The sequence below is a fragment of the Desulfovibrio sp. Fe33 genome (assembly GCF_028532725.1).
Lineage (GTDB): Bacteria > Desulfobacterota > Desulfovibrionia > Desulfovibrionales > Desulfovibrionaceae > Pseudodesulfovibrio.
Genome location: NZ_JAQKGU010000003.1, coordinates 341,673 through 383,886 on the forward strand (window position 1 = coordinate 341,673; position 42,214 = coordinate 383,886).

At 59.5% G+C, this 42,214-nt stretch carries 42 protein-coding genes, 1 tRNA gene and 1 rRNA gene (1 of these 44 running past the window's edge); 8 read left to right on the top strand and 36 right to left on the bottom strand.

Annotated elements, in window-relative coordinates; all coding sequences use genetic code 11:
* Both PSN43_RS06775 and uvrB read right to left on the bottom strand, forming a co-directional pair.
* A protein-coding gene (locus PSN43_RS06775) for a potassium channel family protein (RefSeq protein WP_272699963.1) crosses the window boundary here: on the bottom strand, positions 1 to 776 show its 5' portion. The gene continues 235 nt to the left of window position 1, outside the view; the window shows 776 of its 1,011 coding nt (coding positions 1-776); its start codon is at positions 774 to 776; its stop codon lies beyond the left edge, outside the window.
* Between the two features lie 27 nt (positions 777 to 803).
* Positions 804 to 2,807, bottom strand: a complete 2,004-nt coding sequence (gene uvrB / locus PSN43_RS06780; RefSeq protein ID WP_272699964.1) for an excinuclease ABC subunit UvrB — start codon at positions 2,805 to 2,807, stop codon at positions 804 to 806.
* Positions 2,808 to 2,891: 84 nt separating this feature from the next.
* Here uvrB and PSN43_RS06785 point away from each other — a divergent pair, with 84 nt between their 5' ends.
* A complete protein-coding gene (locus PSN43_RS06785; RefSeq protein WP_272699965.1) occupies positions 2,892 to 3,371 on the top strand; it encodes a hypothetical protein in 480 nt (159 codons plus the stop codon).
* 7 nt (positions 3,372 to 3,378) lie between these two features.
* Here the strand turns inward: PSN43_RS06785 and aat are convergent, their stop codons facing one another.
* The 4 genes from aat to PSN43_RS06805 are packed head-to-tail and all read right to left on the bottom strand — an operon-like array spanning position 3,379 to position 7,430.
* Positions 3,379 to 4,071, bottom strand: a complete 693-nt coding sequence (gene aat / locus PSN43_RS06790; protein WP_272699966.1) for a leucyl/phenylalanyl-tRNA--protein transferase — start codon at positions 4,069 to 4,071, stop codon at positions 3,379 to 3,381.
* Between the two features lie 43 nt (positions 4,072 to 4,114).
* Positions 4,115 to 6,436, bottom strand: a complete 2,322-nt coding sequence (gene clpA, locus PSN43_RS06795) for an ATP-dependent Clp protease ATP-binding subunit ClpA (RefSeq protein WP_272699967.1) — start codon at positions 6,434 to 6,436, stop codon at positions 4,115 to 4,117.
* Positions 6,437 to 6,439: 3 nt separating this feature from the next.
* Positions 6,440 to 6,754, bottom strand: coding sequence for an ATP-dependent Clp protease adapter ClpS (gene clpS / locus PSN43_RS06800; RefSeq protein WP_272699968.1), 315 nt, complete (start codon positions 6,752 to 6,754; stop codon positions 6,440 to 6,442).
* A 55-nt stretch (positions 6,755 to 6,809) separates the two neighbouring features.
* On the bottom strand, positions 6,810 to 7,430 hold the full coding sequence (locus PSN43_RS06805) for a class IV adenylate cyclase (protein WP_272699969.1): 621 nt from the start codon (positions 7,428 to 7,430) through the stop codon (positions 6,810 to 6,812).
* Between the two features lie 47 nt (positions 7,431 to 7,477).
* On the opposite strand from PSN43_RS06805, the gene crcB reads away from it, so the two are divergent.
* Together crcB and PSN43_RS06815 are read left to right on the top strand one after the other, a co-directional pair.
* Complete coding sequence (crcB, locus tag PSN43_RS06810) at positions 7,478 to 7,855, top strand: fluoride efflux transporter CrcB (RefSeq protein ID WP_272699970.1); 378 nt, start codon at positions 7,478 to 7,480, stop codon at positions 7,853 to 7,855.
* A gap of 23 nt (positions 7,856 to 7,878) precedes the next feature.
* Positions 7,879 to 8,211, top strand: coding sequence for a DUF190 domain-containing protein (locus PSN43_RS06815; protein WP_272699971.1), 333 nt, complete (start codon positions 7,879 to 7,881; stop codon positions 8,209 to 8,211).
* 67 nt (positions 8,212 to 8,278) lie between these two features.
* Here PSN43_RS06815 and PSN43_RS06820 read toward each other — a convergent pair whose 3' ends face one another.
* The 18 genes from PSN43_RS06820 to PSN43_RS06905 all read right to left on the bottom strand — a co-directional run bounded on the left by PSN43_RS06820 (position 8,279) and on the right by PSN43_RS06905 (position 25,300).
* Positions 8,279 to 9,346: a protein-glutamate methylesterase/protein-glutamine glutaminase gene (locus PSN43_RS06820; RefSeq protein ID WP_272699972.1), complete on the bottom strand. Its 1,068-nt coding sequence runs from the start codon at positions 9,344 to 9,346 to the stop codon at positions 8,279 to 8,281.
* Positions 9,347 to 9,365: 19 nt separating this feature from the next.
* On the bottom strand, positions 9,366 to 11,633 hold the full coding sequence (locus tag PSN43_RS06825; RefSeq protein WP_272699973.1) for a chemotaxis protein CheA: 2,268 nt from the start codon (positions 11,631 to 11,633) through the stop codon (positions 9,366 to 9,368).
* Between the two features lie 281 nt (positions 11,634 to 11,914).
* Positions 11,915 to 12,457, bottom strand: a complete 543-nt coding sequence (locus PSN43_RS06830) for a DUF2062 domain-containing protein (RefSeq protein WP_272699974.1) — start codon at positions 12,455 to 12,457, stop codon at positions 11,915 to 11,917.
* A 3-nt stretch (positions 12,458 to 12,460) separates the two neighbouring features.
* Complete coding sequence (gene fusA, locus PSN43_RS06835) at positions 12,461 to 14,512, bottom strand: elongation factor G (RefSeq protein WP_272699975.1); 2,052 nt, start codon at positions 14,510 to 14,512, stop codon at positions 12,461 to 12,463.
* A 2-nt stretch (positions 14,513 to 14,514) separates the two neighbouring features.
* Complete coding sequence (locus tag PSN43_RS06840; RefSeq protein ID WP_272699976.1) at positions 14,515 to 15,378, bottom strand: hypothetical protein; 864 nt, start codon at positions 15,376 to 15,378, stop codon at positions 14,515 to 14,517.
* Between the two features lie 34 nt (positions 15,379 to 15,412).
* On the bottom strand, positions 15,413 to 16,141 hold the full coding sequence (locus tag PSN43_RS06845) for an outer membrane protein assembly factor BamD (protein ID WP_272699977.1): 729 nt from the start codon (positions 16,139 to 16,141) through the stop codon (positions 15,413 to 15,415).
* Between the two features lie 8 nt (positions 16,142 to 16,149).
* Positions 16,150 to 17,067, bottom strand: coding sequence for a thioredoxin-disulfide reductase (gene trxB / locus PSN43_RS06850; RefSeq protein ID WP_272699978.1), 918 nt, complete (start codon positions 17,065 to 17,067; stop codon positions 16,150 to 16,152).
* Positions 17,068 to 17,070: 3 nt separating this feature from the next.
* Positions 17,071 to 17,391: a thioredoxin gene (gene trxA, locus PSN43_RS06855; protein WP_269943162.1), complete on the bottom strand. Its 321-nt coding sequence runs from the start codon at positions 17,389 to 17,391 to the stop codon at positions 17,071 to 17,073.
* 149 nt (positions 17,392 to 17,540) lie between these two features.
* On the bottom strand, positions 17,541 to 18,626 hold the full coding sequence (tsaD, locus tag PSN43_RS06860) for a tRNA (adenosine(37)-N6)-threonylcarbamoyltransferase complex transferase subunit TsaD (RefSeq protein ID WP_272699979.1): 1,086 nt from the start codon (positions 18,624 to 18,626) through the stop codon (positions 17,541 to 17,543).
* On the bottom strand, positions 18,626 to 19,657 hold the full coding sequence (fbp, locus tag PSN43_RS06865) for a class 1 fructose-bisphosphatase (protein WP_272699980.1): 1,032 nt from the start codon (positions 19,655 to 19,657) through the stop codon (positions 18,626 to 18,628). Before fbp ends, tsaD begins: the two co-directional genes overlap by 1 nt.
* A 29-nt stretch (positions 19,658 to 19,686) precedes the next feature.
* Positions 19,687 to 20,475, bottom strand: coding sequence for a hypothetical protein (locus tag PSN43_RS06870; RefSeq protein ID WP_272699981.1), 789 nt, complete (start codon positions 20,473 to 20,475; stop codon positions 19,687 to 19,689).
* A gap of 63 nt (positions 20,476 to 20,538) precedes the next feature.
* Complete coding sequence (locus PSN43_RS06875; RefSeq protein ID WP_272699982.1) at positions 20,539 to 21,333, bottom strand: tetratricopeptide repeat protein; 795 nt, start codon at positions 21,331 to 21,333, stop codon at positions 20,539 to 20,541.
* The gene (locus PSN43_RS06880; protein WP_272699983.1) at positions 21,317 to 21,640 is read right to left on the bottom strand and encodes an FtsB family cell division protein; all 324 of its coding nucleotides are present in this window, start codon (positions 21,638 to 21,640) and stop codon (positions 21,317 to 21,319) included. The genes PSN43_RS06875 and PSN43_RS06880 overlap by 17 nt, the downstream gene beginning before the upstream one ends.
* 2 nt (positions 21,641 to 21,642) lie before the next feature.
* Positions 21,643 to 21,921 carry a hypothetical protein gene (locus tag PSN43_RS06885; RefSeq protein WP_272699984.1) on the bottom strand — a complete coding sequence of 93 codons (279 nt, stop codon included), beginning with the start codon at positions 21,919 to 21,921 and terminating at the stop codon, positions 21,643 to 21,645.
* 217 nt (positions 21,922 to 22,138) lie between these two features.
* Positions 22,139 to 22,729, bottom strand: a complete 591-nt coding sequence (pgsA, locus tag PSN43_RS06890) for a CDP-diacylglycerol--glycerol-3-phosphate 3-phosphatidyltransferase (RefSeq protein WP_272699985.1) — start codon at positions 22,727 to 22,729, stop codon at positions 22,139 to 22,141.
* Between the two features lie 10 nt (positions 22,730 to 22,739).
* Entirely contained in the window at positions 22,740 to 23,627 is an 888-nt protein-coding gene (locus PSN43_RS06895; RefSeq protein ID WP_272699986.1) for an Mrp/NBP35 family ATP-binding protein, read from the bottom strand.
* A 45-nt stretch (positions 23,628 to 23,672) separates the two neighbouring features.
* Positions 23,673 to 24,644 carry a DUF368 domain-containing protein gene (locus PSN43_RS06900; protein ID WP_272699987.1) on the bottom strand — a complete coding sequence of 324 codons (972 nt, stop codon included), beginning with the start codon at positions 24,642 to 24,644 and terminating at the stop codon, positions 23,673 to 23,675.
* A gap of 11 nt (positions 24,645 to 24,655) precedes the next feature.
* The gene (locus tag PSN43_RS06905; protein WP_272699988.1) at positions 24,656 to 25,300 is read right to left on the bottom strand and encodes a protein-L-isoaspartate(D-aspartate) O-methyltransferase; all 645 of its coding nucleotides are present in this window, start codon (positions 25,298 to 25,300) and stop codon (positions 24,656 to 24,658) included.
* A gap of 164 nt (positions 25,301 to 25,464) precedes the next feature.
* Between PSN43_RS06905 and PSN43_RS06910 the strand changes: the two genes are divergently transcribed.
* The 3 genes from PSN43_RS06910 to PSN43_RS06920 all read left to right on the top strand — a co-directional run bounded on the left by PSN43_RS06910 (position 25,465) and on the right by PSN43_RS06920 (position 28,056).
* Positions 25,465 to 25,896, top strand: a complete 432-nt coding sequence (locus tag PSN43_RS06910) for a CBS domain-containing protein (RefSeq protein ID WP_272699989.1) — start codon at positions 25,465 to 25,467, stop codon at positions 25,894 to 25,896.
* 163 nt (positions 25,897 to 26,059) lie between these two features.
* The gene (locus tag PSN43_RS06915) at positions 26,060 to 27,412 is read left to right on the top strand and encodes a M23 family metallopeptidase (protein WP_272699990.1); all 1,353 of its coding nucleotides are present in this window, start codon (positions 26,060 to 26,062) and stop codon (positions 27,410 to 27,412) included.
* Positions 27,413 to 27,525: 113 nt separating this feature from the next.
* Positions 27,526 to 28,056, top strand: coding sequence for a hypothetical protein (locus tag PSN43_RS06920; RefSeq protein WP_272699991.1), 531 nt, complete (start codon positions 27,526 to 27,528; stop codon positions 28,054 to 28,056).
* Here PSN43_RS06920 and PSN43_RS06925 read toward each other — a convergent pair whose 3' ends face one another.
* The 10 genes from PSN43_RS06925 to PSN43_RS06970 all read right to left on the bottom strand — a co-directional run bounded on the left by PSN43_RS06925 (position 28,057) and on the right by PSN43_RS06970 (position 39,072).
* Entirely contained in the window at positions 28,057 to 29,040 is a 984-nt protein-coding gene (locus tag PSN43_RS06925; protein WP_272699992.1) for an ADP-ribosylglycohydrolase family protein, read from the bottom strand.
* 84 nt (positions 29,041 to 29,124) lie between these two features.
* On the bottom strand, positions 29,125 to 31,587 hold the full coding sequence (lon, locus tag PSN43_RS06930; RefSeq protein WP_272699993.1) for an endopeptidase La: 2,463 nt from the start codon (positions 31,585 to 31,587) through the stop codon (positions 29,125 to 29,127).
* Between the two features lie 103 nt (positions 31,588 to 31,690).
* Positions 31,691 to 32,947, bottom strand: a complete 1,257-nt coding sequence (clpX, locus tag PSN43_RS06935; protein ID WP_272699994.1) for an ATP-dependent Clp protease ATP-binding subunit ClpX — start codon at positions 32,945 to 32,947, stop codon at positions 31,691 to 31,693.
* 5 nt (positions 32,948 to 32,952) lie between these two features.
* The gene (gene clpP, locus PSN43_RS06940) at positions 32,953 to 33,561 is read right to left on the bottom strand and encodes an ATP-dependent Clp endopeptidase proteolytic subunit ClpP (protein ID WP_272699995.1); all 609 of its coding nucleotides are present in this window, start codon (positions 33,559 to 33,561) and stop codon (positions 32,953 to 32,955) included.
* Positions 33,562 to 33,829: 268 nt separating this feature from the next.
* Positions 33,830 to 35,326: a trigger factor gene (gene tig / locus PSN43_RS06945; RefSeq protein WP_272699996.1), complete on the bottom strand. Its 1,497-nt coding sequence runs from the start codon at positions 35,324 to 35,326 to the stop codon at positions 33,830 to 33,832.
* 51 nt (positions 35,327 to 35,377) lie between these two features.
* A tRNA-Leu gene (locus tag PSN43_RS06950) sits at positions 35,378 to 35,462 on the bottom strand.
* A 71-nt stretch (positions 35,463 to 35,533) separates the two neighbouring features.
* Positions 35,534 to 36,913, bottom strand: a complete 1,380-nt coding sequence (gene thiD / locus PSN43_RS06955; RefSeq protein ID WP_272699997.1) for a bifunctional hydroxymethylpyrimidine kinase/phosphomethylpyrimidine kinase — start codon at positions 36,911 to 36,913, stop codon at positions 35,534 to 35,536.
* Between the two features lie 89 nt (positions 36,914 to 37,002).
* Entirely contained in the window at positions 37,003 to 37,431 is a 429-nt protein-coding gene (locus PSN43_RS06960; protein WP_272699998.1) for a hypothetical protein, read from the bottom strand.
* Positions 37,432 to 37,556: 125 nt separating this feature from the next.
* Entirely contained in the window at positions 37,557 to 38,444 is an 888-nt protein-coding gene (locus tag PSN43_RS06965) for a MerR family transcriptional regulator (protein WP_272700011.1), read from the bottom strand.
* 172 nt (positions 38,445 to 38,616) lie between these two features.
* Positions 38,617 to 39,072, bottom strand: coding sequence for a hypothetical protein (locus tag PSN43_RS06970; RefSeq protein ID WP_272699999.1), 456 nt, complete (start codon positions 39,070 to 39,072; stop codon positions 38,617 to 38,619).
* A 299-nt stretch (positions 39,073 to 39,371) separates the two neighbouring features.
* Between PSN43_RS06970 and PSN43_RS06975 the strand changes: the two genes are divergently transcribed.
* The gene (locus PSN43_RS06975) at positions 39,372 to 39,764 is read left to right on the top strand and encodes a MucR family transcriptional regulator (protein ID WP_272700000.1); all 393 of its coding nucleotides are present in this window, start codon (positions 39,372 to 39,374) and stop codon (positions 39,762 to 39,764) included.
* A 42-nt stretch (positions 39,765 to 39,806) separates the two neighbouring features.
* Here the strand turns inward: PSN43_RS06975 and PSN43_RS06980 are convergent, their stop codons facing one another.
* Positions 39,807 to 40,442 (bottom strand): TetR/AcrR family transcriptional regulator, encoded by a 636-nt coding sequence (locus tag PSN43_RS06980; RefSeq protein ID WP_272700001.1) that lies wholly within the window; start codon positions 40,440 to 40,442, stop codon positions 39,807 to 39,809.
* A gap of 445 nt (positions 40,443 to 40,887) precedes the next feature.
* Here PSN43_RS06980 and PSN43_RS06985 point away from each other — a divergent pair, with 445 nt between their 5' ends.
* The gene (locus PSN43_RS06985) at positions 40,888 to 41,781 is read left to right on the top strand and encodes an integrase core domain-containing protein (RefSeq protein ID WP_272700002.1); all 894 of its coding nucleotides are present in this window, start codon (positions 40,888 to 40,890) and stop codon (positions 41,779 to 41,781) included.
* 357 nt (positions 41,782 to 42,138) lie between these two features.
* On the opposite strand, the gene rrf is transcribed toward PSN43_RS06985, so the two are convergent.
* Positions 42,139 to 42,214 (bottom strand): 5S ribosomal RNA (rrf, locus tag PSN43_RS15970); the annotation flags it as partial.

Genomic DNA, 42,214 nt, shown 5'->3' on the forward strand with positions numbered 1-42,214 from the left:
CCGCGAACGGCCAGCTCGATGAAGTTGGTCACGGTGGGACGCAGGACATTCTGGGCCATGCGCAACCCGCCGATGAAATGCGGCATGACCACGCGGTCCGCTCCCGCAAGCTCCAACCGGGAGATATGCGACTTGTCCCCGGCCCGGGCCACGATGGTAATGGACGGATTGAGCTGCCGCGCCGTCAGGGTGACGTAGACGTTGGCGGCCTCGCTGGTCACGGCGGAAATAAGGGACTTGGCGTAGGGCAGCCCCGCGCTCATGAGCACGGCATCGCTGGTGGCGTCGCCTTCGATGCACAGGATGCCGTCCTGCTCCATCTTGTCGATGAGGGCAGGGTCGTTCTCGATAACCACCACGTCGTGGCCGTCGGCCATGATCTCCTGAACCACGATACTGCCGATGCGGCCATGGCCGCAAACGATGAAATGGTTCCTCAACTTGCTGATCATCTTCATCATTCTGTGCTTACCCCACAATATTTGCAGTCGCCCGTCTATGAGCACCTGGGCGAACGCGCCCGCGATATACACGAACCCGCCCACGCCGAGCATAATCAGGAAGGCCGTGAAAACGCGCCCTTCCGGAGAAAGCTGGTTGACCTCCATGAAACCCACGGTGGAGAGGGTGATGACCACCATGTAAAAGGAGCTGGCCAGGTCCCAGTGCTCGTAGATCATGTAGAAACTGATGCCGAGCACGAAAATCATGCAGAGATAAACCACGCCGAGCAGGATGCTCCAGAAGGAGCCGAGCCGGGCGCGCAGACGCAACATCCGTCGATGAAAATTACCTTTCATCCCTTACCCCAATTCCAACATGCGCTCGCGAATCCGGGCGATGCGGTCCCTGAGTTCCGCAGCCCGTTCAAACTCCAGTTCCTTGGCGGCCTCGCGCATTTCACGCTCAAGCCGCTTGACGGTCTTGTTCAGACTCTTCGGGTCCGCCCCGTAGTCCACTCCGTTCTCGGCCGCCATGGCCACGGCGCCGCTTCGGTCGCCGCCGCCGGAAAGTTCGCCGAAGAGGTTCTCCACCTTCTTGCGGATGGTGGTCGGCGTGATGCCGTGCTCCTGGTTGTACTCGTCCTGCCTGGCCCGTCTGCGCTCGGTCTCCGCCATGGCCTCGGCCATGGAATCGGTGACTTTGTCCGCGTACAGGATGACCCGCCCTTCCGAGTTTCGGGCGGCCCGCCCGAAGGTCTGGATGAGCGAGCGCGTGGAACGCAGAAACCCCTCCTTGTCACCGTCCAGAATAGCCACCAGGGACACTTCGGGAATGTCCAGCCCCTCGCGCAGAAGGTTGATGCCCACCAGCACGAAGAACTCGCCCGAGCGGAGCGCCTGGATGATGGCCATGCGTTCCAGCGTGTCGATGTCCGAATGCAGATACCGGGACTGGACGCCCATCTGATTCAGATAATCGTTCAGGTCCTCGGCCATGCGCTTGGTCAGCGTCGTCACCAGGACGCGCTCGTCCCTCGCTTGCCTTTTTTTGCACTCAGACAGCAAATCGTCAATCTGTCCCTGCGTCTTCCTGACCTCCAACTGGGGATCAAGCAGCCCGGTGGGCCGGATGATCTGCTCCACCACCACGCCCTGAGCCAGGTCCAGCTCAAGCGGGCCCGGAGTGGCCGAAACGTAGACGGCCTGATGGATGCGCTCCCGGAACTCTTCGTAATTCAGCGGCCGGTTGTCGAGGGCGGACGGCAGGCGAAAGCCGAAATCCACGAGCGTGGTCTTGCGCGAACGGTCTCCCCGATACATGCCCCCCACCTGCGGCAGGGCTATATGGGACTCGTCCACGAACAGGATGAAGTCATCCGGGAAATAGTCGAGCAGGGTCGCGGGCGGCTGGCCCTCGACGCGGCCGTCCAGATGGCGCGAGTAATTCTCAATGCCGTTGCAGTAACCGAGCTCCTCGATGGTCTCCAGGTCGTACATGGTCCGCTGCTCCAGGCGCTGGGCCTCCACCAGCTTGTTGCCGCGCTTGAGAAAGGCCAGCCGGGACTGCAACTCGTCACGGATGTCGTTGATGGCGCGGTCCACGTTGTCGCGGTCGGACACGAAGTGGGAACCGGGGTATATGACGGTCTTGCGCAACCGGTCCTTGACTTCGCCAGTGAGCGGATCGGTCTCGGAGATGGAATCGATCTCGTCGCCGAAGAATTCGATGCGCAACGCCTTTTCCCGGCTATAGGCGGGAATGATCTCGACCACGTCGCCGCGCACCCGGAAGCTGCTGCGGTGGAAGTCGTAATCGTTGCGCTCGTAGTGAATCTCCACCAGCCGCTCCAGCAGGTACTCCATGGCCATGGTCTGGCCTTCCTCCACGGGAACGACCATCTTGGCGTAGAAGTCGGGCGACCCCAACCCGTAGATGCACGACACCGAGGCCACCAGGAGCACGTCCCGGCGCGTCAAAAGCGCATGGGTGGCCGAATGGCGCATCTTGTCGATGTCATCGTTGATGGACGAATCCTTCTCGATGTAGACATCCGAGTGCGGCATGTAGGCTTCGGGCTGGTAGTAGTCGTAATAACTGACGAAGTATTCGACGGCATTATGCGGGAACAAAGACCGGAACTCGGTGTAGAGCTGAGCCGCAAGGGTCTTGTTGGGGGCCAGGATCAGGGCCGGACGGTTGAGCTGGGCTATCACGTTGGCCATGGTGAAGGTCTTGCCGGTGCCTGTCGCTCCGAGCAGCACCTGATCGCGCACACCGGCGTTCAGTCCCGAAATGAGTTCGGTAACGGCCTGGGGCTGATCGCCCTTGAGAGTATATTCGCTGACGAGTTCGAAATCCGGCATTCTTTTGCACCCGGGCTTGAGCTGGCCCGTCAAAACACGTAAGAATCAAGAAAAAACCTGCAACCCCGTTTCGGAGTTAGAGCTATGGATATCACCATCAACACCCCCGCCTCTCCCCCGCCCTGCGAGCGGGCCTACTCCCTGTCCATGGTCATCAGGAGCTTCAAGGGGAGGCGCGACGTGGAAGTGCACCTTTTTCGCGCCCAATGGAACCGCAAAGAGGAATCGGAAACGGACTTCTCTAGGCTGGCCGAATACAATCCAGCCACGGAAGGCTGCGTCCCGGACAGCCGAAGGGTCATCCTCGAATCCTTTACGGCGGATGAACGCGATCTCATCGTCAAATACCTGAAAGAACAATATTCCACAAGGCTTACGGCCATCAAGTCCAATCCTCTGGCCTTTCCGGTTCCGGCGGGTTTGGCCGGATTCACCGAGGTCCAACCGGGCAAGGACGCCGGGTTCATCGAATTCGGCAAAATCCCGAGTTATCCCTTGGCGTTCCCGCTCAAGGGATACTTCGACCTGAGCCAGCACCCGCCCCTTGCGGAAGACGAGGACTGACCGGAGATCACTCCCGGCCGTCGAAATGCCACGCCCCTTCGCGGGTAGGCACGTCCATGCCCTCGCGAAGCTTGGCCAGAAAGCGGAACCGCTGCAACTCCCGCGCGCCGAAGCGCAGGAGATGCTTGGTGGTCTGTTGGCAATCGATGAGAGTGAACCGCCACTTGCGCAACTGCTCCACGAATACGGCGAAGGCCGCCTTCGAGGCATCCGGCACGCTGTAGAACATGGATTCTCCGAAGAAAATCGCCCCCAAGGACACGCCGTACAGCCCGCCGACCAACTCATCCCCCTGCCACGCTTCCACGCTGTGGGCATAGCCCAGCCGATGCAGGAGGATATAGGCGTCGATCATCTCTTCCACGATCCAGGTGCCCTCCTGTCCCGGCCTGGGGCAACAGGCGCACCGCCGGATAACCGTCTCGAAACGGGTGTCCAGGGTAAAGGAAAACGTCCCCTTGTTGATTGTCCGGCGCAGACTGCGCGGCACGTGAAGCTCCTCCGGAAGGAGCGCCAGCCGCGGGTTGGTGGACCACCAAAGGATGGGGGAGTCCTCGGAGTACCAGGGGAAAATACCGTTTGCGTAGGCTGTGAGCAGCCGTTCAGGGGAAAGATCGCCGCCCACGGCGAGCAGCCCGTCAGGCTCGGCCTCTTCCGGGTCGGGAAAGACGGGTTCGTCGAACAGGCGGTAGATGGTCATGGCGGGAATAAGGGGGCGGCGGCCGCCGCCCCCGGTGTTCGCTCTATTGCTTCACCCCGACGGCGTCAAAGGAGAACATAAACTCCCCGGATTCGCCGACCAGAGGCAGCTTTTTGGATTTCTTGCCCTTTCCGGCCACATCCACGGTAACGACGCCGCCCTTGACCAAAGAGCCGAAGAGCAGTTCGTCCGCGATGACGTCCTTGATTTCGGTCTGGATGACCCGGCCCATGGGACGCGCGCCCATGGAGGAGTCGTGGCCGAGCTCGGCGAGCCGCGCCCGGGCCGCCGGGGTCAGGGCGATCACCACGCGGCGGTCCTGCAACTGATCGTTGAGCTCCTTGATGAATTTGTCCACGATCTGCTCCATGACCGGCTGCTCCAGGGACCGAAAAGTCACTATGGAGTCCAGGCGATTACGGAACTCCGGGCTGAAGAGCTGTTCCAGCGCCTTCATGGCCTCTCCACGGCGGTCCGAATCCTCGTCCCGCTTGAAGCCTATGGCGCCCTTGGACATTTCACGCGCGCCGGCGTTCGAAGTCATCAGCAGGATGACGTGACGGAAGTCCGCCTTGCGCCCGTTGTTGTCGGTCAGGGTGGCGTAATCCATGACCTGAAGCAAAATGTTGAAGACGTCGGGATGGGCCTTTTCGATCTCGTCGAACAGAACCACGCAGTGCGGCTTCTTGCGCACCCCCTCGGTCAACAGCCCCCCCTGGTCGAAACCGACGTAGCCCGGAGGCGCGCCGATAAGCCGCGCCACGGCGTGCTTTTCCATGTACTCGGACATGTCGAAACGCAGGAAGCCGATGCCGAGCACCTGGGCCAGTTGCCGGGCCAACTCGGTCTTGCCCACGCCTGTCGGGCCGGTCAGCAGGAAACTGCCCACCGGGCGTCCCATCTGACGCATGCCCGCACGGGAACGCTTGATGGACTTGGCCAGGGCCGCCACGGCCTCATCCTGGCCGAAAACCACGGACTTGAGGTCGCTTTCCAGGCTCCGAAGCCGTTCGCGGTCGGACATGGTCAGCCGCCGGGCGGGGATACGCGCCATGCGGGCCACGACCTTCTCCACGTCCGCCACCTTGATGCGGTCGCCCTTGCGGGGACGGCCGGAGAGCTTGTACAGCGCGCCGACTTCGTCCATGACGTCGATAGCTTTGTCAGGCAGGTAGCGGTCCGTAATGTGCCGTTCGGAAAGCTCAGCCGCCGCCTTGAGGGCGAAATGGGTATAGTTGACGCCGTGGAATTCCTCGTAGTGGGACTGCAATCCCTTGAGGATGGCGACGGTCTCCTCCACGGTGGGTTCGTTTATCTCGATCTTCTGGAACCGGCGCGACAGGGCGCGGTCCTTCTCGAAATGATTCTTGTATTCCTCGAAGGTGGTCGAACCGATGCAGCGGATCTCGCCGGACTGCAACAGGGGCTTGAGGATGTTGGAGGCGTCCATGGAACCGCCGGAGACCGAGCCTGCGCCCACGATGGTGTGAATTTCATCCACGAACAGGATCGCGTCGCGGTTCTGCTTCAGTTCGCCCAGAACGCCCTTGAGCCGTGCCTCGAAGTCGCCCCGATACTTGGTGCCCGCCAAAAGAGAGCCCATGTCCAGGCTGTAGACCTCGGCGTTGATGAATTCCTTGGGAACCCGGCCCTCCACGATCATCAGGGCCAGCCCCTCGGCCATGGCGGTCTTGCCCACGCCGGGATCGCCCACGAAAATGGGATTGTTCTTGCGGCGGCGGGAAAGAACCTGAATGGTCCGCTCCAACTCCGCGCTTCGGCCGATGAGCGGATCGATGAGCCCCTGGGCGGCCCTATCGGTCAGATTGACCGTGAACTCCTTGAGCGGGCTTTTCTTCTCTCCCGGGCGGCCGTCCAGCCCATCGGGCTTGGACATCGGATCATCGCCCATATCGTTCCAGTCGTCGTGCATGGACATGCCGTGGGAGATGAACTCCAGGATATCGAGCCGGGACACGTCGTGGGTGCGCAGGAAGTAGACGGCGTAGGAATCCTCCTCGTCGAACATGGCGGCCAGGACGTCGCCCACCTCGACGGTGTTCTTGCCCGAAGCCTTTTTCTGCCACACGGCGCGCTGAAGCACGCGGCGCACGCCCAAGGTCTGAATGACCTCGGACTCGGTGCCTTCGGGCAGGGTTTCCATATTCTCAACGAAAAATCGTCCGAGCTGATCCCTGAGCCGGTCCATCTCAGCGCCGCAGGCTTCGAGGATCTCCTCGCCCTGCTCTTCGATGGATATGGCGTACAAGAGATGTTCGAGCGTCAGGAACTCGTGGTTCCTTCGCTTCACTTCGTTGACGGCGGCGGTCAACGCACTTTCCAATTCCTTGCTCAGCATCGTCATATTCTATTCACCTTCCATGCTGCACTTGAGCGGAAAACCCGCGCTTTTGGCCAGCCGGTGCACCAGGTCCACCTTGGTTTCGGCTACCTCGGCGGTATAGACGCCGCATATTCCGTACCCCTGGTTGTGCACGGAAAGCATGATGGCCGTCGCCTGCGCCTCTGTCCGGTGAAAGATGCGCACCAATATCTCGACCACGAAATCCATGGTCGTGTAATCATCGTTATGCAGCAGGACCTTGTACTTTTTCGGCTCCTTGACTTGGCGTTGACCAAGAAGCTCCGAATCGAACCGGTCCCCGGTAAAAGGGTCACTCATAGCGTTTCGGCTCCACCAATCCTTTGTATTTCCTGGCTCACAATATAAATTCGTTTTACCCTACTGTCGAGGGAAGACGGGAAAGATTCTCAATTTGCTCCAGCAGGGCCGCCCGCCTGCCAGACTCGAAGACGAAATTATCGTCTGGTTCAAGTCCCTTGGCCAATCTGTATTCGAGATTCAGACCGTGGTAAGTCGCCTTGGTGGTGCAGGCGGAATCGAGACCGAGGTCGGCGGCGCACGCGAAGACCTTGACCTCCTCCCCCTCTATCTCCACGAAATCGCCGAAAGGCAGGCGGTCCAGGCACACGACGCACTCCATGTGAGACCACTTTTCCCGGACTTTCTCATAACGGAAGGCCGGGACGAAGCCCACGGCCCCAAGAGCCGCACCCATGGCCGCAGGATCGTCCACCCCGGTCTGAATTTCCTCGAATATCTTGAGGGCCGACGGCTCGGGATTCTCGGGCAGACGCTTGACGGTGAGCACTCCGCGCCCCTGCCTCTCGCGCAGGCGAAGCAGCACGCCCGCCGCCTTGAGGGATCGGTCGGGGCGATCGAAAACAATGTTCTCCTCGAAATACCGCCCCGATGTCCCGGCCCCGGCCGCGGCCAACTTTGCCGCCAGTTCGTCTAGGTCGGCCTCCAGATATTTCAATTCGCACTCAAGAGTCATTGGCTTTCTCCATTTGTATTGCTATAACCCGGCTCAAGGATATCGAAATGCCGACCAAAATTCTCTATCTTTCTCTGGGGGGAGCCGCCGGGACCCTGTCGCGCTATTTTCTGTCCGGCATGGTGCAACGTCTTGCGGGCGGATCATTCCCGGCGGGCACCTTCGCCGTCAACCTTGCGGGCTGCCTGCTTTTCGGCACGGTCTGGGGCATCTTCGAAAATCGTCTGCTGCCCGGCAGCGAAGTCAGGCTGCTGATCCTGACGGGATTCATGGGCGCATTCACCACCTTTTCCACCTACATGTTCGAGACCGGCACGCTGGTCAAGTCCGGGCAAATGGCCATGGCCATGGTCAACGTCGTCGGCCAATCCGTCGCCGGACTGGCGCTGGTCCTGACCGGCATAGCCTTGGGCCGCCTGCTCTGATCCACATCCCCGGGGGGAGCACTATGAAATTACTTGAAAATGCGGAACGCATCCGAATCTACATAGGCGAAGACGATAAATTCGAAGGCCAACCCCTGGCCGACGTCATCGTTCGCGAGGCGCGCGAGCTCGGCCTGGCCGGAGCCACGGTCTTCCGTGGACTGATGGGCTTCGGGGCCAACAGCCTGATCCACACCAGCCGAATCCTGCGCCTGTCCGAAGACCTGCCCGTGGTGGTGGAAATCGTGGACCATCCGGACAGGCTCGCCCCCCTGCTCGACAAGCTCGACACCATGCTCAAGGAAGGCATGATTACTCGCGAGCCCGTAGACGTCATCGCCTATCGACACAGCTAGATAAAAGGCCCCTGCGGGAGATATTCCCACAGGGGCGCATCCGAGGAACCAATCCCTTCCCGGTCCCCTATCCGCAGGCCCGGACAATCTCCGGCGCGATCATGTCCAGGGACAACACCTTATCGACGCCGCCCTGCTTGATGGCCTCCTGAGGCATACCGAAAACCACGCAGCTCGCCTCATCCTGGGCGATGGTGAACGCCCCGGCGTCCTTGAGCTCCTTCATGCCCTTGGCCCCGTCGTCGCCCATGCCGGTCATGATTGCGGCCACGACGTTTGGCCCGCCGTATCGCGCGCCCGACCGAAATAATACGTCCACCGAAGGGCGGTGCCTGGACACGAGCGGACCGTCCCGGACCTCCACATAGTACCGTGTCCCCGAGCGTTTAAGGAGCATGTGCCTGTCGCCGGGAGCGATAAGCGCCTGGCCGCGCATCATGGCGTCCCCGTCCCGGGCCTCCTTGACGGTGATCCGGCAAAGCGTATTGAGCCGGTTGGCGAACGCCGCGGTAAAATGTTCGGGCATGTGCTGGACGATGGCGATGGGAGGACATCCGATGGGCTGGGCTTCCAGAAACACGCGCAGGGCCTCGGTGCCGCCCGTGGAAGCGCCCACCAGACAGATTTTCTCGGTGGGCGACAGGATGCCGGGCTTGCCTTTGGGAAGGACCGCGTCCGCGCTGAGTTTGGGTTTGACTTCAACCGGCATGGGCACGGGCCGGCTCCGGCGGGTCCCGGCCAGGGCGGCGGCCTTGACCTTGTCGATGAGTCGGATTCTGGACTCTTCAAGAAATTTTTTGGTCCCGACCTTGGGCTTGGTGATGATCTCCACGGCTCCGTATTCCAACGCCTTGAGGGCGGTGGCGGTGCCCTCCCCGGCCACGGACGAGCATATGACCACAGGAATGGGCCGCTGCTGCATGATCTTGCGCAAAAAAGTCAGCCCGTCCATGCGCGGCATCTCGATATCGAGGGTGATGACGTCGGGGACCTCCTTTTTCAACCGCTCGGCGGCCGCGTAGGGGTCCACGGCCGTGCCCATGACCTCTATCTGAGGATCCGAGGAAAGGATGTCCTCAAGTGTTTGGCGAACGACGGCGGAGTCGTCGACGATGAGAACGCGAATTTTCTTCATGAACCACCTCTCGAAAATACTATCGGGATTCCGCGACGACTCTGCGAACCAGGCTGGGCACATCCAGGATAAGCGCGATGGAGCCATCCCCCTTGATGGTCGCGCCCGAGATGCCTTCCACGTCCTTGTACACGCGGCCGAGACTCTTGATGACCGTCTGATGCTCGCCGATGACGGTGTCCACCACGATGCCGACGCGGCTTCCCTCCACGCCGCAGATGACGATTTGCTCGATGGGAGGGTTCTCGCCTTCTACGTTGAACCACTCGCGAATATGGATGTAAGGGACGATTTCCCCGCGCAAATACAGGATACGCTGCCCGGAACCGGACTCCTCAACGTCACTGCGGGACAGCTCCACGCATTCCTCCACCAGAGTCAGGGGAATGACGTAGTACTCGTCCTCCACCCGGACCTGGAAGCCGTCGATGATGGCCAGGGTCAGAGGCAGCCGGATGGTGATGGTGGTGCCCACATCCGGCTTGGAATCGATGTCGATGAGCCCGCGCAGTGAATCGATGGCCCGCTTCACGACATCCATGCCCACGCCCCGGCCGGACACGCTGGTCACGGCCTCGGCGGTGGAAAAACCGGGTTCGAAGATGAGCTTGAGCAGTTCCTTCCCGCTCAGTTCGGCATCCTTGGAAATCAATCCGCGCTCAATGCCCTTCTCGCGGATCATCTCGCTGCTCATTCCCTTGCCGTCGTCGACAATGCGGATGAGCACCTCGCCGCCGGAATGCTCGGCCGAGAGCGTGATCTTGCCCTGCGGCGGCTTGCCCTTGGCCGCTCGCTCATCCGGAAGCTCGATGCCGTGGTCGATGGAATTACGAAGGAGATGAACCAGAGGGTCCCCGAGCCGTTCGATGACCGTCTTATCCAGCTCCGTCTCCGCGCCGCTGGTGGACAGGGATATCTGCTTGCCCAGGTCCGCCGAAAGATCGCGCACCAGCCGACGGAACTTGCTGAAGGATGTGCCGATGGGCAACATGCGGATGCCCAGGGTTGAATCGCGCAACTCGTCGCTCAACCGCTCCAGTTCCTCGGCCAGAAGCGTCAGGGCGGAGTCGTGCCGTTCGCTGACGACCTGGGTTATCTGCGCCTGTACGATGACCAGCTCACCCACCAGGTCCACAAGATAATCGAGCTTTTCCGCCGCCACTCTAATACTGCCCAACGCTTCGTTGCGCTTCTTTCCGGCAGCCCTGTCACGAGCCTCGTCCTGCCGCTTGACCGCCATGTCGACCTTTTCCGGAGCGACCTTGCCCGATTCGCTCAGGATCATGCCGATCGGCTTGTCCAGGCCGTCCATCTGGATGTTCAACGCTTCGGCCACGTCCGCATAGGTCAAATCGCCGCTCTGCACGAGCATCTCGCCAAGCATGGGGATATGCACCGAATCCTCTTCGTCCGAAGAAAACAACCCGGCATCGGAGGGGGCGCATTGCGTTGCGGCCGGAGGCGGTTCCGGCAACGCGGATTCCGCCGTCACGGGCTCAGGCGAAGGGAGAAGATCATCATCGAGGGCGATCAAGGCCAACTCGGGAAGCCGTGCATCCTCAACGACCTCAATCTTCAACTCCGCATCCAAAAAGAAAAAAACATCCTGGACATCATCCCTGGACGCTTCGGTCTCAATGGTCAATTCCCAGCCGTTGCCGGTATCGCCATGGGCGGATTCGACCTTGAGAGTTCCCAAACGCTCCAACTCGTCAAAAAAGCCTTCCACAGCGTCGACATCGACAGGAGCCCCGGCGGGACGGAGGGTGACGGCATAGCGGCGGAGCGCCCCTTGGCCTTCCGTGACGGGCAACGTCCCTTCGGCAATAGAAGGTTCGGCCTCCAAAAAGCCTGAATCGGACTCCGGCTCTTGAGACGGGACTTCCCCGCCGTCACTCCCGGCATCCCCTTCGACAAACGCCCGAAGTCCGTCGAGAATGGCCTGCATGGCCTCCGGGGCCACCGGCTCATCGTCCTCGGCGTCGAGCATGGCCCGAATCTGATCGCGGGAGCGCAAGGCCAGGCCGCACAGAACCGGAGTAGCCCGCACGTCGCCGTTGCGCACCATGTCGAAGACCGTTTCCACCTCATGGGTGAATGCGGCGATCTCCTCGAACCCGAACATGGAACCGGAACCCTTGATGGTGTGCAACGCCCGGAAAATCCGGTTGACCAAATCCATATCTTCGGGAGCCTCCTCCAATTCGAGAAGGGCTCCTTCAAGCTCGATCAGGAGATCGTAGGCTTCTTCCTTGAATATCTGCCTGTTCAGGTCGTCTCCCGACATCCCGCAGCTCTCCTTGCGTCAGACTGGAATTCGAAAACCGGCATGAACCGGATGGATTGCCCTTGGCGGCGCACTGACAGTATATCACCCGGAAAGAACGGAATAGACCATTATATTCTTTCCGCAAAGACGACCCGCCATCGGCGCGGCTGACCTCCATGGCGAAGCGGAACGAATGTCCCCTTTGCCGCGCACAAGAAAAGGCCCTCCCCGCCCCTCACGAGGCTTGGCAGCAAACGTCCGAACGGTTCGGCGAACGGGAAAAGGCGGAATGCGCCGGATTACCCCTCGCGCTTGCGCAGCACGCGGATGGCCCGCCGTCTGCGATAGCGGCGGATGGCGAACAGGGAGACGAAATAGGTGATGATGGTGGCCGGAATGCCGAAGGCCAACCCGCCCGCAAACATGACCCCGAAGACCTGCCAGCCCGCATGGATCATGTCGACCATCCTGAGTTTGTCGGGATCGAAAGCCACGTTCTCGAACGGCATGACGATCTTGCCCACCTCGAAGAGGAAATAATAGAACGGAACCATTGTGGCGGCGTTGGAATAACAGGTGGCCAGCCAGGCGGCCAGCTTGTTGACCCGCAGGACGAACGCCAGGGCGATGACCACCACGGACTGAAACGGTATGATGGGCATCGCTCCGATGAACATGCCGAGCGCGCAGGCGGCGGCCAGGTTCTTGGGCGACGAATTCTGGCGCATCAGACGCAGATACCAGTACCGCATCCAGCGTTTGCTGCCGCTCCACCTATCTCGGAAGGATTTCCTGGGCGGCTTGTCCGTGGAAGGCGTCCGGCGGAGATTCTCCTGAGTCAAGACTTACTCCAGGACGTCAAAACGTGAAAATTTCATCATGAACCCGGCCCTTCCCTGCGTGGACGAGCGAAGGTCCGTGGAAAAACCGAACAACTTGCCGAGCGGAGCGAGTCCCTGGACGACCTTGAGTCCGGCCCGATCGATCATGTTCTCGATCTTTGCTCCCTTGGAGCCGAGCAGGCCGACCACTTCGCCGACGAACTCCTCGGGCACGCTTATCTCCACCCACATGATGGGTTCCATGAGCTTGGGATCGGCATGGGCCAACGCCTCTTTCAAGGCCATGGCCGACGCCATGCGGTAGCCCACCGGACTGGACTCGCCTTCCCGCCGCTCAATGCCGAGGACCCGCACGCGGACGTTCTGCACAGGGTAGCCCCGTATCACGCCGCTCTGAAGGCCGTCGGTGATGCCGTCCTCCACCGCTTCGAGCCAGGCTGCGGGCCACGCCTCGGTATCCACCTCAAAGGATATGGACCGCTCCTTGCCGCGCTCAAGCGGCTCCACCGAAAGCTCCACCGCGCCGAAATGCATGACCTCGCCCAACTCGCGGTTGAACTCGCCCCTGCCCGTGGCCTTGGCGGCTATGGTTTCCTGGTAGACGACCTGCGGCTTGCCCGCGCGCGGTTCGAGACGGTACTCACGGCGAAGGCGTTCCAGAATGACCTCCAGATGCAGCTCGCCCATGCCGGACAAAATGATCTGGCCCGTGTCCTCGTCATGTTGGAGGTCCAGGGTCGGATCTTCCAGGAGATACTTTTCCAGCACTTCGTCGAGCTTTTCGCCTTCCTCGGTATTCCGAGGCTCGATGGCCAGGGAGATAACCGGCTTGTAGTTGGCGATCTGCTCAAGGATGATCGGCGACGACCTGTCGCACAGGGTGTCGCCAGTGCGGGCGAACTTCATGCCCGCAGCGGCCACCATGTCGCCCGCGAACGCGGAATCGATCTTTTCCTTGCGGCCTGCGTGCAGACGGAACAGCCTCGCCACACGCTCGTCCTGGTCCTGGGTGACGTTGTAGACGGCCTCACCCGCGTCGATGCGGCCGGAATAAATGCGCATCATGGCAAGCTTGCGCCCGGAATCCATGGCCACCTTGAATACCAGGGCGGACAAAGGCTCCTTGGACGAGACTTCGAAATGCTTCTTCGTATGCGTGACCGGGTCCACTCCAGTGGCGGGCGGCACGTCCAGCGGACTGGGAAGATACCGGCATACCGCGTCCAGCACCGGCTGCACGCCGATATTCTTGAGCGCGGAACCGACCAGCACGGGAACGAACCGACGGGACAGAGTGCCCTTGCGCAGGGCCGCGTGCATCCTGTCGGCAGGCACATCCTCGCCGGACAGGTAGAGATCGAGTATTTCCTCATCCTCTTCCGCGGCAGCCTCGATGAGCTTCTCACGCCACGCCGAAAGGCGATCGGCCTCTTCCCCGGTCACAGCGCGCCGCGTGTACTCGACTCCGTTGGTGGACTGGTCGAACTCCAGTCGCTCCATGGTAACGAGATCGAACACGCCGGAAAACTCCTGGCCCTCGCCGTCGGGATACTGGACGGCCACGGGGTTGGTCCGCAGCTTGCGGACCATGGAATCGAGCACGCCTTCAAAATTCGCGCCCAGGCGATCCATCTTGTTGACGAAGGCGAGCTTGGGCACATTGTAGGACTCGGATTGACGCCAGACCGTTTCGGACTGCGGCTCCACGCCGCTGACCCCGCAAAATACGCCCACGGCCCCGTCAAGCACGCGCAGGGAACGTTCCACCTCGATCGTGAAATCCACGTGGCCCGGCGTGTCGATGATGTTAATCATGCACGGGTCCCACTGACAGGATGTCACGGCCGAGGTGATGGTAATGCCGCGTTCCTGCTCCTCGGGCATGTAATCCATGGTGGCCGTGCCTTCATGGACTTCGCCAATGCGGTGAATCTTACCGGAGTAATAAAGAATCCGTTCCGACAGCGTGGTCTTTCCGGCGTCGATATGCGCGATGATGCCGATATTGCGGAGGTTGCCGAGAACCTTCGCCGAGGGGGCGTTGCTCTTGCTCACGTTCAGTCTCCGAGGGTCCAGGCGGTACGGTGAAAAAGGAAAAATCCGGGATGCAAATCCGGCCACACCCAGCACCCTTCCTGACCGGGGCCCAACACCAGACGGGCCTTGTCGAGGGCGTCGTCTATCCGGTCCGCGGGAACCACGGCCACATCCCGGACATCGTCCAGGAACGCCGCAAAGTCCGCCCCGCCCCGGGCGAACCCTTCAGGCAGGGGAACATCGGCGCCAAACACCGTAAACGCGATGTCGGGCTGGGCGAAGGACAGGGCTTCGAGGTCGAAATCCTCTTCCCCATCCAGGAAAATCGAGCCGCTGCAATCAAAAAGCGGCCTGTAGACGGCCAGTCGGCTCATGTCGGGACAGACATCCGGTCTTCCGGCCAGATCGAGGACCACGCCGGTAGCGCCCGTCCCGGCCAGATCGCGAAGCAACCCGGCCACCCGCTCCGCCGAAAGATCGGCGGCCAACTCCTGCCCTGCCAACTCCATTGCGGTGAGCAAAGGATGCGGCCAATTCCCCTTTCCGTCCAGACGCACCGCCAGAATGTTCCCGACCCCGCAGGCGATGGCCGGAACAAGCGCGGCAAGCAGCCGGGCCGGAGAGACGAAGGACTCGTCAAACAGGACCAGGGCGAAATCCACCGGCCGGAACCGGCTGACCGAATCAAACCCGCCGCGCCAGCGCGTGGAGACCTGTCCGGCCGTATCCTTGCGCGGGCCGTACCAATCGTACAACCGTGCGATGCAGGTCTTCATCAGGGCGCGCTCCCCGTCCGCGGAAAGCCCGTAGGCCTCCGCGAAAAGGGAATCGTCAACCTGAGACTCGCCAATCAAGTCGGAAAGGGAAAACACCGGGTCGGACATGGGAGCAGCCAGTTGCTGAAGGGTTGGCGGCGGCCTAGAGCCACTGCTTGAGCCAGCGCTTCCAACTTCCCTGGATGCGCGCGCGCTCTTCCTCGGACAGGGTCTTCTGATATTCGAAGTAGGAATATTCGGCCCGTTTCACGGCGTAATCGCGAAGATCGGGGATGTCCGAAAAATTCTCCACCACGTATTGATAACGGTGCCAGGCCGGACCGAACTGCTCCGTGCGCCAGAAAAAGTCGGCCACGAAGATTTCATGCTCGGCCAGGATACGGCGGCTTTTGAGGATCATCGTCTTGGCCGCGTCGGCATACTTGGACTCCGGATAGGTCTCCACAAGCCTGTAGAGATATTCCAGCGCCTCCTTGATGTTCTCCTGCCGCCTGTCGATGGTCTTGAACATGCTCACGTTCGCGTTGGCGATCTGATAGAGCACGTAGGGGATATTTTCGTTGCTGGGGTGCAGCGCCTCGAATTCCTTGTAGGCGTCCAGGGCGAGCATGTATTCCTCATCCAAGAAATAGGCGTCGCCCAAGGACAGCTCGCCCTTGAGGGAATACGGGCTGAACGGGAAGCGGTCCTTCAGTTTCGAAAAGTACTCCTGGGCGTCGCCGTAGTCCTTCTCATCCATGGCCGCCATGCCCGCTTCATACAGCTCCTGAGCCGTATCCTCGGGCGGAGGCAGGAAATAGCTGTCGATCCAGATGCACCCGGCAAGGGACAACAGGACGACGACAAGGACGGGGGCCAGTATTCGACGCATGGGGACTCCTAGTCCAATTGCTCAAGATAGGAAAAGGCGGCGGTAGCGGCGGTCGCCCCGTCGCCCACGGCGGAAGCCACCTGGCGGCACATCTTGGATCGGATGTCGCCGGCGGCGAAAATGCCCGGAACGTTTGTGCGCATCTCCACATCGGTTATGACGCCGTTGCGATCCATTTTGATGTCTTCGGGAACGAAGTCGACGATCGGCTCGAAACCGATGAAGATAAACACTCCGTCGAGATCAAGCCTGGACAGCTCACCGTTTTCGACGTTCCGCAAAGCCAAGGCTTCCACGTCGCTTTCACCCAGGATTTCATCCACGACGGTGTTGCGGATGATCTTGATCTTCTCATGCGTAAAGCATTTGTCCTGATAGCAGGCCTGACCGCGAAAATCCTGGCGTCGGTGAATAAGGTGGACCTTGTTCACCAGGCGGGCCAGATACAAGGCCTCTTCAAGAGCGGAGTTGCCCCCGCCTATCACGGCCACATCCCGATCGCGAAAGAAATTGCCGTCGCACAGGGCGCAATAGGAGACGCCCCGTCCGATCAGCCGTTCCTCGCCCGGCACGTTGAGCTTGCGGTACCGGGAACCGGTAGCCAGCACGACGGTCTTGGCGCGGACCTCTCCCTCGGCAGTCACGATGGTATGCCAGGGGGAGCCCACCTTGATGGAGCGGACCTCGTCGTTGATGCGATGCAGGTCGTACTCTTCAAGATGGTTGGCAAACTTGTCCGCCAGCTCCCATCCCTGAAGGCCTTTCGGAAAGCCGGGGTAGTTCTCGATCTCCGAGGTCATCAGAACCTGTCCGCCGGGGGACAGCTTCTCGACCATGGCGGTTTTCACTCCGGCCCGTAAAAGATAAAGGGCAGCCGTCATTCCTGCCGGGCCGCCCCCTATGACTACGGCGTCATAAGATTCCATAAATTACAGCGCCTTTTTCGTGATCATTTCCTTGATGCTGCTCTTGGAAACGGCACCAGTGGACTGGTCGACGACTTCGCCGCCCTTGAACAGGATCAAGGTCGGGATGGCGCGGATGCCATATTTGCCGGGAGTTGCGGAGTTCTCGTCAACGTTCATCTTGACGATCTTGACCTGGCCTTCAAATTCCTCGGCCAGCTCGTCGATGACGGGACCCATGGCGCGGCAGGGTCCGCACCAAGGCGCCCAGAAATCGATAAGAACCGGGATGTCGCTCTGCAGAACGTCCTGCTCAAAAGTGCCGTCGGTAATCTGATTCGCCATGAAGATCTCCTTTTTTTGCTCGGCCGTGGGCCGTTGTATTCCATCTACCGGCCGGGCCGGTGCGGCGCCATGCCGCAATTGTTTTTGCAATTTATTTAAAATAGGTCCGCATGTACCCAACTGTCAAGGAGTGGCGGGAATTTTCACGCCTAATCGGGGTTGGGAACCGTCCGTTTCCAGTCAAGCGGGACGATACGACCCCGGGGTATCGCTTCGAGGTCGAGCCCATGCCGAAAACCGGCCTTGGCAAGCTGCCAGCCCGCATAGGCGATCATGGCCCCGTTGTCCGTGCACAGGGAAAGCCCCGGCAGGGTCAGCCGAAGCCCGTTGGCCTCGGCCACGCCGGCCATGGCCGCGCGCACGCCGGTGTTGGCGGCCACCCCACCGGCCACAATGAGGCTCTTGACCCGGCCCACACGCTTGAGAGCGCGCTCCACCTTGATGCGCAAGGTATCGGCCACGCTCCAGTTGAAGGAGGCGCAGACCTTCGCCAGGGCTTTGCGCCGGTCCGCAGGCAACGCGTCTACGGCTTCCGGACCGGCCATGGTATCGAACACCAGCCCCGGATGGGCGGCCACATGGTTGGCCACGGCCGTCTTGAGGCCGCTGAAGCTGAAATCCAAGGTCGGGTTATCGATGTACGGCCGGGGAAACAACTCGGTATCAGGCTCGGCCTCCTGCGCGAGGTCGTCGATAAAACGTCCGCCTGGATATGGGAAATTCAGCATTTTCGCCGTCTTGTCGAACGCTTCCCCGGCGGCGTCGTCCAGGGTACGACCCATCAGCTCGAACTCCGTGGGCGAAGAAATCAGGTAGATGTGCGTGTGCCCGCCCGAAACCAGCAAACCCAGAGCCGGGAAGCGCAGCTCCCCTTCCAGCCCGGGCGCGAGCAGATGCGCCCAAAGATGATTGACCCCGATCAGGTTCGCGCCGAACGCCAGGCTAAGACCCTTGGCGAAGCTCACGCCCACCAACAGGCTGCCGAGCAGCCCCGGGCCGCGCGCCACGGCCACGCCGTCGAGATTCTCACCGGACACACCGGTCTCGCGCAGGAGTTCCCTGTAGAGCCTGGGCAGAACGCGCAGATGCTCCCGTGAGGCTATCTCGGGGACCACGCCGCCGAACAGGGCATGCGTATCCACCTGGGTCGCCAGCTTTTGACCAAGCAGGCGACCGTCCTCGACCAGGGCCACGGCGGTTTCGTCGCAGGAGGTCTCGATTCCAAGGATGAGCATTAGCGGTTCTTCTTTCTCCGGGACTCGGATTCGAAGATTTCCTGGACCACCTGGACGTCGTTGCGAGAGCCGCAGAAGAACGGGATGCGCTGATGCAGATGATCCGGCTCAATGTCCATGATCCGGTTGACGCCGTCCACGGCCATGCCGCCCGCCTGCTCGGCGAGGAAGGCCATGGGATTGCACTCGCAGGTCAACCGGAGTTTGCCCGTGGGCTTCTTGGGATCGCGCAGGTCGGCGGGATACATGAAAATGCCGCCGTAAAGCAGATTTCGGTGGAAATCCGCCACCAGGGAACCGATGTACCGGCCGGAATACGGCTTGCGCAGAGCGTTCTTGGGCGATTTGAAATAGGCCAGCGCCTTTTTGGTGTGGCGGTCCCAATAGCGCTCGTACCCTTCGTTGACGGAATAGATCTTGCCTTGCTCCGGAATACGGATGTTCGGATGCGAAAGCAGGAACTCGCCCACGCTCGGGTCGAGGGTGAAGCCGTGAACGCCGTCGCCGCACGTGAAGACCAGCATGGTAGAAGAGCCATAGAGCACGTAGCCCGCGGCCACCTGTTCGCTGCCCTTCTGAAGCACGTCGCTGGACATCAGCGCGGCGTCCGGATCGCTCTTGCGCTTGAAGATGGAAAAGATCGTTCCGATATTGACGTTGACGTCGATGTTGGAAGAACCGTCCAACGGGTCGAAGATGATGATATAATCGCCGCGCGGGAGGGACTCGGGCACCTCGATAATGTCCGCGTTCTCTTCCGAGGCCATGGCGCAAAGCACGCCCGACCGGGCCAGCCGGTGAATGAGTATGCGGTTGGCATACTCGTCGAGCTTCTTGACCTCTTCCCCCTGGACATTGATATCGCCCGTGAATCCGAGAATATCCACCAGACCGGCCTTGTTCACGGCGCGGCCGATGATTTTCGCGGACAGAACGAGTTCATTGAAAAGTCGCGTAAACTGGCCGGTTGCCCCCGGCACCATCTTCTGATGCAGAAGTATATGCTCGGTGACGGTTACCTGTTGCGACATCTGTTTGCCCCCTCGATTGTTATGCGCCTCTAAAACGGCCACCAGCTTCCCTCTGCGTTGGGGTCCACGCTCTCTGTGGCGTAGACGTATTGATCCTCGCCCACATAACGGGTCAGCCAGGAATAATAACGGTTGCCAACCTGTACCTGACCATGGACATTACTCTTGAGAATATCATCCCAGTCCACGGCCAGCATGGCTTGCTTGTCCACATCGGCACCCAGGGACCAGACATTGTGCCCGGGGTGTATGATAATCAACGATTGGGGGTCCGGGCTCAGCCGCATGAGGGACCTGGGATCGAAGCCCACGCCGATCAGTCCGCCGAACTTAATATCTTCAAAATACGGCCGCCCAATATACATTTCCGGCCCGAGGTCGGAATAATCCACCACGGTAAGCAGGCTGACCTGCCGCCAAACCCCTTCGAAAACCAGGGGCTTGTTGATACGCTTCACAGGCAGGTCGGGCTGCATGAAAATGATGGTCCCTTCCTCGTCAGTGACCAGAACCCGGTCAACCCAAGGGAAACGGGCCATAAGCAGGTCGAGCCAGTCAATGCCCGGCAACGTGTCCGTATCGTTCACGAAGCGGATCAGAGAGGTCAGCGGCCCGTCCACAGGAGAAATAAGTTTAGCCAGCTTTTCCTGATTGGGATTGGAGAACTGATAGCTGTCGGTATCGATGACCGGCGGAGGATCCACGAAATCGCGCGTGGTCTGCCAGGTTTCCTTGGTGTACTCGGCAGTGGTGTCCCACATGCCGCAGCCGCCGAGCAACAACGCGGCGGCAAGGAGAATCAAAGTAAAATATCGCATATTCCCGCTTTCATGCATGGACGTTCCGCACCGCTGCGCGGCAGGCGTCCATTACTGTTTCGCCTAGCCCTGAATCCGGGCCTCGAACCTGGCGGCCAAGGTCTCAAGAGTGCTTATCAACCGATCCTTGGACTGTGCGCCGAAGGCGTCGTCCCCTTCCCCGTCAGCTCCTCGGCCATCCCGACGACGCTCAAGATGCACGATCCGATCCTGCAATTCCGCACGCCGTTCGTCGGACACGGTTGATTGCAACAAATCGCGATAGATTTCAAGTGCCCCCTCGACATCCCCCTGAGATGCGAGCAGGTCGGCCATGGTCTTGGTCCTGAACGAGCCGGTGCACGGTTTGAAATCCCGCGGCTCGCCGTCATCGTCGAAACCGGGACGGATCAATTCGGGCAGTTTGAAGGGCGGCGGGGAATCCGCCGGCGGGGGCAACGGCGCGCCCACGAGCCGACCGGCCAGGGTGCCGATACCCTCGAACACCACATCCGTCCATTTGATGATGTCGCCGGAAAGATTGGAGGCCACCAGCATGAGATAAACGGCCAGGTCACGCTGTTCCGGAGGCAGGCTTCTGGCCCAGCCCCGCCAGAACGCGGGATAATCCCGCAAGGGATTGATGACCCGCTCCAACTGCTCAAGCACTTCGTCCTCGCGCCCGAGCTCGGTCAGGAGCTCCACCAGAAGCATACGCGCTTCAAGATAGTCGGGACGCCTGTCCAACCCCTGACGCAAAGTCTTGACCGCGTCTTCGGGCTGGCCGTTCTCCACGAACAATTTGGCTAAAGGGAAAAACACCCGCGAGCCGGGCTCCAAGGAGAGAACTTCCTGATACCATTCAATTTTCTTGCACATCGGCACCTTCTCCGCGGGGTTGGTCCTTCTCGTCCGGGAATATGTACAACAGCTCGTCTTTCTTGATAAAATTCATTCTCTCTCGAATGACTTTCTCCTGATACCCCTTGTCCGATTTGAGCTTGCGAATCTCCTGACTGAGATCCAGACTCCTGGCGTCCACGGACTCAATCTTCTGCCGCAGAACCTCGTACCGGTTCTTGAGTTCCAGGTAGGCGAACACTCCCTGGTCGCTCCATATCAACCGGGTCACCAGGAACAGGTTGATACAGACCAGCAGCGCCACGAAGATAAGTCTGCCGCGCATGACTACTGAAGCCTGCGCTCAGCCCTTGACCGGGATTGCCGACGAGACAAAGGTCCCTGCAATTCTTTGAGAAAGTTCGATGTCGCAGTCTCGATTCGCTCCACGTCCGATTCGCTCAGCTCAATCTCGTCGATCTTTTCGAGGAACGACTTGAGCACGACGAATTCGTCCAGGAGGGAATGGCCGTTTTCCAACTGCTCCAGCTGTGACTCGAGATCGAGAATGGTCTGGAGGCAGTTGGTTATGCGGACAAGATGTTTGACCGAGCTGGAATCCGACATAAGCATCTCTAATATTTCTCTCTTCGCGTAGTAACCCTTTATTCGGAATCTTGAACAATTATGCCGTACCGAAAACTACCATGTTACCGCCCCCCTGTCATTAGGGAATTTCCTCTGTGGCGGCAATGAGTTGGACGCATCCGGCCGGACGGCGCGGGCGATTCTCGATTTACTCTAGACTCGCCCGGACCGCCCTGCCCGGGCCAATTCCGGCGGCTTAGGCCTCTTCCGCAGAGCCGATCCACTTCCTGTAGAAGTCGTACAGGTAATGACCGCCCGACACCACGGTCAGCACAAGGGCTATATACAGCAGCGCCTTGCCCGTAAACCGGGGATCCCAACCGAAGAAGGGATAGTGGAAGATCAAAAAGCCCACGGCCAGCGACTGGATCAGCGTCTTGGCCTTGCCCAGCCTGTCCGCGGCCACGACCTCGCCCATTTCCGCGGCGATGGCCCGCATTCCGGTGACGGCCAGTTCCCTGCAGATGATGATTATCACCACCCAAGCGGGTACGCCCCACCCCGGTCCGAGCCTGACAAGCATAATCAGAGCCGAACAGATGAGCAGCTTGTCGGCCAGAGGGTCGAGGAACTTGCCCAGGTTGGTGATGGTGTTCTGTTCGCGGGCGATCTTGCCGTCGAAGTAATCCGTGACGCAGGCCAGGAAAAACAACGCGAAGGCGAAGTATGACCCGAAGCGGGAATGAAACCACATCTCGAAGTACAGCAACAGCACCACAAAGGGAGCCGCCAGAATCCGAGCCATGGTCAGGCAATTCGGGAGATTGAAAACTTTCTTCTTATTCATCGCACCCGCCTTATGTGTTTGTGGTCGAGGCAGCCTCTAAACTGTTCTGAGCGGCCGTCGCGATGGTGTCCGCCAACTTGAGGAACGCGCTCTTGGCAAAGGATTCCTCTTCAAGCAAGACCACGGGGGTCCCCAGGTCGCCCGCCACCACCGTGGCCGGATCCAGGGGAATGGCGCCGAGGAAATCCAGGCCGTACTTCTCGGCCAGGTCCTTGCCGCCGCCCTTCTTGAACAGGTCGATGGCCTGATGGCAATGCGGACAGATCAACCCGCTCATGTTCTCCACCACCCCAAGAATCGGGGCCTTGGCGTACTGCAGGAAGTTGATGGACTTGCGCACATCGGACAGGGAAACTTCCTGAGGCGTGGTGACCACGACGGACAAGGCGTCGGGAATGGTCTTGAGCACGGTCATGGGCTCGTCGCCGGTGCCCGGAGGGGAATCGACCACCAGGAAATCAAGCGCGCCCCACTGCACATCGGAGATGAACTGGCGGATGGCGGACGTCTTCATGGGACCGCGCCAGAGCACGGCCTGGTCCGGGTCCTTGAGCAGGGACTCCATGGACACCACGTGAAGGTTCTCGTTGTACTCCTTGGGAACGATCAGGGAGCCCCGGTCGATATCAAGGGTGCCGGAGATGCCCAGCAGGGTCGGGACCGAAGGACCGTGGATATCCACGTCCAGAAGACCGACCTTGAAACCCCGGGCGGCCAGAGCCGCAGCCACGTTGACGGAAACGGAGCTTTTGCCCACTCCGCCTTTCCCGCTCATGATGAACAGCTTATACTTGATCTTCTCCAGGGTGGACCGGATCATCTCATCCTGGATCTTCATTTTGGCGCTGATCTTGCCGTCGCCCCCGCCTCCGCAGGAGCCCGAACTGCACTCACTCATATTGTCTTCTCTCTTTATTGCTTTCTCCCGCAAAGGAGACCCTATTCAATTCGCGCGGTTGGACAACCGCTCCAAAACAATCACGACAAGCACGCCCACCACGAACAGCCCCAAGGCTAGAGCCACTCCCCCGTCAAAGGCGTCGGGGAGGACATTCTGCGTGCGCAGGACATGTATCTTTCCACGAATGACCGTCGATTCCAAGACTTCTTTCCAGGGCCAAACCTTTCGCAGAGCCCCTATCATGAACCCGGTCAGCACGGACACCGTGGCCGCGTGCCACCGGTGCAGCAGGTAATGCAGCACCCTGGAAAACAGGACTATGCCCACTACGGCTCCCGCGGCGAAGACCGCGAGAATCACGAAATTATCCCACAGAAACGGATTCTTGAGGGTCCGAGTCACGTATTCATACTTGCCCAGCATGAGCAGCAGAAACGCCCCGCTGATGCCCGGCAAAATCATTGCGCAGATGGCGATGGCCCCGCACAGAAAAATGAAGGACAGGGTCTCGGGGGTGGACACGGGAATCATGCCCACCAGGAAATAGCAGCCGGCCGCTCCGAGCAGGATCAGGACGCCGTTGACGGCGTTGAGGGGGTTGATCTCTTTTCCGACCACGAAGATGGAGGCCGCGATGAGGCCGAAGAACAGAGACCATATCTCCACAGGATGAACATTGAGCATGTAGTTCATCACACCGGCCATGCTCACCACTGCGGCCAGAATGCCGAACAGCAGACAAGCCAGGAAACGGAGATGCACCTCGGCCAGCGCCCCCGTGAAATCCAGGCGCAGCAACCGCCGGACGAAAAGCGCGTCCACCGAACGGATGGCGTCCACCAACTGGGTGTAGATGCCGGTAATGAAAGCGATGGTCCCGCCCGACACGCCGGGAATTATGTCGGCCCCGCCCATGCACACGCCCTTGAGGCACAACAGGACCGCCTCACGCAGGTTGCACGGGCCGGGGCTGGCCATGAACGCCGCCCTGAGATTCGTCTGACTCCCACTCACGATTCCGCCCCCTACCAGCCGTGGCTCCCCACCAGGTCCACGAAGGCGACGCCGCCCTTGTCCTCGCGGGTGACCTGGCCGTCCTTCTTCTCAACCAGAATGAGGGTCTGGTTCCGGCGCGACTCACCGACGGGGATAAGCATCCGGCCCGGATCGGCCAGTTGGTCCACCAGCGGACCAGGCACTTCGGGACCGCCCGCCGTGACGATGATCCTGTCGAAAGGAGCCTCCTCGGGCCACCCCATCGTCCCGTCATCAAGCTTGAGCTTGACCGAGAACAGGCGCATGTCCATGAACCGCTTGCGAGCGGCGTGAAAAAGTTTCTTGATGCGCTCCACGGTATAGACATCGGCTCCCATATGCGCCAGGACCGCGGCCTGATAGCCCGACCCGGTGCCGATCTCCAGCACCTTCATGCCCGGCTCCACCTGCAGCAGCTCGGACATGAGCGCCACGATATACGGCTGGGAGATGGTTTGCCCTTCGCCGATGGGCAGCGGCCCGTCGCCATAGGCTTTGCAGGCCAGAGCCTCTTCGACGAACGTGTGGCGCGGCAGTTCGCGCATGGCCGCAAGCACGCGCTTGTCCGTCACGCCGCGCGCCTGAATCTGGTCACGCACCATGCGCTCCCTGAGCCTTACCGGATCAACCATCATCTCTCCTGGGGATACGGTGCGCCATGAACGGAAACACCTGCGGGATGCTGAACAGATTTTATCCCCCAAGTCAACTCGGGGGGCGAAGAATGCCCGAAAAGGGAGCAGAAATCTTGACACATTTCCTTCATTGGCGGAGGATATCACTAGACCCAGGAGGAGCTATGCTGAAGGTGAAGGACCTCATGTCGTCGCCGGTCTTCTCCCTCAAGGAGAACGACTCCCTGCACACCGCGCGGGAGCTTATGGACCTGCAACGCATCCGGCACATTCCCATCGTCACGGTGGACAACGTCTTCACAGGGCTCATCACCCACCGGGACATCCTGTCCGCAACCATCTCCAAACTGGCCGGGCTCGACCCGGAAACGCAGAAGGAGATCGATTCCGGCATCCCCATCCGCGAGATCATGCGGGCGGACATCGTTTCGGTAGAGCCCGAGACCTCGCTGAAGAAGGCCGCGCGTCTCCTACTCAACAACAAATACGGCTGCCTGCCCGTCGTCGAAGCCGGGGGGCTGGTGGGCATCGTCACCGAAGCCGACTTCCTGCGCCTGACCATCAACCTGATGGAGGGGCTGGAGCAGGACGCCTGAGGCGTCAGGCCGAACAAACCGTAGCCGCACCTCAACATGCGGCTTTTTTCTTCGTATTCCGACAGATTGGCGGTCCTCTTCCGGATTTAGGCCTTCTTCCCTTGTGTCCTCTCTCTGTCTATTATAGAAATAGTCTAGAATTAATCACATAGGATTGTGCACCATGAGCAAAGATACCAGATTGACCAAAAAGAAAAGCGGCGGCAAGCTGCCCTTGGGCGGCCTTCTCGCCATCATCATCCTCCTGGCCACTGCGGCCGGACTCTTCATGATTTTCCGCGACACAACTCCGCCGGTGGTGTCCATCACCCCGGACACGGAGCAGCTTGGCAAGGAATCCACCCTGACCGTCCAGATAGACGATCCGGGCAGCGGCCTGAAGTCGCTGGAGATTTACGCTGTCCAGGGCGACACGCGCATTCCTCTGGCGGCCAAGAGCTACCCCGGCGGCATCATGCAGGTCCGGGAGGACATTCCCCTGAGCGCGGGCACCCTCAAGGAAGGGAAATTCTCCATCGAAATCACGGCCAGGGACGCTTCCCTGTACCCCTTCGGCGATGCAGGCGTAACCAAGATCGGAAAAGTCTATTCTTTGGACCTGACCCCGCCCCGCATCTATGTGGAGTCCCCCACCAACAACCTGAACCAGGGCGGAGCCGGGCTGATGGTCTATGCCCTGAGCGAGAAAGCCGCGAACACCGGCATCCAGGTCGGCGAGCGCTTCTTCCCGGGCCACCTGCAACCCGGCGGCGAGGGCAAGTTCCTCTATTACTGCCTGTTCGCCCACCCCTGGGATACGTCGGCCAAGGACTTCCAGCCGTTCATCGTCGCCTCGGACGTGGCCGGAAACAGCGCGAAGCGGTCTTTCAACTACCACACCAACCCGCGCGCCTTCCGGCAGGACAGCATCAACCTGTCCGACAACTTCATGGAGCAGACCATCCCGGAATTCCAGGGACTGGTTCCCAACCAGGGCTCTCTGCTCGACCAATACCTTTACATCAACAACACCATCCGCAAGGAAAACCGGGCCAAGCTTGTTGAGTTCAGCCGCCAGACCAGCCCGACCATACTCTGGTCCGGTCCGTTCGTCCGGCTGCCCAATGCGGCCAACCGCGCCCGCTTCGCCGACGCCCGCGACTACATGTACAAGGGCAAAAAGGTGGACCACCAGACCCACCTCGGCCTGGACCTCGCCAGCGTCAAGCAAGCCCCGGTCCCAGCGGGCAACGACGGACGGGTGGTCTACGCCGACTTCCTTGGCATCTACGGCAACGTGGTGGTCCTCGATCACGGCCTCGGGCTACAGTCGCTCTACGCCCATCTCTCGTCCGTTGAAGTGCATCCCGGCGACATGATCACGCGTGGACAGATCATCGCCCATACCGGAGCAACCGGCCTGGCGGGCGGCGACCACCTGCACTACGGCATCATCGTGGCGGGCACTCCCACCCAGCCCATCGAGTGGTGGGACAGCTCCTGGATCAAGAACAACATCACTTCGAAAATTCGTTAACTCACTGAAAACGCGGCCCGCTTCAAGCGGGCCGCATCGTTTTTGGGACGTTTTTTCCCGGAACGATTCCTGCATTGCTTCGACGGGGGAACATCTTTCCCCAAGGAGCTAGCATGAACGTATCAATGGACATGTCCACCATGTGGCCGAACAGTTCGGCCAGGCTGGTCGGTCAATCACGGAACATCTCGCCTGTCGGCGAACAGCCCGCCACGGAGGACACCGATGAAACCTCCGGGTCTCCCCTGTCGTTCAAGAAGGAGCTGCCCCCGGAAGAACAGCGCCGGGTGATCTTCCTGCAAAACCTCCTGGCCCAGACCATGGCCATGGCCGAGGGAAGCCCCACTGACGAACAAAAGGAACGCATCCGCGACATCGAAAAGGAAATCGAAAAGATCACGGGCGTCAAAACCAAATCCCATCTCTCCTCAATGACCGACAAAATGCCCGGGAAAACGGACAAGAAAGAAGAGGAGGAAAGGGAAAAAAGCTACCAGTCCATGGGCATCGACCCCAAGGAAACGACGCACAACAATAACACGACGCCCGCCAAGGGAGACAATCCGGGGATGCAGATGCTCAGGAACAACGCCCTGCTCACCGCCATCAGCACTCTCGGGCTGGGCCAATCCCTTTCCGGCTAACTAATCCAGAACAGAAGCAATTTTTTCCGCATTGGCGAGTATCTCGTCCCGGTCGCGCAAGCCGTCGATGAACCGCTGCGGGATACCGCCGATTCCGACCAGCGCTCCGGAAAGCGCTCCGGTCAGACTGGCGCGCGCCATGTTGTTGCCGCCTCCGTTCACGGCCGTAAGAACCGCCGTCTCGAAATCGGCAAACCGGCTGGACAGCCAATACGCCGCAGGAACCATGAAGCCGAGTTGGCAGGCCAGGCCATAAATCTGGGCGATACGTTCCGGCGGCTCCACCTTGATGGATAAATCCGTCGCCGCCTGATGAACCAGGCCCGGTTGCAGGAATACGTCGATAAGCGCCCTGTCCACCTCCTTCTGAGCCCACCCCATGAGGGACTTGCCCGAATTTTCCAACGTCTTTCCCCGGATCAGCCTGCAAACGGCCAGAATGAAGGCCAGCGACTGCGCGGCCACAAAGGGTTCGGCGTGAGTCAGGTGAATGTTGGACATGGCGTGCGCGGCCAATCCGCGGGGGTCTGCGGCATAACGAGCGGCAAGCATGACCCCGCGCACGGCGGCCTCACCCGAATCCGACAATCCGCCCGCCTCGGCCCACGGAACGCCCCCCTTGCGCGCCTGCCAGACCTCGCGCATGGCGATATCCGTATACCTTCCGCCATGGGGCGTGCCGTCCAGAGTATCGAGGAAACCATCCAGGCGCGCCGTAAAATCGGCCTCATCGTATTCTCCGCGCTCGGCCAGGGAAGCCAGCAGGAGCATGGATACCTGCCCGGTCTGTGAGACATCCCCGGCCAGGCACCCGTCATGGTACCAGCCGGGCTTGGGCGGCATATAGTCCTTGATCCAATCACCGTAAGCCGCCCGCAGCTCATTAAGATCGTAATACCAGTGCGGCCCCAGCCCGAGGGCGTCGCCGATGTACATGCCGACTATCGCGCCCATGGCGCGTTCCTTTCTCGTAATATCGCTCATTCTCAACCTCCAGGTTCTCCGCAGCTTACACGAAAAAAGCCCGGCGGCAAAACCGTCGGGCTTTTTTTAACAGTAATGGGGAACTTACTGGCGGGCGGGCCGCTGGAACTCCTCCTTGAGGAGCCCGGCCGCTACCGGCGCTTCGCCATGGTTGCGAACCCAAACGTTCCGGGAACTCCCTTTCAGGGCCTTGTCGATGACCTGATCCATGGTCTTGACCGGGATCACTTCCAGGTCCTTGAGGATTTCCTTAGGCACGTCCTGCAAGTTTTTCTCGTTCTCCGCGGGAATGAGCACGGTCTTGATGAGACCTCGGTGAGCCGCCAGAAGCTTCTCGCGAAGCCCGCCGATAGGCAGGATGCGGCCGCGCAAGGTGATCTCGCCGGTCATGGCCAGATCGTGACGCACCGGGATGTTCAGCAGCGCGGAGACAAGCGCCGTAGTCAGGGTGATGCCTGCGGACGGGCCGTCCTTGGGCGTGGCGCCGTCAGGCACGTGGATGTGGATGTCCACCAGCCTGTAGAAGTCGGGCTTGAGCCCCAACAGGTCGGACCGGGACCGGATGTAGGACACGGCCGCTTTCGCGGATTCCTTCATCACGTCGCCGAGCTTGCCGGTGATCTCCACTTTGCCCTTTCCGGGCATGAGCACAACTTCCACCAGAAGCATCTCGCCGCCGAGCTGCGTCCAGGCAAGGCCGTTGCACACGCCCACCTGAGACTCTTCCTCACGCTCGCCGTATGTATACTTGGTCACGCCAAGCATCTTCTGCAGACTCTGCTTGGAGATGGTGACGGACTTGTCGCGCTCGTGGGACTCCACGATCTTCATGGCGGTCTTGCGGCAGATGGAGGCGATCTCGCGCTCCAGATTACGAACGCCCGCTTCCTTCGTGTAGTAACGGATCACATCCAGGACGGCATTGTCCGAGACCTTGAGATTCTCAGGGTCGAGGCCGTGCTGCTTGATCTGCTTGGGCAAAAGGAAGCCCTTGGCGATCTCCATCTTCTCGGTTTCCAGGTAGCCGGGCAGCCGGATGATCTCCATGCGGTCCTGCAACGGCAACGGAATGCCTTCCAGATTATTGGCCGTGGTGATGAAGAACACCTTGGACAGATCGTAATCCAAATCCAGATAGTGATCGTTGAATGCGTAGTTCTGCTCCGGGTCCAGCACTTCGAGCAGGGCCGCGGACGGATCGCCGCGGAAGTCGGCGGACATCTTGTCCACTTCGTCCAGGCAGATGACCGGGTTGTTGAACTTCACCCGCTTCAGCGACTGAATGATCTTGCCGGGCATGGCTCCGACGTAGGTCCGGCGATGGCCGCGAATCTCGGCCTCGTCCCGCACTCCGCCCAGGGACAGGCGAAGGAACTCGCGATCCATGGAGCGGGCGATGGAACGGGCGATGGAAGTCTTGCCCACGCCAGGAGGGCCGACAAAACAGAGGATGGGACCTTTCATGGTCTCCACCAAGGTCTGCACGGCCAGATATTCGAGAATGCGCTCCTTGGGCTTTTCCAGGCCATAGTGGTCCTCGTCGAGGATGGCCCGGGCCTTGGAGATGTCCACATCCCTGTCGTCCTTGAGGTTGTCCCAAGGCAGGTCGAGTACCCAGTCGATATAGTTGCGGACCACGGTGTACTCCGCACTGGACGACTGCATGGTCCGCATCTTCTTGATTTCCTTGCGGACCCGCTCGCGGTTTTCCTCGGACATGGGCTTGGCGTCAAGCTGTGCCTCCAGCTCCTGCGCCTCGGCCTGGGGATCGTCGTCGCGGCCCATCTCCTTGTTGATGGCCTTGACCTGCTCGTTGAGATAATACTCCCGCTGGTTCTTCTCCATCTGCTCCTTGACGCGTCCCTTGACGCGCTTCTCGATGGAGACGATCTCGATCTCGCCGAGCAGGAGCTCATAAACGCGCTCCAGACGACGATTGGGGTCGAGCTCTTCAAGAATCTCCTGCTTCCGCGAGAAATCGATCTTGAGGTGCGGCATGATCTGGTCGGCGAGCTGGCCCGCGTCCTTGATGGTGGACATGGCCAGAATGGCCTCGGGAGCCACCTTCTTGTTGACCTTGCCGAATTCCTCCAGGGAATCCTGGACCACGCGAATAAGCGCGTTGGCTTCGGCAGAATCCACACCGGCTTCATCCAGGGTCCGGAACCGGGCCTTGGGGTAGTCGCCCTCCTCTTCGGCGTAAGGGATCATGTCGATTTCCGGGTCCCACTCAGCGCGGGACACGCCCTCGAACAACACCTTGATGGTGCCGTCGGGCAGACGAAGCATCTGCAGAATCTTGCTGACCGTACCAACCCGATACAGGTCGCCCGCTTCGGGGTGTTCCTTTTCCGGGCTCTTTTGAGTGACCAGGAATATCTGCTTGCCGAAGTCTGCTACCGCGGTCTCTATGGCCTTGATGGAGGCCTCACGTCCCACGAAAAGCGGGACGATGGATTTCGGAAACATAACCACTTCCCTCAACGACATCATCGGGAGGGTCATGGCATCAGGGGATTTCTTGCCGTCGAAACTGAATGTCGGCATTAATTCCTCCGAGGGTTAAAATAAGGCGTACGCCCCCGAAATGGGGGATACCGCCGATGCAGTGAAAGTAAGGCCCGCGGGCGGAATGTCAATCCAAGGCGTCCTATGCGGACTTCACTTCCTGATGATACATCAGCAGCGGATCCATGTCCTTCTCGACCACGGCCGTGTTGATCACGCACTCGCGCACGTCGGGCATGGCCGGAAGCTTGTACATGATGTCGAGCATGGTCTTTTCCAGCACGTTGCGCAGGCCGCGCGCGCCGGTTTTGCGCTCGATGGCCTTCTTGGCGATGGCCCGCAGCGCATTCTCGGTGAAGGTCAATTCCACCTTGTCCAGCTCGAACAGCTTTCTGTACTGCTTGATGAGCGCATTCTTGGGCTCGGTCAGGATGCGCACCAGGTCGTCCTCGGTCAGCTCCTCCAAGGCGGTCTGCACCGGGATACGGCCCACGAACTCGGGAATCAGGCCGAACTTGATGAGATCCATGGGCTCGGCCATGGCGAAAAGCTCACCCAAGCCCATTTCCTTCTTGGCCTCGACCTTGGCGCCGAAGCCCATGCCGGAGCCCTGTCTGCGCTGCTGCACGATCTTGTCCAGACCGATGAACGCGCCGCCGAGGATGAACAGGATGTTCGAGGTATCCATGCGGATGAACTCCTGCTGGGGGTGCTTGCGCCCTCCCTTGGGCGGGATGTTCGCCTCGGTGCCCTCGATGATCTTGAGCAGGGCCTGTTGAACGCCCTCGCCCGACACGTCGCGGGTGATGGACGGGGAATCGCCCTTCCGGGCGACTTTGTCGATCTCATCGATGTAGATGATGCCCCGGGAAGCCGCGTCGATATCGTAGTCGGCGTTCTGGAGCAACTGCACGAGAATGTTCTCCACATCCTCGCCCACGTAACCGGCTTCGGTCAGCGTGGTGGCGTCGGCAATGGCGAACGGCACCTTGAGCACCCTGGCCAAGGTCTGGGCCAGCAACGTCTTGCCCGATCCGGTAGGCCCGATGAGCAGGATGTTGGACTTGTCTATCTCGACATCGTCGGAAGCCGTATTGGCCGCGGCGTACAACACGCGCTTGTAGTGGTTATGCACGGCAACGGCCAGGATCTTCTTGGCCTGGTCCTGCCCGATGACATACTGATCCAGCAGGTCCTTGATCTCCTGCGGAGGAAGCAGCCGACCATCCTCGAATTCCTCGCTGATGGTCTCCTGAGCCATGATGTCATTGCACAGGGCGACGCACTCGTCGCAGATGTATACGTCCGGCCCGGCGATGAGCCGCTGCACCTTCGCCTGCGTCTTGCGGCAGAACGAGCAGCACAGATCCGGTGAATTGTTCTTCTTTTCGGTCGTCATGACGTTTAACCCTTAATGCTTTCGTCCACGTCGGCCCTGGACGTCATGACCTTGTCGATGAGTCCGTATTCGAGGGCTTCCTCGGACGACATGAAATAATCGCGGTCCGTGTCCGCGGTGATCTTCTCCAGAGACTGCCCGGTGTGGTGGGCAAGAATACCGTTCAGCTCGTCCTTCATGCGCAGAATCTCCTTGGCGTGGATGGAGATATCCGACGCCTGGCCCTGCGCGCCGCCCAGCGGCTGATGGATCAGGATGCGGCTGTGCGGCAATGCGTAGCGCATCCCCTTCGCTCCCGCCGCAAGCAGCAGCGAACCCATGCTGGCCGCCTGACCGAGGCACAGGGTGGCCACGGGTGCGGAAATGTACTGCATGGTATCGTAAATGGCCATGCCTGCGGTCACGACGCCGCCCGGCGAGTTGATGTACATATAGATTTCCTTTTCCGGGTCTTCGGACTCCAGGAAAAGGAGCTGGGCGCAAATGAGGCTGGCCACGTGATCGTCGATGGCGCTGCCGAGCAGAATGATCCGGTCTTTGAGAAGCCGGGAATAAATATCGTACGCACGTTCGGTGCGGCCGGTTGTTTCGATGACCATCGGAATGGCGACCATGTATGTCTCCTTGAAGGATATTGGGCGGTTTATCGGAAGACGGACGGAAAACATTGTTCTCCGGCTGCCCCGAAACGGGCGATCAAGGCCCGTATCCACTCAGTTTTACGACATTCAGTATGAGATATTTCCCCTGTGAGGACAAGGGGAAACTTCCCACGCTCACGGAACCAAATAGGCATCCGCGAGGCAAGGTCAAGAGCGGCTGAAAAAAACGGCGGCCCGGAAGTTCCCGGACCGCCGCTCGTCTTGTTTCGTTTCCGAAAGCCTAAGCCTGTTCGGCTTCGTACTTGTCGGCACGCTCCTGGAGCTTGGACAGGGAATAGCTCTTGGCGGTGGACTCCTTGATGCCCAAGATGTTCACGGCCCAGTCGACAGCCTCGGCCTTGTCCTTGAACTGGATGCCGCCGGACTTCGCCGCGCCGTCCGTATCGGACTCGGAAGCGGTCTCGTCCTTGGCGGCTGCGCCCGCGGCGGGCGGAGCGATCAGCTTGACCTCGGCGGAATCGTAAATCAGTTCGGAAGCCTTGTCGCAGAGCAGACGATCCTTGAGAGGAACGATGAGGTTGTTGTCCTCGTAGTACTTCTTCAGCTCGTGCAGGGGCTGGCGGGACTGCATGGCCAGATGGGACAGGGTGGCGTCGATCTCCTCGGGGGAGATTTCCAGGCCTTCCTCGGCGGCGACGGCCAGCAGCAGGATCTCCGTCTTCACCGAGCCTTCGGCCTCGGTGCGGAAGCCCTCACGCAGCTCTTCGGGCGTCTTGCCCAGAGACTGGAAGCCTTTGCCCTGGCGGTCCAGGCGGTATTCCAGGTCCTTCAGCAGACGATCGATACGATCCTCGACCATGGCGGGCGGCAGCGGAAATTCGTCGATGCCGTCGATGATGGAAGTCAGCAGCTCGCTCTGGGCGGCGGACTTGCTCATCTGCTTGCGCTGGGAGGCGTAGGACTCGCGGATACCCTTGCGCATGGTCTCAACATCCTTGAATCCGGCCTTCTTGGCCACTTCGTCGGTCATCTCGGGCTTGATGCGCTCCTTGACCGCGTGCAGCTTGGCCTTCATGGTCACGGTCCGGCCAGCCAGATTCTCATTGATGAAGTCGGCCGGGAAGGTGATGTCCGTCTCGCCGGCTTCGCCGGGAGCCAGGGTCTTGATGAGGTCCTCGAACTCAGGCAGGGCCTGGTTCTGGCCCAGGACCAGGTCGAAGTTCTCGGCCTGGATGCCCTCGACGATCTGGCCGTCCTGGTAAGCGCCAAAGCTGACGGAGGCGACCTCGCCGTCCTTCGGAGGACGAACGTCTTCGATAACCTTCACCTCGGCGTTGTTTTCGAGAATGCGCTCCTCGACCTCGGCGACCTCGTCGTCGGAGACTTCAACTTCCACTTCCTCGACCTCAAGGCCCTTGTACTTGGGCAGGTCGAGCTTGGGCGCGACCTCGAACTCGATGGAGTAGCTGAAATCCTCGTCCCGAACCAGTTCCTCGGCATCCACATCGATGCGGGACATGGGTTGCAGGGACAGACCGCTCAAAATTTCGTTGATCTGGTAGTTGATCAGATCGGTAGTGGCTTCGCCATAGACCTGCTTGCGGTACTTGGACTCGACGACCGAGGACGGCACCTTGCCCTTGCGGAAGCCCTTGACGTCGGCCTGCATACGATACAGAGCCACAGTGGCGGAGAGAGCGGCGTTGACCTCTTCGGCAGGGACCTCCACGGTGATCTTGCGTTTCACCGGGGAAAGTTCTTCAACATTGTATTCCATGAGACGTATCCTCCTCAAACGCCTGGGCAGGCGCGTAAATATGGCATTTTGTGGTGCGGGCGGAGGGACTCGAACCCCCAAACCGTGAGGTACCAGATCCTAAATCTGGCGCGTTTACCAATTCCGCCACGCCCGCAAAAAGAACGTGCTGTTTAAGCAAGCTCTCGCGCATATGTCAACCTATAGGGGCGTCGCTGTGACGGAAATCTACACTTCATCGGCGTTTCCGACCAGTTGGTCGACAATTCTGCGCAAAACGGCCAGCAATTCGTCCGCATTTTCGGCCAGCAAATGGATGACCGGCTCTCGGCCCATGCCGCCCGGATCACCCAACGCCCGGACATTCCCCGGCGCCGGATGCGACTTGAGGGCTTCCAGACCGCCCCACTCTTCAAACCCACAACCTTCGTCGCCGACATACTCGGGCCGCCCTTCCCAATCCATCCAAGTGACCTCTATGTCAAGCTTTGCAAAGACTTGGCGAACAGCCGCGCCGCCGCGCAGCATCATGGCACATTGGACCTCGGGCCGCACCCTCCGGGCGGACAGCAGCAAAGCCGCTGAACGTTCATTCGTTCCGAACTCGGGATAGCCCACCACTTCCACCCCGCCACGCGCCAGGGCAATGAACCCGCCGGAAAATCCGGCCACATCGCGAATGGAGTCTGCAAAGGGCACAGCCACAGCCACATTGGTCCGGCCGCGCGGCAGCAAGGCCTCGACCCCGGGAACAATCGCAAGCCGCCTTCCAATTTCATCAACCACGGCAAGAGCCCCTTCCTTGGCGCGCTCTTTTATCCACGGCGCGAGGTGATTGGGCGGGCCGCCCCCTTCACCCAGCCTATACCCGGCCCGCAAGGCCAGGTTCAAATATTCCTGGGCGCGCAGGATTGCCGCCTCCATGTCCAGCCCCCGGGCCAGCCCGGTGGCGATGGACGCGGACAGGGTGCAGCCGGTGCCATGGGTGCAATCCGTGTCGACCCGCTGCTGCATGAAGGGAATCGGTTCGGCTCCAGGGCGCATGAACCAGTCGGTCACGGCCAGAGAGTCGGCGTGTCCTCCCTTGATAAGCACCGCTTTCGGCCCCATCTTGAGAAGCAGCTTACCGGCCAGGAAGACATCCTCCCTGTCCTTTATCTTCATGCCCGTAAATAACTCGGCCTCGGGCATGTTCGGGGTAAGCAGGTCCGCCAGAGGGAACATCCGTTCCACCATGGCCTCCACCGCGTCGTCCTGCAAAAGCTTGCCTCCCGAAGTGGCCACGCAGACCGGATCAACCACCAGGGGGAAATTTTTGTTCGCCAGGCCTGCGGCCACGGCCTCGATGATCGGAGCGGAAAAAAGCATCCCCGTCTTGGCCGCATCCACCCGGATATCGTCAAGCACGGTCTTGAGCTGCAAGGCCACGAACTTGGCCGACGGGGCATGGATGCCGGTCACCGCAGCGGTATTCTGGGCGGTCAGCGCCGTAATGACGCTCGCGCCGAAACCGCCAAGCACGGTGATGGCCTTAAGGTCGGCCTGAATGCCGGCCCCGCCGCCGGAATCGGAACCGGCGATGGTCAGGACACAGGGAAGTCTTTCCATGGTTCAACCTCCAAAAAAACAACGATCATCGGCGGGTGCAACCACCCTCATACCGACAATCGCAAAAAAAAGCGGCCCGAAGCCGCCGATCAACCGCAGGACAGCTTGACGTAGTCTTCGACCGAAACGCCGTTCCAGGCCTTGCTGACCCAGAAGGCTGTAGCCCAAATCATCAGGGCGGTGGCCTGGAGATCGGTCAGGCGGCGGAGCTTGACCTCTAGGTTGCTCTTGCTCGCCCCATGCTGAATGTGAACGCTGTGCTCGTCGCACGCCTCCTCGACCCGAAGCAGCAGGTACGCCTGCTTGGACTGGTTGGGCAGCAGCTTCACTTCACGGTGTGATTCCAGAATGGTCTTGAGCTCGGCAATGGAAAAATCGCTGGATACATTGCGGATGGACTTGAAGAAAACGTCGACGGCCCAAGGCAGGATGAACTCGGCTCCGGCGCTCTTGGTCTTGAAATAGTCCTTGAGCCACTTTTCCTGATCATGAGTAATTCTTGCAGCGACCTGGGGCATACCGTCTCCTCCAAATGAACCGGCGAAACTTGGTGCCTGACAATATATTCGGCAGTAGCTATATAATTGAAACGACCGAATCAATCAAGAGTTTTTCTAGAAGAAGATTAAAACAATTACGATTGTTACCCGGTGAAAACAGCCTTCAACTGGCGGAACAACGTCAGCAAAAGCGCATCTGGAGCATCGTTGCCGTCGATATTGAGCCGAATAATCTCCGTAACAGTATTTCGACTCGGCGTGACCGTCCTCCTCGCCACCAACAGGATATTCTGCTCTTTTCCGGTGACGGAATCCTGAGTGCACACACCAAGCACCCAATGATCGTCCTGCCGTGTCCAAGACGTTTCAACCGCCACGGCATCCGACTCCTTGCGCTCGATGAGCTGAACGAAATCCTCAAGCGAAAAATGCTTGCGCCCCTTGCCCTGCACCCCAAGATATTCGCCACCGGAAGCGATAACCAGCGGGCTGGACAAAAATTCGGAAGAGGGAAAATCGATAGCCCCGCCGCGCTCTCGACCCGACAGCCTGCGCTTGAGCGCAGTGATCTCCTCCCGCAACGAACGGACAGCCTCCTCCCGCCTGATGGCCTCCGCCTCACGCTCCGCGCGCAAGGCCGCCACCTCGTCTCTCAGGGAACGGATTTCGCTTCGGAACAGCGACTGATCATTCAACAGGTCGGCCATTTCGGACAGCACCCCCGCAAGCTCCTGAACGGTACGCGAGGACACGGTTTGTTCAACAGATTGATCAAACCGTGTATCGTCCATCAATGCGCCGAATTTCAAGGCCAACTGCTGCTCAATTTGTTCAGTGGACCAATTGTTGTTGAACATCTTTCGAATCCTCCTGAAGATTTCCAAGACTTCGACCGGATACCGTGTCCGGCGTCCGCCTCCCCCCTCTGACGGGATAAATTTCTCAAACTTATCCTTATAATACACGACAGTTGAAGGCGGTATATCCAACCGCCGTCCGACTTCGCGCAAACTGATAAATTTTCTATCCATCTCGCAACCACGTTGTTCATTTCTAATCAAACAACTAGACAAAAACAAAAAACTACCAATATGTCAATATATTTTCGGTCAACATTGATTAATTATGATCAACAAAAAATCCAAAAAAAGGTGCGGCAATTAATTGCCGCACCTGCGTTCCAATTCTTATCCGAGGCGGGAATTACTTTTCCAACTCCCCACGGACCTCCTTGAGAGACTCCATGATCCCCTGCATCTTGTCGCGCAGGGGTTGGTCCTCAAGCGTATTGCCGAGATAAGCGGCCTTCATGGCCATCTCGTTAACCATGTCGTGAGCGAGCATCCGCTTCATCTGTGCGGGGAGTCCTTCCTCCATCTGCAACATCCGTTCATCCAGCTTGCTGACGTCCTGACGCAGTGCGCCAAGACTCTTCACTTCTTCGGTCAGCCCGGCGATGTTGCGATTCATTCCGAAAAAGAAAATTACCAACAGGACAACGACGAGCAGGGAAACAATGACCGCCACCTTGCTCATGTCGCGACTGGTGGCGCTGGCGGCCGCGGAGGGAGCCACGGGCTGCTCCTCAGCGGAATCATTGGAGCCCTTCTCGGTGTGCACAGCCTCTAACTTGTGGATTTTATTACCATCCGAACTCATTCCTCTCTCCATTGATTGTGCTTTATTCGATAATAACGTCTCAACACTTTGCCGTATACTTCACCCAGCCTGAGGAATCAAGACCGCAGAGAATAAACGGCTGGCCCTGTGTTTTTTTCGCGAACTTGACTCAAAAATCAATTACTCTTCGCAGTATGCTGAATCATAATATCTTGACACAGAACGGCATATGTTTAATAGAATTTAGTTGCGGTAAAGTTTTACATTACAACATTGGACGCGGAACGATGTTTGGTTTCACTCCTCTTCCGATGGTCCGAACAACTAAGGAGATTCCCATGGAAGACTATTTGCAGCAAGCGTTGGAAATCGTGAAGGCACAGGCCAGCGTACGGACCATGACCGAAGAAGAAATTACGTCCATGGTACAGAAACTGGCCGCCGGTATTAAAGCCATCGCTGAAGGCGAAGCCGTAGACAGCGCAACCCCCACAGCCGTGGATCCGCAAAAAGCCATCCGCGAAAAATCCATCCTCTGCTGTGCCTGCGGCAAATCCTTCAAAGTACTTACCAAGAAGCATCTGGCCACACACGGCATGACTCCCGAGGAATACCGGGAGCAATACGGCTATAAGAAAAAGCTGCCCCTGGTGTGCAAATCTCTGCAGCGCGAGCGCCGCAAGAAGATGAAGGAAATGAAGCTCTGGACCAAGCGCGGCAAAACGAAATAGGCTTGTCGGCATAAAGGCCCAGGTTGTTAACCTGGGCCTTTGTCATCTTTGCAGCGTCCGCTCAAGCAACAAGTCGAAAGTATCTTCGATCCGCTTCCAGCCCGATTCGGAACGGACATCCACGCCGCCCAGACTGTCATGTATGCGCGACCTGACCGCAAGGGAATTGACTGCAGCGGCCAAAATCATGACCAATGCGGTTAAATCGACTTCCTCTGGCGGATCCGCCTGCATCAACTCGAAAAATTCCAATGCGGTCTTGACCCGGACCTCTTCCAATCCACGGGTCAGTTCGTTACGCACGACTCCTTCCCAGGCCAATATTTCAAGCGTCTGCGGCCTGCGCAGAATGGCCCGCAGATACCGCTTGAAAAATTGGGACATGATCTCATGGGGGGCCATTTCGCGAATGCGCTCAGTGTCGCCGCCGAGCAATTCTTCAGCGGTTGGCCAGAACTCGACAGTCCGGCCGTACTCGGCGACAAGCCCTTCCAACCCATGATAATAACGATAAATCAGCTTCTTATCCACGCCAGCTTCACGGGCGACCAAGTTCACGCCCAACCGTTGAAAACCGACTTCGGCCAGCACCTTGCCCACGGCCTTGACCAGCTTCTCCTTGGTGATTTCCTTATTCCGGATGGGTATGACCTTGGGTACGGCCTTCAACTTCGTCACGTCCCCTCCTTCATGGCTTAATCGGGCTCAAACTCACTATCTCAAACCCGAACAACCCCGGCAAGAACAATCCCCTCGCTCAACCGAAACTGGCCATACGTGTCTCCCCCCAAGACTAAACGGGTAAATGCCCTGCTATTATTAGTCCTAAAGATACAGCCCTGGTACATAGGGAACACATTAGTCCGGGGACAGGGGTAATACCTTAGGCATTGAAGCCTGGAGGTGCACATGCCCTGGAGCAATTTGAAACCTATGGATAAAAGACGGACTGTCGTCGTGGAGCCGAGACTGCGGGGTGAGCCGAAGGTGTCCCTATGCCGAAAGTATGGAATCAGCCGGAAGACGGAGTACAAATGGCTGAACGGATGCCAAACACGCAGCGCACGGATTTTGTACGCTGAGCCGTGGACCGCGTCGGTGTCCGCACAAAGCATCCATCGAAATGCGCGAGGCCATTGTCGCCCTGCGCAAGGCGAATCCCGGCCAAGATCCCCGCAAGATCGCCGGAGAATTCCGGGCCAGGGGCTTCAAGGCCCCCTCTCCCAACACCATTGCCGTCATCCTGAAAGAGGAAGGGCTGACGCGGCAAAAAAGAAAACGCAACGCCTGGTTCCGCCAATGGCCAGGGCAATTGACCGTCCCCGACCATCCCAACCATGTCTGGACCGTGGATTACAAGGGCTGGTTCCGGCTGTTGGACAAAACCATTTGTTATCCTTTGACAATCATGGACCTGCACAGCCGTTTCATGATCGGTTGTATCCCTCTTTCGCGGCCCGCATTCGACCCGACCTGGGCATCATTTGACCGTTTGTTCCGTCGTTTCGGTCTTCCCGAGATCATTCGGGTGGACAACGGAACACCCTTTGCCGGACGCGGGGCCGGAGGAATTTCCCGGATGAGCGCGCTTTGGCTGCGGCTGGGCATTGACGTCGAGTTTATCGAACCCGGCAAGCCGCAGCAAAATGGCTCGCATGAAAGGATGCATCGCACTTTGAAACGAGAATTCCGCAAGGGCCGGAACATGCGCCAGCAGACACGGCTCATGCGCTCCTGGCGCAGGATTTACAACCATAGGCGCGGTCACGAGGCGCTTGGCATGGCTGTGCCCGCCAGCAGATACGTCAGATCTGTTCGGAGTTTTCCCCCTATCATCCCGGATTTTCAATATGATGAGGGCGAAGCTGTCAGGCGTGTCAAACGCAGCGGGGAAATCCTATGGGCCGGGAAAAGGCGATACGTCAACCAGGGGTTGCGCGGTTGCTCGGTAGGGCTGCTGGAAGATCAAAACGGCGACTTGATTGTTTACGCAGGATCGGTCCTGCTGGGGCTTTGAAAAAGGGACGGCTCCGGGGGCCTGATCAGGCCCCCGGAGCCAAAACAGGAACGGTAAAAGTGTTACCTATGTTCCCGGGCAGAAGTGTTACCCATGTCCCAGGTTGCACAAAGGACAAAGCAACAGGCCCGAGTTAACTCCCCTACGTTGGCAAGAGGACACTGCGAAGCAAGGAAAAACCCGCGCCGAAGGCGCATACAGGGGATGCAAGGGTGCGAGCCCTTGCCCGCCGGAGGCGAAATCATCGGGTTATTGCCGCGAAGCGGCTTTCGACGCCTGACTTTCGCCTTCGGGCAGTGAACGGAACAACCCCAAAAGAAAAAGCCCCCGGTCGAAAAGACCGGGGGCTGAAATATTCCTTGGCGGCGACCTACTTTCCCACACGCTACCATGCAGTATCATCGGCGATGGAGGGCTTAACTTCCGGGTTCGG

Bases quoted from the DNA above. Each gene is read 5' to 3' on its own strand.
- thiD (WP_272699997.1), bottom strand. From the start codon at position 36,913: ATGGAAAGACTTCCCTGTGTCCTGACCATCGCCGGTTCCGATTCCGGC.
- tig (WP_272699996.1), bottom strand. From the start codon at position 35,326: ATGGAATACAATGTTGAAGAACTTTCCCCGGTGAAACGCAAGATCACC.
- clpS (WP_272699968.1), bottom strand. From the start codon at position 6,754: ATGAGTGACCCTTTTACCGGGGACCGGTTCGATTCGGAGCTTCTTGGT.
- PSN43_RS06975 (WP_272700000.1), top strand. From the start codon at position 39,372: ATGGAAGACTATTTGCAGCAAGCGTTGGAAATCGTGAAGGCACAGGCC.
- PSN43_RS06785 (WP_272699965.1), top strand. From the start codon at position 2,892: ATGGATATCACCATCAACACCCCCGCCTCTCCCCCGCCCTGCGAGCGG.
- PSN43_RS06825 (WP_272699973.1), bottom strand. From the start codon at position 11,633: ATGTCGGGAGACGACCTGAACAGGCAGATATTCAAGGAAGAAGCCTAC.
- aat (WP_272699966.1), bottom strand. From the start codon at position 4,071: ATGACCATCTACCGCCTGTTCGACGAACCCGTCTTTCCCGACCCGGAA.
- PSN43_RS06960 (WP_272699998.1), bottom strand. From the start codon at position 37,431: ATGCCCCAGGTCGCTGCAAGAATTACTCATGATCAGGAAAAGTGGCTC.
- PSN43_RS06885 (WP_272699984.1), bottom strand. From the start codon at position 21,921: ATGTCGGATTCCAGCTCGGTCAAACATCTTGTCCGCATAACCAACTGC.
- PSN43_RS06820 (WP_272699972.1), bottom strand. From the start codon at position 9,346: ATGAAGAAAATTCGCGTTCTCATCGTCGACGACTCCGCCGTCGTTCGC.
- tsaD (WP_272699979.1), bottom strand. From the start codon at position 18,626: ATGCTCATCCTTGGAATCGAGACCTCCTGCGACGAAACCGCCGTGGCC.
- trxB (WP_272699978.1), bottom strand. From the start codon at position 17,067: ATGGAATCTTATGACGCCGTAGTCATAGGGGGCGGCCCGGCAGGAATG.
- clpX (WP_272699994.1), bottom strand. From the start codon at position 32,947: ATGACGACCGAAAAGAAGAACAATTCACCGGATCTGTGCTGCTCGTTC.
- crcB (WP_272699970.1), top strand. From the start codon at position 7,478: ATGCCGACCAAAATTCTCTATCTTTCTCTGGGGGGAGCCGCCGGGACC.
- PSN43_RS06840 (WP_272699976.1), bottom strand. From the start codon at position 15,378: ATGTCCGACCCGGTGTTTTCCCTTTCCGACTTGATTGGCGAGTCTCAG.
- PSN43_RS06805 (WP_272699969.1), bottom strand. From the start codon at position 7,430: ATGACTCTTGAGTGCGAATTGAAATATCTGGAGGCCGACCTAGACGAA.
- lon (WP_272699993.1), bottom strand. From the start codon at position 31,587: ATGCCGACATTCAGTTTCGACGGCAAGAAATCCCCTGATGCCATGACC.
- PSN43_RS06920 (WP_272699991.1), top strand. From the start codon at position 27,526: ATGAACGTATCAATGGACATGTCCACCATGTGGCCGAACAGTTCGGCC.
- PSN43_RS06895 (WP_272699986.1), bottom strand. From the start codon at position 23,627: ATGAGTGAGTGCAGTTCGGGCTCCTGCGGAGGCGGGGGCGACGGCAAG.
- PSN43_RS06925 (WP_272699992.1), bottom strand. From the start codon at position 29,040: ATGAGCGATATTACGAGAAAGGAACGCGCCATGGGCGCGATAGTCGGC.
- PSN43_RS06880 (WP_272699983.1), bottom strand. From the start codon at position 21,640: ATGCGCGGCAGACTTATCTTCGTGGCGCTGCTGGTCTGTATCAACCTG.
- clpA (WP_272699967.1), bottom strand. From the start codon at position 6,436: ATGACGATGCTGAGCAAGGAATTGGAAAGTGCGTTGACCGCCGCCGTC.
- uvrB (WP_272699964.1), bottom strand. From the start codon at position 2,807: ATGCCGGATTTCGAACTCGTCAGCGAATATACTCTCAAGGGCGATCAG.
- PSN43_RS06910 (WP_272699989.1), top strand. From the start codon at position 25,465: ATGCTGAAGGTGAAGGACCTCATGTCGTCGCCGGTCTTCTCCCTCAAG.
- PSN43_RS06870 (WP_272699981.1), bottom strand. From the start codon at position 20,475: ATGCGATATTTTACTTTGATTCTCCTTGCCGCCGCGTTGTTGCTCGGC.
- PSN43_RS06845 (WP_272699977.1), bottom strand. From the start codon at position 16,141: ATGCGTCGAATACTGGCCCCCGTCCTTGTCGTCGTCCTGTTGTCCCTT.
- PSN43_RS06915 (WP_272699990.1), top strand. From the start codon at position 26,060: ATGAGCAAAGATACCAGATTGACCAAAAAGAAAAGCGGCGGCAAGCTG.
- PSN43_RS06875 (WP_272699982.1), bottom strand. From the start codon at position 21,333: ATGTGCAAGAAAATTGAATGGTATCAGGAAGTTCTCTCCTTGGAGCCC.
- PSN43_RS06970 (WP_272699999.1), bottom strand. From the start codon at position 39,072: ATGAGTTCGGATGGTAATAAAATCCACAAGTTAGAGGCTGTGCACACC.
- pgsA (WP_272699985.1), bottom strand. From the start codon at position 22,729: ATGAATAAGAAGAAAGTTTTCAATCTCCCGAATTGCCTGACCATGGCT.
- fbp (WP_272699980.1), bottom strand. From the start codon at position 19,657: ATGTCGCAACAGGTAACCGTCACCGAGCATATACTTCTGCATCAGAAG.
- PSN43_RS06965 (WP_272700011.1), bottom strand. From the start codon at position 38,444: ATGGATAGAAAATTTATCAGTTTGCGCGAAGTCGGACGGCGGTTGGAT.
- trxA (WP_269943162.1), bottom strand. From the start codon at position 17,391: ATGGCGAATCAGATTACCGACGGCACTTTTGAGCAGGACGTTCTGCAG.
- PSN43_RS06985 (WP_272700002.1), top strand. From the start codon at position 40,888: ATGCGCGAGGCCATTGTCGCCCTGCGCAAGGCGAATCCCGGCCAAGAT.
- PSN43_RS06815 (WP_272699971.1), top strand. From the start codon at position 7,879: ATGAAATTACTTGAAAATGCGGAACGCATCCGAATCTACATAGGCGAA.
- clpP (WP_272699995.1), bottom strand. From the start codon at position 33,561: ATGGTCGCCATTCCGATGGTCATCGAAACAACCGGCCGCACCGAACGT.
- PSN43_RS06905 (WP_272699988.1), bottom strand. From the start codon at position 25,300: ATGATGGTTGATCCGGTAAGGCTCAGGGAGCGCATGGTGCGTGACCAG.